This window comes from Bacillus sp. AFS037270 (assembly GCF_002585305.1).
The window spans coordinates 1-52,647 of record NZ_NUNF01000069.1 but is presented as its reverse complement, the minus strand read 5'-3'; the positions used below and the strand labels follow the sequence as shown (position 1 = coordinate 52,647).

Genomic DNA, 52,647 nt, shown 5'->3' with positions numbered 1-52,647 from the left:
ATTGACGACCCAAACTGCTCTGAAAATCCAAAGACGGTCGTCAATAGCCTCGATAGACGACCCAAACTGCTCAAATAATCCAAAGACAGTCGTCAATGGTCCGATTGACTTTTTCCTTTTTCACCCCACATGACTCCCCCGCGATGTTATGGCTGTTTTTGCATTTTATAAAGGATATAGCCCGTGAAAAGCTGGAACAAATCCATAAAGTTTTTCGGATTTTTATTGGTTAGGACCTCAATCCTTTGCAATCGATAAGCCAAGCTGTTTCGATGGATATGAAGTTCCTTCGAAATGGCATTCATGTCGCCGCTGTTTTTAATAAAGCAAATCAAGGTCTCCATCAGCTCTTGCCCTTTAGGATGTTCATCAAGTTCCTTATAAATATCAGTGATCTCGGTAAAAGAGATATCTTTATTGGTTAGGTAGTCAATAAACTTTAGCTCTTGATAAACGCAAATCGTTTGCGGGAGCTCCATCCGTTCCACAATCTCAATCGCACGCCGGGCCTCATGAACAGACTTAGACACAATGGTATAGTTGCTGCCGATACCAATCTTTATCTTATCCGGGGATTGGATCTTCTCGATTCTTTTCACCACATCACTATCACTTGGGACTACAAAAAGCATGGTGTCTTGGTTGAGCCGAAAAGAAAACTCCTGCTCTAACAGATATGGTTCCTTTGGGATATGGCCCTTCACCACAATGGCCTTACGCTCTAAAGTTAAATTAATTCCAATCGCTTCCCCGCTGCTGAGCATCCCGGGGTCATATTCCTCGCTGCGGAACACCCATTGATACAAAAATTCCTCTTTCATCTGCTCTTGAATGCGCCGTTCCCTAAAAAGAAATTCCTGGTTGATTAATAGATCAGCGGTAACCCGGACTAATTCTGCAAACGGCCCGACAATATTGGGGTCGCCGCTGATTCCGATGACGCCGATTATTTTATTGCGGAAATGGATGGGCATATTTACGCCTGGCTGGGAGCCTCCCTCCGAATGATAAATCGAGACGATGGTTCCCTGCTCGATTGCAGAAACCGCTCCTTGATGGTAGGTGCCGATCCTTTCCGGGGCGCCGCTGCCAATAATTAACCCAATTTCATCCATGATATTGACATTATAGGGGATGACTTTCATGACTTTATCGGCGATCACTTGTGCTAAAGCTTGGTTGATTTTCACCTGAGTTCCCTCCATCCATTTTTACTAGCTTTAAAGTATTCCTCGAAATATTTGTTTAATTGCCCAAAAAAATACAACGATTATTAGCAATTTGAATGATGATTTATTTGTAAGACAATTATACAATAAATAATGTAAACGGTTACTAAAATAAACAAAAAAGTTTTTAGTACGTCTGATAAAACGTCAAGAATTAGTCACTTGACTGATAAACATTCACTTTTTTGACACATATTAAAAGTATTTTTGGTCAAATGACTAAAAACAACCAGATAAACTTTATCAAACTGAACGAAGATATTTTCACCGAAACCGTTTACTATAGATATGTGAAGTGATTCACGAACTCGAAGAATGAATCATCACATGTCATTAATTTGTCATACCATTCGCATATTTGTTTACAGAGTATAGGTTATTATGATTACGAAGTTGGAAATAGGATTTGTCGTAAAATAATAATCTTTTATAGAAACAGAATATGTGAAAGGATTCACAAATGCACTATTATTATTAACTTTTTATGTCCAAAGCAAGAATCTTAAAGCTGGGAGGAGTTTAACAAATGTTTAAGCCAAGAGGGGTTATCCCCGCATTAGTCACACCATTAGATAAAAACGGTCAATTGATGGAAGAGGCATTACGAAATGTCATCGACTACACCATTGCAGGTGGTGTCCATGGATTATTTATTCTAGGATCGAGCGGCGAAATTTACGGTTTAACACCTGAGCAAAAACGCCGTGTCGTGGAAGTAACAGTGGATCACACTGCTGGAAGAGTTCCTGTTTATTGTGGGGCTAGTGAAATCACCACGAGAGACTGTATTCAAACAGCTCAAATGGTTGAAGAAATTGGCGGCGTGTCAGCATTATCTGTCCTTACTCCATATTTTATGTCACCCACCCAAACGGAGTTAGCCGAGCACTTTAAAGCAATTGCCAAGTCAACAAACTTACCCATAATTCTTTATGGAAACGAAGCTCGTACCCAAGTGAAAATTGATGTGAAGACTTGTGAAGAACTCAGTAAGGTAGACAACATTATTGGAATTAAAGACTCAAGCGGAGATATGACGAAAACGGTTGAGTACTTAAGGGTAACTCCTCGTGAATCATTTTCCGTTTTACTTGGACGCGACACACTCATTTATGCAGGTCTATGTCACGGTGCCACTGGTGCCATCGCAAGCACAGGAAATATCGCTCCGAAATTAGTAGCAGATATTTACAATACGTTTGTGGCGGGCGATTATCAAAAATCACTAGAATTGCAGTTTAAACTGGCTCCGTTACGCTTAGCCGTAGACAAAGCAACATTCCCTGTTGTGTTAAAAGAAGGTTTAAGAATGGTAGGAATAGATGTGGGCTATGCATTTGCTCCTGCAGCAGAGATGAATCCAGAGAGCAGAAAGATTTTGGAAAATGTTTTAAAAGATTTAGAACTTTACCAAACCTATTAATTTCCTAAGGGAAAGGAAGAAATAACATGCCATTATTGTATGTTGCCTTAGCCGTTATCCTTTTACTCGTTTTAATGATTCCGCTGAAAATGAACGGATTCATTGCACTTCTCTTAACTTCTATATTTGTCGGTTTGCTTGTTGGAATGCCATTGGATAAAATTTGGGAAACCATTGGTGATGGTCTTGGAGGTCAGCTGGGCGGGACGGCTCTTATTGTTGGCATCGGGGCTATGCTTGGAACAGTAATGGCTGATGCGGGAGCCGCACAGCGGATTGCTACTAGTTTAGTAGACAAAATGGGAATTAAACGGATTCAAGCTGCTATCTTAATCGCTGCATTTGTACTTGGCATTACCATGTTTTTCGAAGTCGCTTTTGTCTTATTGATTCCACTTGTATTCGTTATTGCTCGTCAAACAAAGTTAAATCTATTATGGGTTGCTTTACCAATGTCGATCGGGTTATCAACCTGTCATAGTTTTCTCCCGCCGCATCCGGGACCTGCAGCAGTTGTTGGCGTCTTCCATGCCGACATGGGCTTGACACTTTTATACGGCTTAATTATTGCGATCCCAGCGGCTACTTTTATCGCCTTTACCTGGACTAGATTTCCATTTGTTAAAAAGATTAACCCAATCATTCCAGATGGGCTTATTACGAACAAAACGTTTAAAGAAGAAGAAATGCCATCCTTTGGATCAAGTATTTTCGTTGCCCTTATTCCAGTCGTACTAATGGCTGCTGATGCGATTTGCACTTTATTTTTACCAGAGGGTAACGGTGTTAGGCACGCAATGGATTTCTTCGGTTCATCTGAAATGGCTTTATTACTTGCTCTCTTAATCTCTATGTGGCTGCTAGGACCTAGAATAGGCCGCCCACTTAAAGATGTGATGCAGTCTTGCTCCAATGCGGTTAAGCCAATGGCCATGATCATTTTGGTTATTGGTGCAGGCGGTGCCTTTAAGCAAGTACTAGTTGATGGTGGTATTGCTGACTACATCAAAGATATAACAGCGGGCTGGAACATGTCTCCAATCATCCTAGCTTGGATCATTGCGGCTCTCTTACGGATTGCTCTTGGTTCTGCAACGGTTGCGGTAATGACTGCTTCTGGAGTGGTACTACCAATCGCTCAAAGCTCAGGAATTAGCATGGAATTAATGACACTTGCCGTTACATGCGGAAGTATTGCTTTCTCTCACGTAACCGATCCAGGATTCTGGATGTTTAAGGAATACCTCAATTTATCGGTTCCCGAAGCTATTAAAATAAGAACAACCTATACAACCGCACTTGCCATCATTGGTTTAATCGGTGTATTAATTCTCAATATGTTTATAGGATAATAATTTCTTTTGAGTCAACCGGGCAGTAAATCCATAAATATGTTCCATTAAGTTGGGAGTTTGCTGCCCGCCATGGTGTCAAAATTTTTAACAAGAAAAGTACAATCTTGTACTCTCTTTAAATAAAAAAATCTGTAGGAGTGAAGTAATAATGAAGAAAATTGGATTTATTGGATTAGGAATTATGGGTAAGCCGATGAGCAAAAACTTGATCAAAGCTGGATACCAGTTAATCGTTAGTGATTTTAATAAGGATGCAGTCAAAGAACTTGAACAACTAGGAGCTGAAGTAGAAACAACGCCAAAGGCAATCGCTGAAAAAGCAGATATCGTTATTACGATGCTTCCAAACTCTCCAAACGTAAAAGCTGTTGCATTGGGAGAAAACGGGCTGATTGAAGGCGCACGTGATGGATTAATTTACATTGACATGAGTTCCATCGCACCAGCTGCTTCTCAAGAAGTGTATCGTGCTTTAATTGAAAAAGGCGTTGAAATGCTAGATGCACCTGTCAGCGGCGGCGAGCCAAAGGCAATTGATGGAACCATCTCTGTAATGGTTGGCGGTAAGAAAGAAGTTTTTGAAGAAGTGAAAGAGGTATTAGCCGCAATGGCTGGATCTGTTGTCCATGTTGGTGAAATTGGTGCAGGTAACGTCACAAAGCTTGCTAACCAAGTCATCGTAGCCTTAAACATTGCAGCTGTATCGGAAGCATTCGTGTTAGCGCAAAAAGCTGGTGTAAATCCAGAAGCTGTTTATCAAGCTATTCGCGGCGGTTTAGCTGGAAGCACAGTATTAGATGCCAAAGCGCCAATGATGCTAGACCGTAACTTCGACCCAGGTTTCCGAATCAACTTACACATTAAAGATTTAACAAATGCAATGGAAACGAGCCATGAGTTCGGCGCTCCAGCTCCATTAACAGCAGCTGTATTAGAAATGATGTATGCACTGAAAGTAGATGGTCATGAATTTGAAGACCACAGCAGTCTATTAAAATACTATGAAAAGTTAGCTAACGTTGAAGTTTCTCGTTAAATCATTCCTTATTGAAAAAACATTATGGAGAACGTGGCAATAAATGAAGCCATGTTCTCTCCTTTAACAAAACTAAACCATTTTGATTGGAGAAAATCCCCATGAATACAGTTGAGAAAGTAATTAGTGCTACTCCAGTTGTGACAGAAATGGAAGTATATCCGGTTGCAGGCCGTGATAGCATGCTTTTAAACCTAAGCGGTGCACACGGCGCTTATTTTACAAGAAATATTGTCATCTTAAAAGATAGCAATGGAAATGTCGGTGTTGGTGAAGTACCTGGCGGCGAAGGAATTCGGAAAACACTTGAAGATGCAAAAGCAATTGTAATCGGTTCATCAATAGGTAACTATAATAATATCTTAAATAAAGTACGAAGCGAATTTGCCGGACGTGATTCAGCTGGCCGCGGTTTACAAACGTTTGACTTACGGATTACGATTCATGCTGTTACTGCGATTGAGGCTGCATTGCTTGACCTATTAGGAAAGCACTTAAATGTTCCAGTTGCTGCTCTTCTAGGTGAAGGCCAGCAGCGTGACAAGGTAAAGACACTTGGTTACTTGTTCTACATTGGCGATCGCAATCGGACGGATCTTCCTTATTACAGCAACCCTGATTCTGAGGTGGAATGGTACCGTATCCGGCACGAAGAAGCGTTAACTCCCGAAACGGTTGTCCGTCTTGCCGAAGCTTCACAAGCCCTTTATGGCTTCAAAGACTTCAAACTTAAAGGCGGCGTGTTAGAAGGGAAAGAAGAAATTAAAGCGATTAAGGCACTAAAAGAAAGATTCCCAGATGCAAGAATTACCCTTGATCCAAATGGTGCATGGTCATTGAAAGAAGCAGTTGAGCTTTGCAAAGATATGCATGGAATTCTAACTTATGCGGAAGATCCTTGCGGTGCGGAAAATGGGTATTCTGGCCGTGAAGTGATGGCTGAGTTTAGAAGACAAACAGGTCTTCCAACAGCAACCAACATGATTGCTACGGACTGGCGGCAAATGGGTCATACGATTTCCCTGCAATCAGTGGATATCCCGCTTGCGGATCCGCACTTCTGGACGATGCAAGGTTCAGTGCGTGTAGCGCAAATGTGTAATGATTGGGGCCTAACTTGGGGGTCTCACTCTAATAACCACTTTGATATCTCCCTTGCGATGTTTACCCATGTTGCAGCGGCAGCACCTGGTGAAATCACGGCGATTGATACACACTGGATTTGGCAGGAAGGCATTGAGCGCTTGACGAAGGATCCATTCCAAATTGTTGACGGACATTTAACGATTCCTGATAAGCCAGGCTTAGGGGTAGAAGTTGATATGGATCAAATCATGAAGGCTCATGAATTATATAACAATATGGGATTAAATTCTCGTGACGACTCTGTCGGAATGCAATTCTACATCCCGGGCTGGAAGTTTGACAACAAGCGCCCATGTTTGGTTCGATAAAAAGAAAAGTGGAAGCGCCTTGATCAGGGAAAAAAGCAGTTATTTTTTCCTAGGGACGCAAGGCTGCATTCGGCCCGGTGAAAGGGCTGCTCTTTAGCCTTATTGAAGGAATGGTCTTTGACCCGGGTCCCTCGGCGCTGAATCTAGATAATTCTCTAAATACAAATAGGGTGACTGCTTGGTCACCCTTCTTTTATAAAAAATTTTTCAAATTAACCGTAAAGGACAGATGGTTATGAAGTTTGTACTAGCGCCTGATTCGTTTAAAGAGAGTATGACGGCGAAAGATGCTGCCCTTGCAATGGAAAGAGGGGTCCGGAAGGTTTTTCCTAATGCGGAATGTGTGATTGTTCCGATGGCTGACGGGGGGGAAGGCACGGTCGAATCTCTCGTCAGTATGACAAACGGGGAGATCATCAAGACCGAGGTGCTTGGACCGCTAGGCGAGAAGGTTATTGCCGAATACGGTCTCTTGGGAGAAGGGCAAACCGCTGTTATTGAAATGGCAAGTGCAAGTGGATTGGAATTACTTAAACCTGAAGACCGCGATCCTCTATTGACGACTACTTTTGGAACCGGGCAATTAATCAAGCATGCATTGGACAAGGGTGTCAGCCGGTTTTTAATCGGAATCGGCGGCAGTGCAACTAATGATGGCGGGGCAGGAATGCTTCAGGCACTGGGTGTTTCTTTTAAAGATGAACATGGTGAAGAGCTATCATTTGGCGGCGGTGCCTTGAAACGGCTTCATACAATTGATGTAAGCGGCTTGGATGAACGAATAAAAAATGTCAAAATGGACGTGGCCTGTGATGTGTCCAATCCGTTAATTGGTGAAAACGGCGCCTCCGCCATCTTTGGTCCCCAAAAAGGGGCAACTCCTGAGGTCGTGCAGGTCCTTGATCAAAATTTAGCTCATTTTGCGGAAGTAATGAATGCGCAGCTGGGTAAGGATATCGCTCATATGGAGGGTGCCGGAGCAGCCGGTGGACTTGGTGCTGGGTTGATGGCCTTTTTAAATGCTCAGTTGAAAAAGGGTGTCGACCTTGTGATAGAGTATACCGGCCTTGAGGAGCGCGTCCAAGGTGCGGATTATGTGTTTACAGGAGAAGGCAGTATTGATGGGCAGACACTTTTTGGGAAGACTCCATATGGCGTAGCGAAGATTGCAAAGAAGTATTCTATCCCGGTGATTGCGTTTGCCGGCCGAATTGGCAAAGGTGTTGAGCCTTTGTATGAGAACGGGTTTACGGCGATTATTGGTATTTTGACAGGTGTGACCTCTTTAGAGGATGCTTTGGAAGCTGGAGAGGCCAATATTGAGTTTGCAGCAGAAAATATCTGCCGCGTATTAAAGGTATAAATTTGATGATGCTGCCAAGTTTTCTTGGCAGCTATTTTTTTAGAAGCCAAGTGGAATCTATAACTTGAACCTTTTTTCATTTAAGGTAATAATGGAAGAGATTACAAATTAGATTGTGACCCGAGGAGCCTAATATGAAAGACCCTTCGAAAAAAATAAATGTTGAAATCGTTCAGCGTCATACATTATCAAAGCAGGTAATGGAGAGTATTGTCCAGCTATTAATTAGCGGCCAGCTCAAGCCAGGAGATAGGCTGCCTACAGAAATGGAATTATTGGAGATCTTAGAAGTCAGCCGTCCTGTGCTGCGTGAGGCGCTTAGTTCCTTAGAGTCCCTGGGCGTTATAACCCGTAAAACGCGGGAGGGGACATTTTTTAATAATAAAATCAGCAGCCACCCCTTTTCGGTCATGCTGGCTTTAGCACATGATAATCTGCAGGCATTGGTAGAGGCCCGGATGGCATTGGAGTTAGGGCTCATTACGATGGCGGCTGAGAAAATTAGTGAGGAAGAGCTCGCAAGATTAAAGCAGACGATTGAAATCATCGAGAATTGTCAAGATGGTAACTATGGGGAAGCCGATATGGAATTTCACCGCATTATCGCGTTAAGTGCCGATAATCCGATTGTCGAAGGGATGATTGATTCATTAATCGTGACGCTGGTGAAGATTAATAGTGAGATTAAGGTCCGTGAACCGGAGCGGACGGTCCGCCATCATACCGCGATTTATGAAGCACTGGCCAACCGTGACCCCTTTGAAGCCTTCCACCAAATGTACCTTCACCTCGATTATGTCCGGCAGAAGGTACTGAAAGGGACTAGGATTTAGTAAAGAATAAAGGTGTCAGGCACCATGTGAAAAATTCACATGGTGCCTGACACCTTTAATTGTATTTGCATTATGGTTTATATGGATACTATTTCTTCATCAACCACTTAGTAACGACTCTAGATTCATCATCCGTCAGAAGATGTCCTGGCATTTTATCTGACCCTTCGGTGATCATCTTAAATAATTCGTCTTCTGAATATTTGCTGCTCATATTTAAAACAGATGGTCCGACAGCACCTTTTAAATTACCGCCATGACAGGCTGAACACTTATTTCCATAAAGCGTCTCTCCATCTAATGCTTCCGTCTTATCCGCAGCCTTAGATGAACAGCCAGTCAATAATACAAGTGATAAGCCCACCACTGCCCAGATTTTTTTCATATAGATCCTCCATAATCATAGATAGAAAAGAACTGTTCCTAACATGATTATAAAGTGTATAAAGCTGGAAATAGGGTTTGAAAGATGAAAGTTTTCGTACAATTGGTAAAGTGTGGGTCGGTGTGACAACCGTCTTCTTTTACCGTAGAAACTGTGATAATCCCTTTGGCAAATCTAAAAATGGCTTTTCAAGTAGGTGACTGAGGGTTTATAAAATCTAGAATAAGTTACTCTTTTCTAATTAACTTAATATGAATTGGTAATAAAAAACCGAAAGCAAGAAGAAAAACAATAATTGAAACTAACCAATTCCATCCTTTAAATTTCATATATTCAACATAGACCATCCCAAATTCTATTAAAAGTGCAATTAAAGTGAAATATAATGTCAATTTCCATTTATTATTCTTTGTAAGGTAATTTAAAAAAAGTATTGCAAGTGAGGTTGGAATAAAGGTATAACTAAGAACATCTCCAATTCCAGCTTTATTCGGGTCCCCAACATCAAAAAGGTCGAGTTCCCTGGCAATTAGCCCATCGCTAAACCAAGTAACAAACCCTACTACCCCAAATGTAATATAAATTTCTCTCCAAGAAATATTTTTTTTTGGGATTATTAGGGCTGTTAGTGCAAATAAAATACTTGCTGTAACAGGAAACCATAATCCCTTTGCTCCTAAGTCTAAATTCTCTATAAATTGCTGCATTTACCTTTTACCCCTTTAATTTTGTATGGTTATTTTTAGCTATTGGTAAGGGTTATATACTGCGTGAAATGTATATTTAATATGCAGAACCAGACCAGATTACTAAATCTTTTACAGAATAATTAGAATTAGAGGGTATTATTGGATTGTATTTACTACAACAAATGGAAGCAATTATTAACTTAGACAAGCGCTATGGCTTTATTTTTAAGGAAAGCCTTCTTTTTCTTGAAAAAAGGATAAATATGGTTATAATTAGTACCAGGTATTAATACCAACTAACAATAAATAGAGGTGGAGTGAATGATAGGGGCAAGAATTACAGCTATAGGGACATATGTACCCGAAAGAAGATTAACAAATATTGACCTTGAGCAAATGGTTGATACAAATAATGAGTGGATTATTCAAAGAACCGGAATTCACGAACGTAGAATAACCCGTCCTGATGAATTTACCAGTGACTTGTGTGTCTCTGCTGTAAAAGATTTAATGCAAAGATATCATAAAACTGTCGAAGATGTAGATATGATTATTGTGGCAACAAGCACACCGGATTTTCCATTTCCATCTGTCTCAAGTATTATACAGGACCGATTGAAAATATCCCAAACAGGTGCCATAGATTTAAGTGCAGCATGTGCAGGATTTGTTTATGCATTACATACAGCACACAGTTTAATTTCTTCTGGTCTCCACAAAAAGGTACTAGTCATTGGAGCAGATACAATCTCAAAAATTACAGATTATACCGATAGAAGTACATGTATTTTATTTGGTGATGGTGCTGGAGCTGTATTAGTTGAAAGGGATGAAAAATCAAAAAGTTTCATTGGATTCCATCTGGGAAGTGATGGAAGAGGAGCACAACATGTATATCGTTCTGGACTATCAAAAAGGGTCAATGAGATTGAGTTAATAGATACGCAATATCTTGTACAAAATGGTAGAGAAGTTTTTCGATGGGTTGTAAGGAATGTTCCCGATAGTATTAGACAGATTTTAGAAAAAACGCGAACGTGTTTAGATCAAGTTAATTGGTTTATACCTCACAGTGCTAACTTACGTTTAATAGAGCCAATTTGTGAAAAATTAAAATACCCAATGGAAAAAACTCTATATAGCTTGATCAACTTTGGAAATACTTCTGCTGCTACAATTCCTTTAGCACTTGACCTTGGAATCCGTGAGGGGAAAGTCAAAAATGGAGACCATGTTCTAATGTATGGTTTTGGTGCTGGTTTGGTTCATGCTGGGCAACTTTTACAAATAAATTTTGATCAACAAGTCACAGCGCCAACACCATTGTGAAGTCTTTTGACTATTACCTAGAAAAAATGATGGCACAATGGAGGTTTTAATGTTGCTTTGTCGTTTTAAACAAAAAGTTAGACCGGGAGACCAACCCCGTCTTGAGGTTGAAATCACCCGTGTAGAAGGACCAATCGGAAAAGGGAAAGGTATAGCTACTTTCTTTCAAATGGTACTTTAGTAAAATAACTGAGATGCCATTTTTGTAGCTTTTTCATATTTTTCATATTCAGCAATCGGGCGCATTCCTGTAACAAGGATCAGTGTTTAATTTGTTTTGTTATAATAAAGTTTCAAAAAGCGTGTCATGATGAAAGTACATGGCACGCTAATTTTTTTGAAGGTGTTTTAGAAAACAATGGGGAATAACCTATATAGGTTACAAATTTCAGAATAGGGAGGAAATTCCAATGAAGCCTCATGCATTACAATTGTATGATTATCACGTGTGGGCAAATCAAAGAGTGTTTGAGCATTTAAAAGAACTGCCAAAGGATATTTACCATAAGGAGATTCAAAGTGTTTTTTCTTCCATATCAGAAGTGGTAGCGCATATTTACGCTACCGATACCATATGGTTATGGGTCATGTCCGGTGATAGTTTTGATGAAATCGCAAAATTAAGGACACAACTGAGGGAGTCAACAAAAGGAAAAGGTATAGATGAAATGCAGAGGATGTTCTTTAACTTATCCGAGCGATATAAAGCATTTTTCGATCGTCAAGAGAACCTTGATCAATCAATTTCCCCAGAGCATCCTGCTTTTGGTCGGCTGGAAACCAATTTTTTTGAATTGGTTCAGCATGTTGTTAATCATGGAACATATCATCGTGGGAATATAACAGCTATGTTGCGACAGTTAGGCTATTCTGGGGTTATGACTGATTATGTTGTTTATTTGTATGCAATGAATACAAAAAAATAGCATTTCTAAGGTTTGCAGAAACCTTTTATTCACCGTATTGCTAAATTCCTGCAGTCCGTCAGGATAGGAAACCGGCTTATTCAAGAACGTTTCTACTGCAGTTTGAACATAGACCTCAACCGGTTTTTCAACAACATATAAACAGAGTAAGAGTAAAAGTCCAATTTTCTTAAGACGGAGCATGTCAAAGACCGTCACCTTAAAAGGTAACGGTCTCTTCAACAGCTTGAACTTCCGATTCATGTACCAGCTGCACATTAAATTTGCTGTCCTTCTCTCTAATTTCCCAATAGCCGGAACTATATTTATAGATAACCATAAAAAGCTTCCCGTCATAACGTACAATTTCTTTATTCATTCCAATACCACCCTTATAGTTAGTTGAGTGATACTATCTATATTCCATCATTCGCTAAATTATGACGGTAACCTTCGGAAAATATCAGGAATAACAGAAAACTAACCATAAACATTGTCATAACGGTAATATTGGTGTCAGGCACCTTGTGAGACACTGAGCGTTTCGTTTACTTGGTTGTTGAGTTTTTTGATTTGTTGGACGATGTTGGTAATTTCTTGAACGGGTTGGAGTAGTTGGTTGTTTTTGAGGAAGGAGGGATCGAGCAGGCCGTTTTTAAGCTGCGCTAGATATAGGTCAATTTGGGAAACTAAGCGGTTATTTTGTGCGATTAGCTGTTGATGAAACTCCCTAACCGTTTCTGGGGCATCCAGATTATTAAACTTTGTTATCTCCTGTTTCATTTGCTGGAGTTCCCTTTTTAATTCATCTGCTGCTTGTTGATTGTTGACAGCCCTTTTAACCAGTGAGGGGGTGTCAGCGGCAAATTGGGTCACCTTGTCTAGATAATTAGAGGCATCTCTTGCATAGTCAAGCGTGTCGTACGAAAGGTTGAAGAAAGAACAGCCACTGAGAAGAAATAAGAGACCAACAGACAAACCAGTCAACCATTTTTTCATAGCTAAGACCTCCGTTTACAGTTTGTGATCACATTCAAAAAAGCCCTCTTCTTCTTATGTATGTATTCTGCTCTGACCATAATATTCATGTGACATCAAGCACCAAGGAATAATATCAACTTTACCAACTCTAGCAATCAAATTCATAGAATAAAAATTTTCCCAAGTTCCGCCAAATTCTGAGGTACTTCGTTAAGATTTATAGCATAATCAGGGACTGAGGACTTTTCTTGCCAATTCTCAACATATTCAACATAAAAAGTGTCGATATTTGATGATGAAAACAAGTTCCTTGAATACGCTTACAACTAGTAAACTTATTTCACAGGGATTTTTTAATATAAGGGGTTATCGATCATGACGAATGAAGATCTATTCTTACAAATTGAAAATCTACGATTAAAAATGATAACAGTAGGGCTTTCCAAAGGCTTTACCTCAGCCGAAACGGTAAGACTTAGTGAAAGACTTGATAGATTAATTAACCTCCAAATGGGTTTAATAGAAGAACTAACAGCATAAGTATTTACATACATGAAGTTTTTTTCCCAACATCAAGAGATTGCAGAGAAGGTGAATCGTAATTTTCTAGTAAAAGAATTTACTAAAATGGCAGAGGGCTTTACCCTCTGCCTGTTTTTTCACATTTACCAATAAAGTAAAGATCAGCTTGCCATATTGAATAAGCCTCACCGATCTTCTTCATTTTTTAATAATATGGATAACCGCTATAATACGGATAAGGTGCAGGGTATCCTCCCGTTAAGGCACCGGCTGTTAACCCACCGAGAAAGCCGCCTAAAAAAGGTGAACCGAAGCCGCCATATCCATAACCTGGATAACCCCCGTGATAGTATCCATGATGATGGTGATGGTATCCTCCAGGATAGCCGCCATAGTGGCCTCCATGATACCCGCCGTGTCCTCCAAACATGCGCATACATCTCCTTTTTTCTATATGTTTAAGTGGCAAGAATAGCTACTTACTAGCTGTAATGTATGCATTATAGATGTCCAGTGAATGGGCGGGCACCAGCCCAGATCGTAAATAAAAAAGTATTAAATTCAACTTTGAAAATTGTCTAGCTCCAGCGCCTAGGGGCTCGTCTTATGCCTGTCGCCCTGGTCATGGCGCCTCCGCTTTTCTAATTAAGATTTTTGCTGCTGCAGCTTGTGGTGTAACTTATTTAAATGTTCCATCAGCTGCTCATACTCGTTTATCTCAATGTTACAGGCTTCAATTTTTTCGCCGACCTTTTGGGTGATTGCTGGCTTTTGTTCATAGGCCTTCTTTTCTAAAAATATAAAAACCCTTCTTTCATCCTCGGAGGAACGTTCCTTACGGAGCCAGCCGTTCCCCTCCATTCTTGCAATCATCGGCGTTAAGGTGCCGGTCCCGAGATTTAATCTTTCACCTAAGCCTTTCACCGTTACCCCATCTTTTTCCCATAAAGCCAAGAGGACTAAGTACTGCGGATAGGTTAATCCGAATGGTTGAAGTACGGTCGAATACAGTTTTGTAAATTCACTAGCTGTTTCATAGATGGCAAAACATAGTTGATTTTTTAACGTGAAGAAGTCCTTCAAATGATCACCTTTAAGAAAATAATTTTTTGATATCCTGCTCCATTCTGCTTGGATCGACAGTTGGGGCGTAACGTTCGACGACCTGACCATTGGCATCGACTAGAAACTTCGTGAAATTCCATTTAATATTTCTTGAGAGGAGTCCTTTCTTCTGATCCTTCAAAAAAGTAAATAACGGATCTGCTTTTTCACCGTTTACATCAACCTTGGCAAACATCGGAAAGGTTACACCATAGTTCACCTGGCAAAATTGAGTGGTTTCGTCGATATCAGCAAATTCTTGGTTGTTGAATTGATCGCAGGGGAATCCTAAAATCTCAAGGCCCTGGTCTTTGTACTTTTCATTTAGTGCCTGAAGGCCTTTAAATTGTGGTGTAAAGCCACACTTGCTGGCTGTATTGACAATGATTAACGGTTTTCCCTCATATTCTTTCAATGACTTCATTTCGCCGTTAGGCATTTTTACATTAAAATCATAAACGGTTGTCATGTTTTTCCCTCCCAAAGTAAAAAAATAAATCGTGTACGATTTAATCGTAACCGATTTATTAGCTTTTAGCAATTATTTTTGTCTTCGTTCTTTAGATTTTTTAATTTTCATGAGTTTGGTGGGAGGCTGTTTACGAATCCACTTAATAAAGCTGGCAAGCTTTTCATCCGCTCTCAGTTCGGGTAAAGTTGTCAGCCGGGCGGCGATTTCCTCATTGGTGTATAGAGCGTGGATTTGCTTATGACAGGGCATGCAAAGGTTGGCGGTGGCCCCGAATGTTCCGCCCATTTCTTTCGGAAGCAGGTGATGAACCGTCGTGTCTACCTGTTGCCGTCCGCAAAGTTCACAAGTCCCCAAAGTTTTGTCCCTCCAGTTAATTTGGTACTATTATGTACAAGAAGGTGTAATGGGATTCTAGCTTGGAAGAGGATAAGAGGAAGGAGCATTTCATGCGGTATTTATTTTTGTTAATCATCATCATACCAGCAGCTGATATAGGATTTTTGCTATTATCCGGTAAAACCATCGGTGTATGGCCTACGATATTGCTTATTATTTTGACAGGAGTTATTGGCGCCTATTTAGCGAAAAGGGAAGGACTGCAAACGATTCGGAAGGTTCAAGAACAGTTGAGCCGCGGCCAGCTTCCTGGGGATGCACTTTTAGATGGCGTCTGCATTTTAATAGGAGCGACTTTTTTATTAACTCCAGGATTTATTACCGATATCGTTGGCTTTCTGATGCTTTTTCCGCCAACAAGGAAGTTATTTAAGTATTTAATTAGTTACTTTTTTAAAAAGAGGATCAACAGGAGTAATCGGAAAATTATTAAATAAAAAAAGGTTGTATCCCCTATATAGAGTAGGGATACAACCTTTTTTGTTATCTTACAGCTGTTTGAGGAACATAGCCTGTTAATTTACCATAGCTGATTCGATACCAGCCACGGCTTGCGGAAAGAATGGTAACGGTTTGGTTTTTCTTTATTGTCCCGATTATTTTTGCTTTAGACGAAGCGGAGGTACGTACGTGCAATAATGAAACCAATACTTTCCCTGTTTTCACCTTTTTGACTTCAAAAGCAGCTGTGGCAGAAGATTTGTTATTGCTTGTATCCACCGTTAGGATCGCTACTGTATATTTTCCGTTTGCATAGGAATTGGTGCTGTAATCCAGCTTAACCGCGCCAGCCTTCGTTAAGGCATCCTTTTTCAAATACGTAAGGATTTTTCCTTTACTGTCTTTGATATATACAGTTAATTTCGAGGTCTCATTGGTGTTAAAAGTGAGTGAAGCTTTATTAGTTGTGTTATTAACACTTGTTTTTACGCTGCTGATTTTTGGAGCTGCTGTATCTTTTACTGGGACGATTTTCTTGACTTCAAATGATGGCAACGTTGATGCTCGATTATTCGAGCCATCAATCGCAATGATGCCTGCATAATATTTACCATTTGCTAGAGTAGAGGTATTGTACTCTTTGTTAAATGTTCCAGGTTCAGTTAAAGCATCTTGGGATAAATAGGTTAGAATTTTTCCTGTGCTATCTTTGATATAAACGGAAATTTTCGCCTTTTCATTCGTTTTAAAAGAAATTGCAGCCTTACTTTTTGCATTATCGACATTGACACTCACAGCACTTATTTGCGGAGCCGTTGTGTCCGCTGGCGGAGTTTGGATTACGATAGGTGCAGTCGTTGGAACTTCTGCTTGATCGATCGGTTCCGGTGAAGGTTGTACGATCGATTGAGGTTGTTCTGTGTATTCTTTTGTTATAGTTGTGCCATCATAATAGAACGCAAGGATTTCGTTATAATTTTGACCTGCATCAGCACGATTTTTCGCACCCCATTGACTTAAACCCACACCATGGCCATCACCAAGTCCGGAAACCGTGATGTTGTCGGATGTTTGAGTAATATTTGTCACTAAGTAACTCAACATGGCGCGAATGCCAACCATTGCGCGTATTTGAGTAGCGGATATGTTTTTGTACTCGATTTTTTGTGGTATAAATTTACCATTTTGGTCTAGTTTATCTTTGGTGAAAAACTCAATCGTAATATCTCCTTTTGATACACGATCACCAGAGGTAGGTGTATTTAAAGACAAAATAGGGATGGCGGTTATCTTAATTTCTTTCCCCGCATAACCGTGTGTAAGCATCCAGGATTTAATTGAGGTAGTAATTGTGGTATCAAATTCTTTCATTTGAGTCCATGAAGGAATAGTTGGATCGATTTGCTGTGTTTTTACAGAAAACTTCCATGCTGTTTTGGCATCAAATTCGTCTGTTTTGATTGTCAAATAAGAAACAGGCGATGTTCCCCATACATTTGCATTTGACTCTGTTTTCCCTCCATTACTTGCAGAGAAAACGGCACTAATCAAGCGGCCATTTGATTTTAAAACTTCACCTTTCGTTTCATCTACAGCTGCGGTGCTGTTAGGGTGCCAGGCGTAGCCTCCGTAAACTTGATAATTGATCGTGTCATCCATCACTCTATTTAAATAAGATAGCGCATAGGTTCTAGCAGCGACTGCCTGAGATTTTAATGCTTCTTTATTCCAGCCTGCCATCATTTCAAAAGGTACAACACCCTTTAAATAATCTTCTATAAAAACCTCATTAATGGGCCGAACATATTTTGAATTCTCAGGGATAAACCGAAATGAACCTAAATAGGGACGATTGTTAATGGTTAAGTAGTTTGTTTCTAATGAAGGGATTAGGTTTACGGAATCACCTTGAATAAGTGTGGTTGAACCTTCTAATAATATGATTCTATTATTATCATATTTGACCACATAAGAAGTCCCATTTGTTAAACGGAGATTTGACCCTTGGATAAGATAATCCCCCGTAGGCTTAATGGTTAATTGTGTTTGGTTTCCTATATAATTGACCAATTTAACCTGCAATTTTGGTTCAATCGTGTCTGCCGATGCACCTGAAATAAAAAGATTAAATAGTAAGAAAAAGGAAAGAAAACTTACTACTATTCTATTCAATTATTCTCCTCCGCTTATAAATAATATATTCACTTAAAAAATCATACTTTATTAGAATAATAGTTTACAATGGAAGATTATAGGAAAATGAATTGACAAGTGGTATTCTTTTTTTGCTGTGAAATTTGGTTGTTGATTTCCGCTCCAGTCAACAGAGTATAAAACAACAATGAACACACAAAAGAGCAGTCTGACATAAATTAAGATAAGAAATCCAACTGTAAAGGATGTTTAACCATGTCATTTAATCCCCCAGTCAAGATTGATACCGTAAGCGGAGGGATCGTGCAATTTGGGGGCACTGTTCGTTTCTCCGAAAAGTGCTTCGAAAACAGCGTTCGGCTCAGGATCTTCGAATACGGGTGTGAAAATTATTACGATAAACGGATGTAGTGCAACAAATGCTCCTGATTGCGATGTCATTGACCAGCCAATCTTTCAGGATGCTTAACTTAACAGGCAGAGGCTGTCATGATTCCATGACAGCCTCTATTTCTATGTTTAACAAGTTAAAATACCATGGAAATAATTTGACAATGTGAATAGACCTGATTCTTGCTATATTAACAATAAGTATCATTATAGGAAAATAGTTAGATATAATATCTATTAATAGATAGAAGTTTTTGGGGGGAGCATCTTGGAAGTCATCTTTGTTTTTACACTCATCATCCTTTTTTTGATTATAGTAGGTAAATATATAACGGTGTCTGTCCGAGATGTAACCAAGCGGAAACAAACAGAGCGGGAATTAATCGAAAGTGAGCACCGCTACCGTAGTTTAGTAGAGGTATCTCCAAAGGCGATTCTTGTTTTTCAAGAAAATCATATTGTGTTTGCCAACCATGCCGCCATGAAGCTGTTTGGTGCTGCCAATGAGCAGGACCTGCTCGGAAAAAGTATCTTTGAATTTATTCATGATGAAGACCTTGTAGAGTTAATTAATAACCTCACAAGATTGTCTAAACATGAGAATGTCGCTATCCGTGAGTATCGATTTAATACGTTAAATGGAAGAACCATTTTTGTAGATTCAGTTGGGACAAATATCATGTTTAATGGACAGCCTGCTCTGATGACTGTAGGAAGTGATATCACCGAGAAGAAGAATCTTCAAGGGCAAATCAAAATGAGTGAACAGCGTTATAAATCACTTTTTGATTACCATTCGGACGCTGTTTATTCGCTAGATTTAGAGGGGAGATTTACAAGCGCTAACAAAGCTTGTGAGACATTATCCGGTTATAGTCCTCAAGAGCTGTTAGGTAAAAACTTTACGGAACTTGTATACGAAGAGGACTTGGATGAAACTCTGAGGCTGTTTCATTTATCAAGTGGTGAAGGTGCCGCAAGTAAGCAAAATATTGTGACCCGCCTGAAGTGCAAACATGGGGAAATTCTTAGTCTTAATGTAACCATTATCCCTATTATCGTGGATGGGAAAACCGTGGGTGTCTATGGGGTTGCGAAAGATATTACAGAGTTTATTAAAAATCAGGAAATGTTCGAGCATTTGGCCTACCATGATTATTTGACTGGGCTTCCTAATCGAAATATGTTAGAGTCACTCCTAGCAAACGGGACGATTATGATTAAAAGTATAGCCATATTATTCATCGATCTTGACCGATTCAAGATTGTCAATGATACATTAGGTCATTCCATGGGTGACCTGCTTTTGAAAAAAGTTGCGGAACGTTTAAGGGAAGCCCTTTCAGAAAATGATTTAATCTTTAGACAGGGCGGAGATGAGTTTATCGTCATTTTAAAAGATGCGGACCGGGAGCGTGCGGATGCTGTGGCTAATCAAATCCTCGAAGCCTTGTCCACACCATTCATGTTGAATACGACGGAAGTTTTTACTTCTCCGAGCATCGGTATCAGTTTATCCCAGGAGGATGGGGAAACGGTCGAAACACTGATTAAGTATGCAGATTTTGCGATGTACCAAGCAAAAAAGGCTGGGAAGAAGACGTATCGTTTTTATTCCTGCATCAAGTATGAAGGGGGTTTTGATCCGTTAACAATGGAATTGGACCTTCATAAAGCCATTAAACAAAATGAATTATTTCTTCAATATCAGCCAAAGGTTAATTTGAAAACAGGAAAAATGATCGGTGCTGAAGCATTACTTCGTTGGAACCACTCTCAGTGGGGGATGGTTTCTCCGGTAAAGTTTATTCCGATTGCAGAGGAATCAGGCTTAATTATTTCCATTGGAGAATGGGTGTTAAGGCAAGCGTGTAAACAGAATAAGCACTGGCAGGAATTGGGGCTGCCACCAATGGTCGTCTCAGTTAATCTCTCTGCACGTCAGTTCTCACATAGTAGTATTGTTGTCACGGTTGAAAAAGTACTAAACGAAACAGGGCTGGAGCCGCACTATTTAGAGCTTGAAATCACCGAAAGTATGACGATCGATATTGAACATACCATTTCCACCCTGCACGAATTAAAGCGGCTTGGTGTCCTCATCAGTATTGATGATTTTGGAACAGGCTTTAGTTCATTGAATTATTTAAAACAGTTTCCAGTTGATACCTTAAAGATTGATCAGTCCTTTGTAAGGGAGCTACTAAATAATACGAATGACGACACAATTGTAAAAACAATTATTTCGATGGCACACCACCTCCAATTAAAAGTGGTGGCAGAGGGGATTGAAACAAGGGAACAATTAGTCTTTTTACAACAGCATCTTTGTGATGAGGGACAAGGCTTTTTCTTTAGTAAACCTCATTCTGCTGAAGAGTTGATTGAAGCATCGAGCAGGATTGAGCAGCTTGTCGTGGAGTTCGGCATTTCACAGGATGCCAACCAACAAATGTGGGCAGAGGAATCATACCGTATTGCCAGACAGGAATTGCAGGATACACTGAGCCGTCAGCAGGGATTGACGTTGAAATTTAAACAAATCGATGGCCGGTTTATTCATACGTGGTGTGAGGGCAGTCTTTTATATAAGATGGGTATAACAAAGGATAGAATAGTAGGTAAGCAATTAGATGAAATTATTCCGTTGAAACACGCAATAGAGAAAGCTAAAATTTACAAAAGAGCATGGGATGGAGAAGAGAATTTATCCTATGAAGCGGAAATCAACGGTGTTCATTATTTGGCTGCGTTAAGTCCGATTAAAAGATATGGAAAGGTAGTCGAGGTGATTGTTTCTTGCATTGACATCACACCATTAAAAGAAACCGAAAAGGCACTGCGCGAAAGCAGAGAATTGTATCGGTTAATGGCAGAAAATATGACTGATTTGATTACCATCTTTGATTCAACCGGAAGGGTCATCTATGCTTCCCCATCCCATAGCACCATTCTCGGACTTCCATCTAGTTATTATGAGGGCAGGACGTTCGTTCCTGATTTAGCGCCTGCAGATCAAGCTGATTTTCCAGCCATTATGAATGAGATAGCAGAGAGAAAGCAGCCGTACCAACTTGAATTTAACATGACGGTCAAGGACGGGAGCTATAAGTTATTTAAGACCATATTGACCCCTATATTGGATAAGGATGGAGAAGTAAAGCATATAATCGGTGTGGCAAGGGATATCACCGACATGAAAAAAGCAGAAGCATTGGCATGGCAGATTGGAAAAGGTATCCATCCCCAGAATCATGCACTATTTTCGTGAGAAAACAAAAAATCAAAGACATACTAAAAAGGACGCACCTAAGCGTCCTTTTTATGAGAAAGTATAAAAGTATTTAACGTTGAGAATTGTCTAGCTCCAGCGCTTTTCTTAGTATGTTCCTTCCTTTACCACTTCCGGGACAGTCAATTGCTGCTTCTGTGTTAAAAAGAAAAAGACCCCAGCCAGCACGAGCAGTCCGCCGACGATTTGCCAGCCTGCTAGATGTTCGTGCAACAAGAAAAACGCTAATATCGTAGCCCCAACGGGTTCTCCTAAGATACTCATCGAAATCGTAGTCGCATTTACATAGTTTAATAGCCAGTTATTAATGACATGGCTGACGGTTGGAACTGTTGCGAGCAATAGAAAAATGCCCCATTCCTTTGCCGGGTAGCCGATAACCTCAACTCCAGCTGAAAGATTATAAATAGTAAGCACAATCGCCGCGGAGAAAAAGACGCAAAAGCTATATAGCCAATGAGAAACCTTTTTCACAGTCGTCTGACCAATTAATAGGTAACCGACAACAGAGATCACACTAAAAAAGGAGAGAACATCCCCCATGATTGCTCCTTTACTCAGACCAAAGTCACCCCAGCCAATCATCATCGCGCCAATGATGGCAATGCCCATTGTCAGCAAGGCTGACAGGGTGGTGCGTTCCTTATATAAAAAGAATCCACCAACTAAAGAAACAATCGGCTGCAATGCCAGAATAATAGTGGAACTTGCGACCGTCGTTAATTTTAATGAACCAAACCAGAGAACAAAGTGAAACGCCAAAAAGAGGCCGGAAAAAAATAGAAAATACCAATCTTTTTTAACGATTTTATTAAATTCATGACGCTTTTTCCATACGATTGGCAGCATTAAGATACTAGCAAACCACATCCGGTACATACTGAGAATAGAGGCCGGCGCGTCTGACCACTTCACAAAAATAGCCGAAAACGAAATTGCAATAATCGAAATCGTCAGCGGCAGGGCAATCGATCGTGAACCTTCCTGTTTCATTTATTCCTCCTATAATGATTAACTAGTTCAAACAACTCCTTATTATACTCGTGTTTTTTTTGTACCTCAACGTCTTACCAAAAAGTAACCAAATTATAGGCTGGTTTAGTCAGTTAACCGGCTTCCGTAACGATTTTAATTTTTTAAAGGCACTATTTATATATAGGTAAAACAATAGATAAATGCATAAGGTGAGTAAATAAACGGGGTAAGAGTAGAAGAAATTCCAATTATAATATTTGAACATATTAAATTTCAGACTAATCCATTCTACGATCATGGCAATGAATGACCAGACGAGTATGTACCAAAATATTCGCAGACCGCGAATGGCCCACTTATCTAAGAAATAAACAAAAAAATACCCAAACGGCGGGTAAATGAACCAGCCAATCCAATCAAACCACTCATATTTTCCATAGTCATTGATATCATACAAATTATAACTGATCCCCGCTAACACGTGGTCAGTCACCTGAACATATGCCATCCCAAAAAAAAGAATTAGCAATGTAATCGTTAAAGGAAATCTCTTAGGAAGTTTTAAAATCATGAGATAAGTAAGGAGAAAAGAAATGATAATAAACCATTCATTTTGGTCGAATTTTTCCGGTAGTAATAACATTAGTGATTCAACTCCTTCAGGACTAATTTGCGGAACTGATAATGAAGGAAGTAGGTAATCATATAGATACAGAGCCATTGAATTAAATCAAACGACCAGTTCCAGTTTTTATAGGTGAGCACTTTTAAATACTTTAAGCCACTTTCTAGTCCGACGATTGAAAAAACAGCGAAGAGAATCATTAGAACTTTTGTCAGCTTCGCTTGAACTTTCCTGAGATGGTCTAAACTGCAGGCAATAATTAACGGATATAACACGATAAACGAAAGGTAAAAGGTGAAGCGGTCCGAACTTGTTTTTCCTAAAACAATTCTGTCTAGATTTAACATGACTAAATCCATGACATTGCTGTCTAAGTACATAACTACAAGGAAAATCATCGTCAGTTCTAGCGTATTCAATATTTTGGGCCTAACCGTGCAATAAATGATGGCAATTAAACTAATGGTTGAATAAATGGTAAAAGACATGCTGCCTCCCCTTTATCCGACATTTTCATTTATTATGTCCCACAAATTTATAATCATTTGCATAAATTATAAAAGAAGACAGCTTTCCGTTAAAAGGATAGCTGCCACTTGTTTTATTTGTTTTCTTCTACTTTGCTAGTTTCTAGTTTCTTTGGAATTCCAGCGTTTTCTTTAAGGATAAGGCTTCTCCACATATTTTTGTTATTTATTCATCTTTTCATGCATAATAATCACATGGACACTTAAGGGAAGATGTGATCACATGAAATTCAAATATCTTGTCATAACCCTTTTCTTAATCGCTCAAAGCTGTTCCGTGAGCTCAAAAATTGGTGTAAGGAATACTGGTGCCAAGACCCAAAAAGTTCAGGAAAAGATTCAAGCTTATCTGCTTTCCAAACATGTCAATGGGAGCATTGCTGTAGTGAAGAAAAATAAGGTGATTTTTAACGAGGGAATTGGTTTAGCCAATCGAGCAACTGGGAGAGTGAACCTGCCTTCTACTACTTTTCCCATTGGATCCGTCACTAAGGTGATTGTAGCAGCCTGTATTTTGCAGCTTCAGGAAAAGGGAAAGCTGAGCACGGAGGATTCCATATCAACGTTTATTCCTAACTTCCCAAATGGCAGCCGTATTAAACTAATCCATTTATTAAACCATACGTCGGGAATAGAAGAGAATCTATTCTTCCATGGAAAATCAAAAGATATGCTGAAAGGGATTAGCGTTAAATTTCCTGCCGGTAAGAAGTGGGATTACAATGATATCAATTATTTCGTGTTAGGACTAGTCGTTGAAAAAGCATCAGGAGAATCATTACATAGCTATATACAAAAGAATATCTTAGACAAAGCTTCTATGCAGCATTCCGGATTTATGACGCAAAACAGGCCAGTGCCCTATAATTCGAAAGGTTATATAAAGACGGGGAATTATGCGCTGCCAGTCAATATACTGAATTTGTCCAAGCTATTCGGTTGTGGGGATATCTATTCCACGGCTCTTGATCTATGCTTGTTTGATGAGGCATTACTAAGCGGGAAGCTGCTTTCTAAACGGAGTTTACAGGAAATGCTGACACCTGGATCCCGATCAAAGTATGGAGAGGGTGTCTACATTTACGGCAATCAGGTTTATAGCAGGGGCGTAGTTGGCGGCTGGGAAACGCTGCATGTATTTTTTAAGGATCATACCATCATGGCGATTTTGCTGAATGTTCGTGATAAGAACATCAATATTCATCAGCTTTCAAGCGATATAAAGAATATCATTCACTAAAACGATTAGCTGCATTGATTGATGAATTGCCGGAGCGGGAAAAATAGTTTTAATATTTAAGTTAATGGGGCATAGGTGCCCCTATTTTTTTGGTTATTGTATTTATTTGACAAAATTTTTGGTATTATAGATTAAGATTGCAAGAGGATATATAATTAGAAAGTTTTAGAAAGCCGAAACAAAGGAGAGATCATATGGCAGTGTTAGTAACGGGCGGAGCTGGATATATCGGCAGCCATACATGTATAGAACTGTTAAATGCCGCACATGAAATTATCATCGTCGATAACTATTCAAACAGTAAACCGGAATCCTTAGAAAGAGTAAAAGAGCTTTCAGGTAAGGATTTTGCTTTTTATGAGGTTGATTTGCTTGATCGGATTGGCCTTGAGAAGGTCTTTGCCGAAAATCAAATTGAAGCGGTCATTCACTTTGCAGGTTTAAAGGCGGTGGGTGAATCGGTATCAATCCCACTTCACTATTACCATAATAATATCACTGGAACACTGATTCTCTGTGAAGTCATGAAGCAGTATGGTGTCAAAAATCTGGTCTTTAGTTCCTCAGCAACTGTATACGGAATGCCGGAGCGGGTGCCGATTTCGGAGGACTTTCCGCTGGGCGCAACCAACCCATATGGCCGGACTAAGCTGATGATTGAAGAGATTTTACGAGACTTGTATGTGTCTGACCCAGAATGGAGTATTGCGTTATTACGCTATTTCAACCCGATTGGGGCTCACGTTAGCGGCCGGATCGGCGAAGACCCGAACGGAATTCCTAACAACTTAATGCCGTTCATTACTCAGGTAGCAGTCGGCAAGTTAAAGCAATTACAAGTGTTTGGCAGTGATTACCCAACCGTCGATGGGACAGGTGTCCGCGATTATATTCATGTCGTCGATTTAGCTATTGGCCATTTAAAGGCGCTTGAAAAAATTCTTCCTGCAACAGGTGTGGAGGCTTATAATCTTGGAACGGGTACAGGCTATAGTGTGCTTGAGATTGTCGCTGCTTTTGAAAAGGCTTCTGGCGTCGATATACCTTATAAGATAGTTGACCGCAGACCAGGAGATGTTGCTGTTTGTTACGCTGACGCATCCAAAGCAAAAAAAGAGCTTGGCTGGACGGCTTCTAAGGGAATTGCGGAAATGTGTGAGGATTCTTGGAGATGGCAGAAAAATAATCCGAATGGGTATGAAGACTAATAGGGATAAGAGAGAGAGACCGGACCCAAGATAGGGTGGTGTTTTATGTTAATAAAAATAGATGATTTAACGGGGCCTGAAGTCGCAAATTTGATTAGAGAGCATCTACATAGTATGACATTGAATTCACCGCCTGAGAGTATTCACGCCCTAGGTCTTGAAAAGCTGCGAAGACCAGAGGTTACCTTTTGGAGTGCATGGGAAGGTAAGGAGTTACTTGGATGCGGCGCACTGAAAGAATTGGATAACCAGCATGGTGAGGTCAAATCGATGCGGACGTCGTCGCAGCATTTGAGAAAGGGTGTTGCGAGACGGATGCTTCAGCATATTATTGATGAAGCGAAGCAGCGCGGCTATCAGAACTTAAGTCTGGAAACAGGATCAATGGCTGCTTTTGAGCCGGCCAGAAAATTGTATGCTAATTTTGGCTTTCGATTTTGTGAGCCGTTTGCAGATTATACGGAAGACCCCAATAGTGTTTTTATGACATTGGAACTATAGGAAAAAAGCCCGATTCTTTTGGAATCGGGCTTTTGCTTATTCTACCTCTACTTTTTTTGCTTCTGCTTTTGCATATACACCTTTTGACTCAATAAAACGCTGAATTCGTTTGAGTGCTTCCTGGAGATGTTCCATGGAAGCGGCATAACTGCAGCGGATGTAACCTTCACCGCTTTCGCCAAAAACATGACCCGGTACAACGGCGACTTTTTCCTGCATTAACAGTTCCTCTGCAAATTGTTCAGAGCTTAAGCCGGTTGAGCGAATCGATGGAAATACATAAAAGGCGCCGCCGGGATTGTGGCAATCGAGACCCATCTTGTTCAGGGTCTGCACCATATAATTCCGTCTCCGGCGATAGCTGTTCCTCATCGAGATCACTTCATCGTACGTATTGCGTAGGGCCTCAATCGCGCCGTGTTGAAGCATATGCGGTGCGCACATGGTGGTATATTGGTGGATTTTTAACATTACCTCCACAAACTCGACGGGTCCGGCGAGGAAACCTAGTCTCCAGCCCGTCATCGCAAACCCTTTGGAAAAACCGTTGATTAGAATTGTCCGCTCATACATGCCTTCGATCGAGGCAACACTACAAAATTCTTCATCATAGGAAAGCTCGGCATAAATTTCATCTGAGACCACAAGTAAGTCGTGCTTCTTGATAATGTCGGCAATTTCAATCAGCTCATTTTTCGTTAACATACTGCCAGTCGGATTGTTTGGCGAGCATAGTAATATGGCTTTTGTGTTTGGGGTAATCGCTGCTTCGATTTGTTCCGGTGTTACCTTAAAGCCGTTTTCCGGAGAGGTGGAAACAGGAACAGGTTTCCCCCCGGCAATCGCCACTAATGGTCCGTAGGAGACAAAGGCAGGTTCGACAATTAAGACCTCATCGCCTTGGTTTAAAATAGCGCGAAAGGCAAGGTCGATACCCTGGCTAGCTCCAATCGTTACGATTACTTGGTTTTTAGGATTATATGCTACGCCGAACCTTGTGACTAAATAGTTCGTGATTTCTTCCCGTAATTCGAGTAGACCTGCATTTGCTGTGTAAGAGGTATAGCCTTCCTCGAGTGATAAAATGGTCGCTTCGCGAATGCTCCATGGGGTGGTGAAGTCTGGTTCACCGACACCTAGTGAAATAACCCCTTCCATGCTTGCGGCAAGGTCGAAAAACTTTCTAATCCCGGAAGGCTGCAGTTCTTTGGCTGTTTGGGATAGATAGTGATCATGCTCGTGCCTCATGGTGTAACCACCATCCTGCGGTCTTTATCATCATTTTCACTTTTAAAAATAACGCCATCATGTTTGTATTTTTTTAACATGAAATGGGTTGTCGTTGAGATGACGTTTTCAATTGTTGATAATTTTTCTGAAACAAATTGAGAAATTTGGATCATCGATTTTCCTTCGACGGTGACGGAAAGGTCGTAGGCACCGGACATGAGGTAAAGCGATGATACCTCAGGGAATCGGGCGATTCGTTGGGCTACTTCATCAAAACCGACCCCGCGCTTTGGTGTTACTTTCACGTCGATCATCGCCACGACGTGTTCTTGGCCCTCGACTTTGCTCCAGTCAATTAAGGTTGGGTAGCTGATGATAATTTGTGATTGTTCTAATTTTTCGATGGTGGCTTTAACGGTTTCTTCGCTGCACATGGCCATTAAGGCGATGGATTCTATAGGTAATTTGTTATTTTCTTCAATGATTTTTAAGATTTCAATTTCCTCACTGCTAAGATGCATGTGGATGTCCTCCTATTTCTTTGAACGTTAATTATTGCCAGCTTCAGCCCCTAGAAAAAATGAACTACTTTTTTCCCTGGTCAAGGCGCTTCCGCTTTTCTCATGAGATAAGAAAGTATAAAAGTTTTTACCTTTAAGAATTGTCTAGCTCCAGCGCCTAGCCCCTAGATGGTCTACAGCCAATCCGTCCAAAAGGTTAAAAAGCAACCTTTCGGCCGGATCGTCTTATGCATGTCGGGGCTGACCAAGGCGCTTCCGCTTTTCTCACTTATTGATGATTTTAATCCTATTTGCGATGTCTGTCACGTGATGTTGAAAAAAATTTTGAATTTTTCTGAAAGAGTGGAAAGCAGAAACGAGGAAAGTGACTTCAATAAAGAGTTTCCCTGAGGCTAATTCATCATTTTTTAAATGAAAACGTCCTCACGTTAAATTAGTAAAATCTAATTAAGAAATTGGAGTATAATAGGAGATAGATTCTATCAACAGGAGTAGTGAACTTTGGAAAAACAAACTAGCAAATATAGATGGGTCGTTTTTGCCTCGGTCTTGTTTACGTATTTTTTAATCGTCAGTCAGCGGACAGCACCGGGCTTAATTTCTGACCAATTAATGAAGGACTTCAATTTAACCGCGGCAACGATTGGATTGCTGACAAGCATACAATTTTTAGCCTATGCCGGCTTTCAAATCCCAATTGGAATTCTATCTGACCGGTTTGGGCCGAATTTCTTCCTTATCATCGGTGCCTTGCTGAACGGGATTGGTACCTTAATTTACAGTCTCGCACCGAATGCGTTTTTCCTCCTTGTGGCGAGATTATTGGCAGGATTAGGAGATGCCGCCATTTGGGTCAACCTCGTCTTGATTTTAAGCCAGTGGTTTAAAGTAAGAGAATTCGTCGGTTTACTCGGAATCGCGGGAATGGCCGGAAGCTTTGGTTTCCTGCTCGCAACTGTTCCTTTTTCAGCATGGATTTCTTTATCAGGCTGGCGCACGCCCTTTTTTATAACAGGGATCGTTCTAGTTTTAAGCGCCGTGCTGCTATACTTTGTCCTCGAAAAAAAATCGAAGCAGTTATTTAAAAATTATACTGTGAAGGTGAAACAAAAGAAACCACGCGAAAAAACAATCGTCGTCCTGCGGCGTATTTTTTCAAGCCGTCAGGCCTGGGCTGCCTTCTTTTGTCATTTTGGATTAGTGGGGACCTACGTGGGATTTATCGGTTCTTGGGCGGTTCCTTATGGAATGCATGTGTATGATATGACACGGTCGCAATCAAGTCAGCTTGTGATGATTGGTTTAATCGGTGCGCTTGTTGGCGCACCGCTGACAAGCTGGATCTCAAGCAGGCTCGATTCGATAAAGCGTCCGTTTATCGTGGTACATGTGATTGCGTTTGTCAGCTGGCTTGTTTTATTTTTTAGCGGCAAACCGCCATACTATATGCTCGTCATTATCTTTTTACTGATTGGCTATGGGAATGGTTCGAGCTCGTTAACGTTTGCAATCGTGAGAAAGTCATTTGATATGAAGGAAGTCGGTGTCGTTTCGGGCTTCGCCAATACAGGGGGCTTTTTAAGTGCGGTTCTCCTGCCAAGTATTTTTGGGAAGGTATTAGACCATTTCCATACATCTTCCGCAAGTGTTGGGTATCATAATGGATTTATGATTCCAGTTATTTTCTCGCTTCTCGGGCTAATCGGGGGAATTTTTGTTAAAGAAGAACGCCAGGAAGCAAAGCAGCCAAGTGAAATAACGGCATAAAAAAGAGTCCGGATTCGGACTCTTTTTTTTTACGTCTAGCTCCAGCTCCTGGCCAGGGCGCTTCTCGTTTAGGAAATTATCGCTCGTGGATAACTGTTAATAAAAGGACTGTCAACGTCCAGCTCCAGCGCCTAGCCCTTCGATGAGTCAATCCGTCCAAAAGGTTAAAAAGCAACCTTTCGGCCGGCTCGTCTTGTGCTTGTCGCCGATAGACGGGCGCCTTGCGCTTTTCTTATTAGAACTGCAAGAATGCTAATTGAATAAAGAACAATACCGCAAACACATAAAGTAATGGATGAATCTCGCGCCATTTCCCTTTCACCAATTTTAAAATGGGAAAACTGATAAATCCGAGCGCAATCCCAGTTGAAATACTGGAGGTCAGCGGCATACTTAACACCGTAAGGAAGGCCGGGAAAGCTTCATCTAGTTCATTCCAATTAATTTTGGCGATACTGCCCATCATTAAACTACCGACAATAATCAACGCTGGCGCTGTAATCGCAGCAATTCCCGACACGGCACTAACAAGCGGGCCGAAGAAAGCTGACACCAAAAATAAAACCGCCACTGTAACGGAGGTTAAACCAGTCCGCCCGCCCGCCGCAACACCGGAGGTCGATTCAATAAAAGCGGTTGTCGGGCTTGTCCCAAAAATAGACCCGACCATTGTTGCAATTGAATCAGAGAGGAGGGCCTGTCTGGCACGCGGCAGCTTGTCGCCCTTCATTAACCCTGCTTGATTGGCTACCCCGATCATCGTTCCCGTTGTATCAAAAATCGTCACAAGAATAAACGAAAAGACCACGGCATAAAGACTGTGTTGAATGACATCTCCAAAGGCAGTGATAGGATTTCCGATCATCAGCCCTTCCGGAAGAGATGGAAGCGACATTAGTCCTTTGTCGAAGGAAAGCTGACCTGTAAAATAAGCAATCACCCCGGTAACAATCATCCCGAAAAACAATGCCCCGTTGACTCTAAGAACCATCAAAATCAATGTAACAGCCAACCCAACTATTGCTAAAAGGGCTGACGAAGAATGCAGGTCACCCAAACCCACTAAATTAGAAGGATGAGCGGTAATAATTTTGGTTTGACGCAGGCCGATAAATGCGATAAATAAACCAATTCCAGCCGTAATTCCGTGCTTTAAATTTTCTGGAATCGCCTCAATCAATTTTTCACGAAACGGTGTTAATGATAAGATGACAAAGATAATTCCGGCTACGAACACAGCGGCGAAGGCAGTTTGATAGCTAATCCCCTGGTGGCCGCCGACGACTGAATAAGCAAAGTAGGCGTTCAACCCCATTCCCGGTGCGATGGCAATGGGGTAATTAGCGAAAAGTCCCATCCATAGGGTTCCGACTAAGGCCGCGATGATGGTGGCGGAAAATACCTGTTCAAATGGTACGCCAGCATCGGCTAGAATGACAGGATTGACGACCACGATATAGACCATAGTGAAAAAGGTCGTAATTCCAGCCAGCAGCTCTGTTTTTGTATTAGTATGATTTTCTTTCAATCTAAACATTAGAATCCTCCAAAATACGAACAATTTTTAGCAACTGTACTATAATATTCGTTTTTATTGCGACTATCAATAGGTAATCTTTATTTTTTCCTATTTTGACTTAGGTTAAGCAAGGTTATTGTCATAAAAATTTCAAAGTTGGCAAAAGAAAAGCCCTTCATCATGGTGATGAAGGACTATTCCAAAAAAGTTATTCGGCAATAATAAACGCATCGGTAATACCTGCCCGCTTCAGCTCGTCTAAACGATCTTCCGCATTTGTCCGGTTAGCATAAGCCCCGGCTTGTACACGGTACCAAATTTGACCGGAAATCGTGACGGTTGTCACAAATGAATCAATCCCTTTTGAAGAAAGGTAGGTTACCCGTTCATCGGCATTTTCTCTTGCTTGAAACGATCCGGCAATGACCTTGTATAGGGTGCTTGTCCCAGGATCGGCCGGTTTTCTTTTAAGATTAAACGCGCTTAGGATCCCGTTGGCATGGCCTTGGGCGACGTTTTGACGCCAGCTAGATTGCTTCATTAAAGCAGCATCATGGGAATTATCGATGAAACCGTTTTCAGATAAAAGTGCTGGCATGTTAGATTCACGTAAGACGTGAAAGTTGGCTTTTTTCTGGCCGCGGTCTTTTAATTGATTTAATTTCATGACTTCAGCATGAATGATATCCTGATATTTTGCTGAGGTGGATGTGTCTGAAAGGCCGCTGTAAATATAATCTTCGTATCCCTCCCCTCCCCCGGCATTGATGTGAATCGCCAGATAATAATCTGCGCCCCAGCTGTTTGCCTCATTGGTTCTTTCGCTCAAGCTTTTCGTGATATCTGTCGTGCGGCTCATTTTTATTTCAATATCTTGATAGTTATTGAGTAAGATGGCCCGCAATTTAAGGGAAATATCTAAGGTTACGTCTTTTTCGTTTAAACCACTCCCTTGGGCCCCGGGGTCATTACCGCCATGACCTGGATCCAAATAAAGCTTCATCTTATCTCCTCCTTTATAAAGGTGCATTCAAATTATCATATGGGATAAGCTGTCACTCGGTGTGTGTACTTGCTATATAACTACAGATTTGGATTTTTGGAGTAGTAGGATTTGGGTATTATTGGAAGTGTGTAAACCTTGCATACACACAAAAAGCCAACCATCATAGTTGGCTTTTAATTTTGTTGAAGAAATGGCTCCTTGATAAGGTGTTCAAACCTAGAGCGAGCAGGATTCCCGATCCGTCCACTCCGACGTCAAACCATCTTCCATCCCGTGAAAAATATATTTGAAGAATCTCAGTTAGGGCAGCATAGACAAAGGCAATCAGTAAAACCAGACGATTCGTGTGAAATTCTTTTTGTAGTAAGATTGTCAGAATGAAAAAGGCACACATATGTCCTATTTTTTGCAGCAGGAAATCGCCGCTTAACACTACAGGAAAAGGGGCTAAGAGCTCCACAAATGCGGGATGCCCGTTCCAATGAAAGTGCACAATCCCGGTTGTAAGAAACTGATGGAAATCCGCGGTACAAGTAAGAATAAAGATGATAACCATCCATAGAAAAATAAGTAATATCCTCATAAATCCCTCCATATCCTCTCTATTCTTGGCATTGAATAGGATATGTAAACAATCAGGATATTCTTACTGCTTTCTTGACCAAAAAACTCTCCAATTCTGAGACGGGAAGCGGCTTGCTAAATAAATAGCCCTGGCCGACAAAGCATTTATTCTTCCGCAAAAAGGCCGCATGTTCGGTTGATTCCACACCTTCGGTAATCACCGTAAAGTTCAAATTCCGCCCCATATCAAACATTTCACTGTCAGGCTTTACCACCTTCCCCTGGCGGTAGTTTCCTTCCACGCCCGCCAGTACTTTTAGTTTTGAAAAAATTGCCTTATTTTCAATGGCGGTAATCAATTGTTGTAAAAGCAGCAATAAAACTGTAAGATGGAGCCCTTTTTACAGCAAAGAAGTTTCCAGCAGCTGATTAAAAAAAGTAAACATTAAGAGAATTCCGGCGCTTATGTAGGAAAGGCTGTACAAAACTTAAGTTTTATTAAATTTTACAAATATGCCCTTTTCAAAATAATTCAGAATATAAAAATTGGTTAAAAATATTAATTGACGTTGAGTATGGAAATGTTATATATTTTATCATATTGATGTTAGGAAATATAACATGGAGGTGTTTCCATGAAAAAAATAGAGGCAATCATCAGGCCCGAAAGGCTCACTGAGACGATTAAGGGTTTAAAGAGTATCGGCATCACAGGTTTTACGGTTTCTCAAGTAGTCGGGCGAGGGAAACAAAAGGATACAAAAGGTGTGTATCGCGGGAAAAATTATCAAGTGACGCTGCACCCTAAAGTGAAATTAGAAATTGTTCTTTCCGATTATTTAGTTGAATCTACGATTCAGACGGTTGTAAAGGCTGCGCAGACAGGAGAAGAAGGCGATGGGAAAATATATGTCTATCCAATTCTAGAAGCCTATAACATTCGCACAGGAAAATTTGATGATGATATTGACGATTTAGTAAACCGGGAGGAGGGACTATAATGGTACTGACGTATATCAATACAGTTTGGATTGTTTTGGCAGCGGCAATGGTCTTGTTTATGGAGGGTGGATTCAGCTTACTGGAGGCCGGTTTTGTCCGGACGAAAAATGCGGTGAATGTGACGATGAAAATTTTCGTTGACCTAACGATTGGAGCCTTGGCGTTTTGGATGGTTGGATTTGGCGTTATGTTCGGGAGGGATGCCTTTGGATTCATCGGAACGAATTTGTTTGGAAGTCCTGAAAAAATCCAACTTGCCGCTCATTTGCCTAGTACTGCCTTTGTTCTTTTTCAAATGGGTTTTGCGGTTGCCAGCATATCGATTATTTCAGGTGCAGTGGCCGAACGCATGAATTTCAAAGCTTATGTGGTGACGGCAGCACTCATCTGTATTGTGATTTATCCTCTTTCCGGCCACTGGATCTGGAATAGTGACGGCTGGTTAGCCAAGCTTGGGTTGAAGGATTTTTCGGGATCAGCAGCGATCCATGCGGTTGGTGGCTTTGCAGCGTTGGCGATGGCTAAATGGCTCGGGCCAAGGAAGGGCCGGTTTAATTCGGATGGCAGTGTGAATGTATTTGCGCCAAGTAACATCCCGTTAGCTTCGGCAGGAGCCTTTATTCTTTGGTTTGGTTGGTTTGCTTTTAATGCCGGCAGTACATTGGATGCATCGAGTCCCGCGCTTGCACCGGTTGCGATTAATACGATGCTTGCTGGAGCGAGTGGAGGAACAGCTGCCTTATTTTTAACGATGAAAAAATTCGGTAAAGCGGACCCAAGTATGACGATTAATGGTGTGTTAGCAGGATTGGTTGCGATTACGGCAGGGTGTGCGTATGTTTCGGAATGGTCCTCGGTTATAATTGGAGCGGTTAGCGGCATTTTGGTCATATATGCGACGCTTTTTGTTGATTATTTAAAGGTAGATGATCCAGTTGGCGCGGTGGCTGTTCATGGTTTCGGCGGGATATTTGGAACGATTGCGGTTGGATTGTTTGATAAAACGGACGGTTTATTGACAACTGGTCATGTTTCACTCATCCTTGTTCAGCTATTAGGCGCGGTTGTTGTAATGGCTTGGGGTTTAATTGGCGGGACGTTTATGGCGAAGGTATGCGAAAAGACGGTTGGCCTCCGCGCTACGGAGCGAGAAGAAGAAGAGGGCTTAGATATGTCCTACCATGGTATTCCAGCGTATAACGAGTTGGAGCGGTTTACGGATATTCCGGCAAGCTTATTCAATTTTGAAGAGACAACGGGGATTACGGTGGCTCCGCCCTCTACTACTAAAGTAAAAACTGGGGATTCATTTTAAAAAAAGGCTGGATTCGCTGGAATCCGGCCTTTTTTGTCGTTTTGGAAATTATAATATTTTCGCTTGTGGATAACTGTTAATAAAAGGATTGTCGACGTCCAGCTCCAGCNNAGCCCCTCGATGGTCTACAGACACTCAGGGAATGAAGGCAAAGTACGCCTTCTTTCCCTGAGTGTCTTATGCTGGCCGGGGCTGACCAAGGCGCTTGCGCTTTTCTTATTAGGAGGTAATTATTGTTAATACCTCAATGTGAGCTGTTTTTTTTGAATAATGTTATAATAGAAAAGGTTTTTAATTCTAGCTAAGGGGAAATGAATATGATTCTCGTCGTTGGCGGAGCTGGTTACATTGGTAGCCATCTCGTAAAGGAATTAGTAGAAAAAGAGGATGTTGTTGTGCTGGACAATCTATCAACTGGCCATCGTGAAGCGGTTGATAAGCGTGCCATTTTTGTTAAAGGGGACCTCGGTAATGAGGAAGACCTGCAAATGGTGTTCAGAAGTTATCCTATTAAAGCCGTTATGCACTTTGCTGCTTATAGCTTGGTCGGAGAATCTGTTATTGACCCATTGAAATACTATGAAAATAATGTGGCTTCTACCTTAACATTGTTAAAAGTTATGATTAAATTTAAAGTGAAAAACTTTATTTTTTCTTCCACTGCTGCTACATATGGTATTCCTGATGTAAAGTTAATTGATGAAGAGAGTAATACTGCTCCTATTAATCCTTATGGACAATCTAAGTTAATGGTTGAGCAAATGCTGGCTGATTTTTCAAAATCGTATGGATTGAATTATGTCGTGCTGCGTTACTTTAATGCGGCAGGTGCCCATCAATCTGCGGCTATTGGCGAAAGCCATGACCCGGAAACACATTTAATTCCGATTATCCTTCAGCAGCTGTTAGGGACTCGGGAAAAAATTTCTGTGTTTGGCTCTGATTATGATACAGAGGATGGTACATGCATCCGCGATTATATCCATGTCACCGACTTAGCACATGCTCATATTCTTGCCTTGGAAGCTTTATTATCAGGGGAGAAATCCGCTGAGACGTATAATTTAGGAAACGGTCTCGGCTATTCTGTTAAAGAAGTCATTGAGACTTGCGAACGGGTTACGGGGATTAAGGCGAATGTAGAAATGGCGGACCGCCGTGCCGGGGATCCTGCTAGATTAGTAGCTTCTTCTAATAAAATTTTTACTGAGCTAGGCTGGAAAGCAGAGCGTCATCTTGAGAAAATTATTGCCGATGCCTGGAAATGGTATCAGAATCAACTATATTAATTTAGTGAAAAAGCATTGCCCTATTTTTAACGGTGCATTGCTTTTTTTAGATTTACCGTTTCTGGTATTAAGAGATTTCTGGTTATTGATGGCTGTAGTAGTTTAGGTTACACTTATGGAGACTTGCGGATTATTTATCAGCGAACCGATTATCTTTAAGGGGTTTCAGGATTCCTTAGATAGGATTTATAAGACAGTTGTGGAAGGATAAAGCCTAATGGGAGGCCGTCGACCGAATTGGGTATTGGATCCCTATTTTATGATATAATTAATTCAATCAATTTTTGGAGAATAGCTAAAAGTATTGTTAACATTATACATATGTTGAAAATGAAGGAGCGATAGCTATGAAAAAAGTTCGTAAAGCGATTATCCCGGCTGCTGGGTTGGGGACACGTTTTTTACCAGCAACTAAAGCAATGCCTAAGGAAATGCTGCCAATCGTGGATAAGCCAACGATTCAATATATAGTTGAAGAAGCGATTGCTTCAGGGATTGAGGATATTATTATTGTCACAGGTAAGGGGAAACGTGCGATTGAGGATCACTTTGATTTTGCCCCTGAGCTTGAGAAAAATTTAATGGAAAAAGAAAAATGGGATTTATTAAGTAAGGTCAACTATACTTCCAACCTTGCGGATATTCACTATATTCGTCAGAAGGAGCCTAAGGGGCTGGGTCATGCCGTATGGTGTGCGCGAAACTTTATTGGCGATGAACCATTTGCAGTTCTGCTGGGTGATGATATTGTGCAAAGTGATACGCCTTGTTTAAAGCAGCTGATCGATCAGTATGAAGCTACGTTCTCCTCCATCATCGGGGTTCAGCATGTGCCACAGGATGAGACACACCGATATGGAATTGTGGACCCGTTTGAGCAAGAAGGCAGACGTTATCAGGTTAAACATTTTGTTGAAAAGCCAGCACCGGGAACAGCTCCTTCTAATCTTGCGATAATGGGGAGATATATCTTAACTCCTGAGATCTTTTTGTATCTTGATCAGCAGGAAGCAGGTGCAGGTGGTGAGATCCAGTTAACCGATGCGATTCATAAACTCAACCAAATTCAACGCGTGTTTGCTTATGACTTTGAAGGAAAACGGTTCGATGTCGGTGAAAAAATCGGCTTCGTCAAAACGACCGTCGAGTTCGCCTTGCAGCAAGAAGAACTCCAAGACGACCTCATTCAATTCCTAAAAGAACTCATCAAAGAACACGAAAATAATTCGAAAATCAACATCCAGGAAGTGTAAATGGTGTCAGGCACCAAGCTGCGGCTTATTTAGGGGATATCCTCCGGTAAATCGCGGCTTTTTTATATTTCACCATGTGCAGTTGGGTTGTAAGGGCAGACACCTAATTAAGGGTTATTCATAGAATGAATAATGAGAAAAATTAGGAGGTTCCCTATGTATCCATATACAAATTATTACGATGCGGTATATAGACAGACGAATGTCTTGATTCAAGAAATTGAACAGGCGATAAATGGTGAATATAGCGCCATTGAATGTTATACAAGGTTGGCAAATTTGGCTTCTAGCAAGAAAGAGCGGGAGCGGATTTTGGAGATTCGTGAGGATGAGGTCAGGCATTATCAACAGTTTGTTCATATTTATCAAAGATTAACGGGGAGTCCCCCTCAGCCGAAAATCACGGAGGAATGTCCTAACAGTTATGTGAAAGGGTTAAAGTTCGCGATTGAGGATGAACAGAAGACTGTGGATTTTTATATGGAAATCGCGGATAAGGCCACTGAACCGATGATTCAAGGGGTTTTCAAAAGAGCGGCAGTGGATGAACAAAATCATGCTGTATGGTTTTTATATTTTTTTACAAAAGCAAAATCATAGTGTAAATGCCCCCAAAGAATTGAAATGGGGGCATTTTTGTGGATTTGGGCATATGGCGGGAAGGGAATTAGTCCCCGCTTTCTCCGGCTGAATTGCTGCTTTCGTATAAATGATCATGGTCGGAGGATGATTCTTGATAGTGGTCGTTATAGTTATTATGAGTACTGTAGTATTTGCTTTTTTCTTTATTTAGGCTTGGGAAGATCAAAAAGGCCAGGATAATTAAAATCGTACCGAAGAACTCCTGTGTACCGAAAATGAGGTAGACTCCGTACACAAGGAGGATGGCACCTATGATTCGCTGAGTCAGTCTTACAATTTTCAGAGACATTCCCCCTTTGTTGAAAGTAAGTGTGGGTAACTTCCTCTACCTTATACATAACTATTAAGACTTAGGACCTTTTATACGTTTATAGTAAAAATCAAGCTTGGCCGTCTTTAAAGGACAAAAGCCCCGTCAGTTAGACAGGATGCTATCAATATATAGTCCAAACCTTTGAACATTTTGTTACCATCCTCATGAATCAGAGTCTGGCATGGAAAATATTTGTATAATGGGGAAGAGGGAAAAGGTGCCTGTCACTGATTGTGCCATATTCATTATGTAAATCGAGAAAAAGGTGCCTGACACCGAATATATTGATCAAGGAAAAGGGAGTGATTTTATTGGTAAGAAATGTACGTTTGTGGTTTGAGGGTGCGAAGTATCATGTGACGAGCAGGGGGAACAGGAAGAGCGCGTTGTTTTTGGAGGAGGAGGATTATGCAACGCCCAAAAATAAAAGGATGCAGTGTTAAACACTGCACCCTAGTTACAAATGGTGACAGGCACCATTCCCACTATTGCTAACTTTATTCTTCGTCCTTCTTCTGTTGCTTTTTCTGGTGTTCTTCGAGGGCAAGGAGGATGTCTTGGACGTCTATTTTCCCATCGTTGTTTAGGTCTTGTAAGGTGTTTTTCGGTGCTGCCGGCGGTGTTGGAGCAGGTGCCGCTGGTGTCGGAGCAGGCCCGGCGACAGGTCCAGCGACCGCTGGAGCCGAACTCTTGGATTTACCTCCGACAAACGTAAACACTAAAAGGATGAGAACGAGCAATCCTGCTACTCCATCGACGATATAGAAGGTTGTAGCATAATCGGACCATAGCATTTTACTGCTGTCGACCTTCTTCTCGGCATTGGCAATATATTGTTTGATCTCCGAATGATTTGGATAGATGCGCTGAACCGCCTCGAATTTCTCTAAGGCATGCTTATAATAGCCGCCCCAATACAATTCCAAACCTTCCTGGAATAGCTTATCGGTTTCACTCTTCGTATTTCTTACCCCGGCTTGATTCACAAATTCCCGCACCGTATTCACCGGTACAGCAAAATTAAATCCTTGGACCTCCTGACCATTGACCGTATCGCCTCTAAAGGTTAATAATCCAATGATTTGCCCTTTATCATTAATGACTGGCCCGCCGCTGTTTCCGTGGGTTGCTGCCGCATTAATTTGAATAACCGGGCTTCCTTGTTCCGTCTTTTTCGAAGTAGCAGAAATTTGGCCAGCCGTCATCGAAGATACCAATGATGAATCTGGTGATAAAAGATCAGAATCAGCTGCGGCAGGATATCCGCTTACCCAAATATTATCTTGGTTTTGAATATCATCTGAATTCCCGAGCGGGATGGTAGGCAGGTTTTTCCCCTCAATTTTTAAAACGGCGACATCTTTTCCTTCATTAATAGGGGCGCCGTAGCTTTTAACCTCTCCATCGAGTACATCTCCACCTGGTAATACCACCTTTAATACTCTTTGAATATCCGTGTATTGGGTATAAGCCACCATGTAATTATAGGCGGTCTCGTAATCCACTTTAAAATAATCAGCCACAATAGAAACTAGTTGTTCAAATGCTTCATTGGCAATGTCTTCATCCTTCTTTTGTGTCGCTTCCACAACATGGGCATTAGTGACAATATAGCCATCCGAGCTTATGATGGCTCCAGACCCAGATCCGCCCACTACCGATTGATTGTTTAGTTGTTCAAGTATGGCGATCACTTCAGGATCATCGGAATTGTTAAACTGCCAGCTGACAACGGTATAATCAACAATTCTTACAACTGCCGGCTTTGTATATTCAGCAAGCTTCTGCGCCTTCGCAATTTTTCCTTCGGCTGGTTTAATATTTATTAGAAAAAAGGAGGTAATAATTACCGCTATAAGCAGTAAACTAATCGGTATGGTAAAAAGGGCCTTTTTTTTCAAAATATCACCTCTTGGTTGATTTTAAAATTCACTCTGCAATATATTCCATGGTATGGGAATGGGAAATTGTCTCATGTTAATTATTAAAATTTGATGAAAATTTTTTAGGTCTAAAGAACTAATTTAGGGGTTGGTAAAAAGCTATTTATCAATGGAATATAAAAAAAGATGACTCCTATTCAATAAAGGAATCATCTTTTAACATCTTAACTCTTTATTCAAATGTCCTGTTCATGGTTGTCAGATTCCCTGTGTTGCTTTTGTTGTAAATGATACATAGCTCCAATCATTCCCGCATCATTTTGATGTTTACAACTTTCAACAGGAATCTTAATATCTTTCCACCAATAAAGGCGGTCAAGTTGTTTGTTAATCATTTTTATTAAACCTTCTTGGCTGATTACCCCGCCGCCAATTAAAATTTTTTGTGGATTTAATGTTGCAGCTAGGTTATAAATTCCATAACTAAGGATTTTTACCCAATCCTCTACTAGTCTTCTCACTGAATAATCTTTCGCGGCTTTAAGAAAAATGGTCTCGCCATCCACCTTTTTGTTTTCACTAATACCTTTTAGCTTTTTATAGGACCTTATTAAGGCAGTCGTAGAAGCATTGTTATTCAATACATCCTCTGTTGACTGGGTAATCATAAAACCAAATTCACCGCATCTAAAACTGTGCCCATGCACAAGTTTCCCGTCTATAAAAATCCCGCCACCGATTCCAGTACCAACTGTTACACAGATAAAATCGGTACAACTTTTTGCGTTCCCGCTTATTTTTTCTGCAATAGCAGCACAGTTTCCATCATTTTCAATTTCAACAGGCAGTGAAATTTCGGTTTCTAACAATCTTTTAAGATTCTGACCATCTAATACTGTAATAGCTCCCGCTCGTTCTGAGTAACCTGTATGTGGATTAATATAACCTGGCAAACTAATGGCAACACCACTCACATTATTATTTTCTGTATAGGCTTTAACCGTATTTACCATTTTTTCAATAAACATTTCGCGGTTTGAGGAGGGGGTGCCATAGCTTCCCTTAGAAAGAATGGATCCATTCTCTAACAATAAACCATGCTTCACTTGTGTTCCGCCAATATCAAAAGCAATATATTTTTTCACTATATTCCCCCTAGTCTACGTGGGTTAGGATTCTCATAATGTAATTCTTTATTAGGGTATTCATCAGGATACAACATTAGTTACTACTTTTAAGTTGATGGCATTCGTTTACTACAATGGTCATCATTTATTTAACAAATCTCCAGTTCAGTAAGTAATTTATAGAACACTGGAGTTAAAAATACATACCAAACAGCCCATCCTGTTTTTTGGCTAATTAACCTTAATGATCTTCCCCTCATCTGGAGTAGGTGTCTGAAATTCGTTGTAAATTTGTTTTAATACATCTTGAGATAGTCGTTTCAACGGCTTGTTACGTTCTTTGCAAGTTTTGTAGTCCGTATCAACGTAGTAAATTTTTAATGTAAGTCCGAACTCTTTAGCCACCCGTATCCATCTTTTCCGACGCTCCCTCGTCCTGTTAGTGGTATCAACAATTACGTTATGTCCACTTTTTAATAATGACTTGACCATAAGTTCAGCACTTTCCCATACAAGCGGTTCTGCTTCTGCTTTATAAATTTCGCCGTGCAAAGCTAGCCTGATATCGTCCAGAGATACACGAACCCACCCTTGGTCTTGAAGCATTTTAGCGTATGTTGATTTTCCACTTAGCGGCATCCCGCACATAATACCTAATTTCATGTTACATCTCTCCTTAATCAGCTACTTGCCCCAATCTATTAGACAAGTAATCTACTGCACTAATCATCAAGTGCCTTATTTTATAAAATGCAAGTCGGAGGTAATTTGACAGGGACAAATTAACCTGTACTGCCTTACGGTCATTGCTTATTTTTGAGTAGTTTGTGATACAAGCCGTTGCCACTTGCTGGCAAGCTACATAATTATAAAAAGCTAGCATTATAATTAATCTAATTTTCTTCGAAGATATATTCTTCAATAATTACAATAAAAAGTAGGTGAGGAAAACTTATGGTAAAAAAAGCAATTATCCCTGCGGCAGGTTACGGAACACGGTGTCTTCCTATAACAAAAGCAATACCCAAAGAAATGTTTCCGTTAGGTTTAAAACCAGCCATCCATCATATCGTTGAGGAGGCAGTGGAAGCAGGTATTGAACAATTATTAATCGTCATTTCCAATTCGAAAAATGCTATTTTGGATTACTTTGATCATTCAATGGAGTTAGAGGCCTTTTTAAAAAGCAAAAATAAAGAGTATATGCTTAAACAGTTAGAACCTCCCAAGATAGACATTTTCTATATAAAACAACACTATGCAAATGGACTTGGTGATGCCTTGCGACTAGGAAAAGAATTTGTAGGAGATGAACCGTTTGGAGTTTTATTACCAGATGATTTTGTCATTTCTAATCAAGCCCCTGCTCTTAAACAGTTAATAGATGTTTATAAAGAAACAAATAGTAGTGTTCTAGGATTAAAGAAAGTAAATCAAGACCAATTAAAAAATTATGGGGTGATACAAGGTGATAATAATACCAGCCTCATTGAAATTGAAAATATAGTGGAAAAGCCTAAACAAAATCCCCCTTCGGATTTAGCTGTTATCGGAAGATACATTTTTACCCCCGCCATTTTTGAATTTCTTAAGGAACTAAAGGAAGGTGTTGACGGAGAACTTCAACTGACAGATGCCATTAAATCTTTGTTGGGGAAAGAACCTATCTATGGAAAAATCATATCTGGGGATCGGTACGATATCGGAAAATTAGAGGAATATGTAGAACTAATGAACATAATGAGTGAGAAATGGTCAGACGATTAAATTTCGTATGAAAAGGAGAGCGTTATTGTGTTAGATAAAGTTTCAATCATTATTCCTTTCCAATCGGATTATGGCCCAAGAGCAAAGGCCTTTGAATGGATTAAACGGTATTATGCTCGTGTCATGCCTGAAGCAGAAGTATGTTTAGGATTAATGTCTGGCAAGGAAATTAATAAATCTAAGGCTGTTAACCTGGCAGCTAAAAAAGCCACAAGAGATATTTTCGTAATAGCGGATGCGGATGTGGTTTATGATCCTAACTTGATTGTGGAAGCGATAAAAGTACTCAAAAAAGGAGGTTTTGTTGTTCCTTTTACAGCAGTCTATAATATTGAAAAACAAGGAACCCAGAGATTACTCAAGACCAAACCAAAATGGCCGATAGATGTAAAATCAGGAGAATATTATAAATCAAATTGGGTCTATGAAGGGTTTGCTGGAAAACTCTTTGTCATTTCTAGAGAGAACTTTGAAGCAGTCGGAGGTTTTGATGAGCGGTTTATTGGTTGGGGAGGGGAAGATGATGCCTTTTCCCATGCAGCTCGGACGATGTGCGGCAAACTAGTAAATATAGAGGGGAAGGTCTATCACCTTTGGCACCCGGCTTCAAGCTATCAAACAAATCCCAATGGTAAAGCGAATGCTAAACTTCTTGGACGCTATGAACATGCAAGTGGAAACAAGGGAAAAATGAATAAGCTCCTTGCGGAACGTAGCAGTACACTAGAAGAACAACAAGTTACAACTATAGCTAATTACGAAAATATTTTACCAGAATCACCAAAAAGCAAAATTTGTTTTGCCATCCTTGTTCATGAAGATAGAGAATTAGTCAAGCAGTTAATTGACAACGTCCGATACTATTGCCCCGACAGTACAATGGTTTTATATAACGGTGGGAATGATCCAACTCTTTGTGAGGGGTTAGGTGTACCCGTTTGTCCATATAGCCATAAGTTAGAGCGGGGATGGACGACCATTTATTTTATGGAAGTAATGGAATGGTTAGAAGAGTTGGGTATTGAGTATGAATATTTTATTAATATCGATTCCGATGCACTGTTCGTTAAAAATGGATATGAAGAATTTATTCAAACCCAAATGAACGATGCCGATTATATGGCAATCAAGCTAAGAATTCCAGAAGAAGACTGGTATATCGGAAAAGAACTTAAGAAAGATAGAAACAGGTGGAAATCAATATTTAATCTCAAACCTTACTATGGAGTTTTCAATGTTGGACAGGTAATTTCCAAACCAGTAGTGAAAGCATTACTTGATCCAGTAAGAAAACAAAAGTTAAAAAATGCATTAATAGAAACGACTTCTTTTGGTACGGATGAAGTATTTTACGTAAACATGGCTGCGGAACTTGGCTTCAAGGTGAAAAGTTATCCAAACAAAATGGACGAAAGGATGATACGATATCGGCCTTACTTTACCGTGCAAGAAATGATTTCCTGTCTAAATAAAGAGGAGAATAGTTGTCTATGTCATCCTGTAATTCGAGATCAAGCTAATCCTGTCAGGAAACTAATCCTTGGTATGGAACATGAACATCATACTAAACAGTATAAAAGCAAGGAATATCCGTGGTATGAAGATGATTCAAATGATTATTCAGTGTCTCTTCCGATTAAAAGTATATTTGGGAATTCAGAGCTTGTTGTTCGGTCAGGCTCTTCCTTGGCCCATTATTATCAGAAACCTGGCGGGAAATGGATTAAAAGTGGGACGTTTGCAAAAGGTGTCACAGGAAATCCGGTGTTTTTTGAAAATAAATATGGTCACTTTGGGGTTGTCTGTAGACTAATAGATGGTGGAATTGGTTTTTGGTTGAGAAACAACAAAGAAAAGGGCTTCCCTTGGTATGGTCCAACGATCTATCAACTTGATAATATAGAGCCATTAATGGCAAGTAAACTTCCGAACGGGAAACATATAATCGTCTTTAAGGATGACAACAAAATGATTTATTGGGAACTGGATAATGAGAAATGGAATAAGGTCTTCCCGAATAGTAAGTAAATCAGAACATAGTTTAAATGAAACTTTAGAAAAGCCTCCACGTATGGGGGCATTTTTTTATATACTATTAATTGGAGGCAGGCGTTTTGGCCTGATTACTATATAAGGGGGATTAAAGCATATGAACTTAAAGAAGATTCATCACGTGGCTGTCATTTGTTCCGATTACCAAAAATCGAAGGATTTTTATGTAAGGATTTTAGGTCTTACACCAATAAGAGAAGTGTACCGAGAGGAAAGGGAGTCCTATAAGCTGGATTTAGAAGTCGGAGGACAATACCAAATTGAGCTGTTTTCATTTCCTAACCCGCCATCGAGGCCGAATCGTCCCGAAGCCGTTGGGTTAAGACACTTGGCTTTTGAGGTAGAGGATATTGAGGAAGAAGTGGCTGAGTTAGTGAAGCATGATATTTCAGTCGAACCAATCCGTGTCGATCCGTTCACAAACAAAAAATACACCTTCTTCGCAGACCCTGACGGACTTCCTATTGAACTTTATGAACGGTAAAAGATAAAAAGCGGCAGAGAGGATACCCTCCCTGCCTGTGGTGCCTGTCACCATTTCTACTACGATCATCTAGGAATCCCGTATTCACTAGGTGACCAAGTGCCATAGCCTCCGCTGAAATGCGGGTATGGCTGTTGGTAGGAACCTAAACTGGCTGGTGCTAATCCTGGAAAGGAAGCTGGGGATGTCCCTGGAAATCCATAGCCTGCACTTCCAGGACCGTAGCCATAAGGACCTGGATTAGGAGGTGGGAAACCCCCATATCCTCCAAAACTGCCTGGTACCGGTCCTTTCATTATCCCGGACCCTAAATAACTTAATCCGAATCCCAGTAAACTACCTAATGCCCCAAGACCAGCCCTTGAGTTTGATTGATACCCATGATGACCGTGACCTTCTTGATAATGCTGCCCTCCATGCTGAAACGATCCTCCGAAGGGCGAAGGGCTCCCGTGTGCTTGATCGTGATTGTGATGGGAATTTCCTCCGTGATGATACTGATTATAGTGGTGATGATTGATCTGATGGGAGTTTCCAGAGTGAGATTCTCCTCCAAAATGATGGTGATTTCTAAGCTGCTGGTTCATTCCGTGAAGATGCATAGGATGTTTATAATGAAAATACAATATTCCATACTCCTCTCAATTTAAGCTATCTTCACCATAGCCTATGAACCAACTCCAATAATTCTTGGGTATCAGCCCGAACTCACTCAACTAACACCAAAACAGGAAGAAAGCCCCCACTTGTCTAACTAAGGTGGAAAGTGTCCACGAGTGGTGCCTGTCACCATTAGCACTGCAAATACAATGATTACCGTTGAATCCCACTATCTAGATGTAACCTTCGCCATAAAAAATACGTCTTAAGTCTTAGATTCCTTTCCGTTTGTGGTCTATGGCAGGAAGGAGTTTTTTCGTGTATTGTGGAAGTAGTAAATGTTATATTCTTCTAATTTGAAAGGTGTTTTTAAAGTTTGTGAAACATTTATTTACTTATTTCGTATCTATATAGAGGATTATTAAGTCAGGAGTCGATCCATTATGAACCCAATTGTTGCATTCCTAATTCGCTCGTTTGTGGCCGTTCCCGTCACTATCATTACATGGCTTGTTTGTTACATCCCGCTCGATTTCACATTCTGGTCATCCACCTTGTTTGCGATCCTTGGCGGGGCTCTTACCCATGTGATTCTGTCGTTATTTCAAAACACCAGCTATTTAAAGAAGCATCAACTTTCGAGGAAGGAATACCGCTATATTAAGAAGAACCTAAAAGAAGCAAAGCTAAAAATTAAACGTTTGAATAAAAGCATCTTTAAGATTCGTGATATTTATTCTGTAAAGCAGCGAATCGACATAAATAGAATCACCAAAAAAATACACAAGATGACTACCAAAGAGCCGAGGCGATTCTACCAGGCGGAAGAATTTTATTTTTCCCATCTTGACTCACTCGTTGAGCTGACAGAAAAATATAGTTTCCTTTCTTCGCAGCCAAAACAAAATAGCGAGATGGGCCAATCCCTCATTGAAACTCGAAAAACATTAAATGAATTATCTAAAGTAGTAGAAGAGGATTTATACCGGGTTATTTCGGATGATATCGATACGTTAAATTTCGAAATAGATGTCGCAAAACATTCGATTCAAAAGAAAAAAGAACTTAAATTTCCTGAAGAAAATAGGTGGCTAAAATGAGTGAACAAAATAAGATCCCTAAATCTGGGGATTTGTTAGATGATATTCTCGCCAATCCTTTTGGTGATACCGAACCATTTGATCTTGCTAAAAAGCAGACACCGTCAACAAGTGAAGCAAGGCCTGTTAAATTGATAGATGTGATTCCTGAGGAAAATAGGGCCAAGGCCTACCAGCTTGCCGAGCAAATTGATCCGACGAATCATCAGGCGATGATTTCTTACGGAACCCAAGCCCAAGGAAAGCTGTTATCGTTCTCCCATACGATGCTCGAGCATGTACAGAAACAGGATGTTGGGGAAATAGGCGAAATCATTAATGATTTGATGAAAAGGTTAAATGAGGTCAATCCGGATGAATTAAAGGATGGGAAGCCATCCTTATTTGCCCGTATGTTTGGAAAAATATCGGGCTCCATCCAAGAGGTTCTTTCCAAATACCAAAAAACAGGTGCGCAAATTGACCGGATTAGTGTGAAGCTGGACCGTAGTAAAAACGTACTTTTATCTGATATTAAACTGCTTGAACAGCTCTATGAAACCAATAAAGAATATTTTCATGCCCTTAATATTTATATTGCGGCTGGAGAAATCAAGCTCGAAGAAATGGAGACAAAGATCATCCCGCAGTTGAAAAAAGAAGCCGAAGCGGCCAATGACCAAATGAAGTTTCAAGAAGTCAATGATATGATTCAATTTGCGGACCGATTAGACAAGCGTCTTCATGACTTGAAATTAAGCCGGGAAATCACGATTCAAAGTGCGCCCCAAATCCGGTTGATTCAAAATACCAACCAAGCCTTAGTAGAAAAAATCCAGTCATCGATTATGACCGCGATTCCTTTATGGAAAAATCAAGTAGCCATTGCGTTAACATTAATCCGGCAGCGGCATGCAGTGGAAGCTCAAAAGCAGGTTTCGAAGACCACCAATGAGCTCCTATTAAAAAATGCAGAAATGTTAAAAACCAATACCATTGAAACGGCGAAAGAAAATGAACGCGGCCTCGTTGATATCGAAACATTAAAGAAAACCCAAGAAAGCTTAATTTCAACATTAGAGGAAACCATGCGGATTCAAGAAGAAGGCCGTCACAAACGCCGGCTCGCCGAACAAGAGCTCGCCAACATGGAAAACGACCTGCGCGTAAAATTATTAGAAATAAAAGGCAACAACAAATAACACTCCAGAGATAAGAAAAACGGGGGTCCCCACTGCAAAACTAAACGCAGCAGGAACCCCCGTTTTCTATTATATTGAGATTAGAAATGGTGCCTGTCACCATTTCTTCTATCAGGTTATTGAAAATGGTGACAGGCACCGTAAGTGTTATTTATTTACCTGGATCGTTTCTTGATATTCTTCAAGAGTGATTTTCTGGCTCGTGATTTCCTGTGCCACTGTCTTGCCGACATAGCGCAAGTGCCATGGTTCATATTGGTAGCCGGTTATGTCGTCCTTCCCTTTTGGGTAGCGGATAATGAAACCATATTCGGCTGCGTGTTTCTCCAGCCACTTGGCAGCAGTAGTTCCTGCAAAACAATCCTCGGCCGCGCATTTTCCGTCACCGCCTGTTACATCAATAGCAAGGCCTGTCTCATGCTCGCTAGTCCCAGGCACAGCACTATAAGTCTTTGCTGCTTTAACCCCATCAATACTTACGTAGTGATTGAACAAGGCGGTTTGGGCAGCATGGGAACGATAAGCCGAAACACCAAGGAGGCTGACTCCAGCTTGTTTCGCCCCGGCAAACAATTTTTCAATTGCTCGAGCCGCGCTGCTTCGCATCTTACGTTTCTCCACTTTCTCTTTAAATATAAACGGGATGTCGGGATCGACCAAATCACTCGGCTTATAACTATCGGGCAGTTTATGGTATTTATTAACCAAGACAGGTATAGCTGAGGGATTGGCGACAACGGCAACACTCTTCTCGTTGTTTAAGGTTTTTGTGTTTAATCCGTTTTTACTGGGAGCTATCGGCTGATTTTCAACAAAATTCTGTTTCAATGAGCAGCCAGCAAGCGGGGATCCAATTACCATCATAAAGACCATTATTAAAGGTAGTTTTGTCATAGTTAACGTCCTTTTTTTAACAAATTCACTTCCTTAATATCATTGACACAATGTAAGACTTTAAAACGTCTACATCCACTAAAGCGGCGTCTTTGAATGCGGTACGGAATGATGGGACCAAAGCCTCTTTTATTTACTAAATACGTTCCTTATAGTTTTTATAAGCACATAAATCGTACGAAACGGCAAAACCATTGAAAAATGGTGACGCAAAACTACAGGGGCTAAGGTTTTTCTAAACGATGCTCGCCAGTTACCGAACACGACAAACTCCTGCGGTTTATGTAAACAACATTTAGGAGGTTTTCATGTGTTAAAACTGTTAATAAAAATCAAGTACTACTATCATTTATTCCAGCATCGGCACCATCAACTGTTGCAGCAGGATTGCCTGAACGAGGAGCTTAAAATGAAGCTAAAAATCAAAGCACTATACCACAACAGTAAAGCAGTCGAAATTGGCTTAAAAATGTAAACAATAAAAATGAATGAAGTAGAGAAGCCTAGGATCCAATCCTAGGCTTTTCTACTTTTTCAAACCTTTGAACAAAGTTACAATTGCGGCAGGCACGGCCAATTAATCTCTTTGTCACGCTATGCTCGTAATAAATTTCTTCAAAGCCACAGACAGGGCATTCGATAATATGGAATACTTGTCGTTCTCCTAGTACGGCATCTAACAATGATTCAAAGTACATTAATTTGTCCCCCTATCTATTATTTCTTTAAAGAATAGCAAATACTAAAAGTGAAAATAGAAGAAAATTGTCAAGGTGGACAAGAATGTTTTCGACATCCCTCAAAACAGAAAAATAGTCATAAGAAAAGCGCAAGCGCTTGATCAGCCCCGACAAGCACAAGGCAAACGGCTGAAAGGTTGCCTTTTAACCTTTTGGACGGCTTGCCTTGTGACCTCGAGGGGCTAGGCGCTGGAGCTGGACAATTTTCATCTTAATCTGTAAAAAAGGAGAGAACTACATGAAAAAGAATAATGATGAAACAAGTCAAGGTCTTAATCAAATCTTCGAAATTATTAACGCTAAAGGTGATACTGGTGAGTTAAGGGAAATTGTTGAACAAACTAACGAATCAGCAAGCCAAGATGAACAACAACAAAATGAGTGAAAAGGCCTAGAATTATATCTAGGTTTTTTTGTGGACAAATCGTAATGAAATGTGGATAGTCACCTTTAAAATGTGGATAAAATTGTGAATTTAGTGGATAATTCAGTTTTGTTTGTGGACAATTAAATACTCTGTTGAGAAATCATTAAATATCCAGAAGATATCCACATAAACTGTGAATAAACAGTGGTAAACTGTTGATATCTTACACTTAATTGTGGATATCCTCTCCCAATATGTTAATAACCTGTGAAAAAAACCCTTTCACTACACAATCCTGCCTAGCCTTTATACCTATAATCAAAAAACAAAATGACATTTGTCATCTTACGTTGGTGATGTTACTTACTAAAAATCATCCTCCCGTCATTATAAAAGGCAAGAAAGCAGGAGGTGCTCAATATGAACGAAATAGTAAGCTTAACAAACGTGACAAAGTTATTTCAGCATGAGGAATCGTTAATAGTCTTCTGGTCATTAGTGATGTATATTCTCTTCTATATATATATCTTTACCAATTTAGAAATAACGACGTGCGGAATAAGACGGAGTGGCAGGAACATTATCTTATGCCAAGCTGGTCTTTGGTTAATGGGCTCATCGATGATGACGATTGGCATCGCGTGGTTCAGGAGGAGCGTTCAAGGGCTAGTCCACCTTATTTGGATCACCTCTCTTTGGGACACCGTTTATTTCGCAGCTCAAATGCTTGGTCAAAGCGTAATTCATCTCTTATCAATCATGTATATTTTTTAGCAGCTTTAGGGAAAAACAAGGAAAATACTTCTGAACTCTACCTATTATCCAGCAACGTCCGCAACTATATTTACGAATTCATCCACAAACTAGACGCTAAAAACAGAACCGAAAGCCACCAGTATCGCCGTGAAAAAAGGCTGGCTATAGTGTTCCTTGCTTTCCTTTTCTTGAAACTAAGCCAAAGGCCTCTGAATGGACAAACAGCTACAAAAAAAGAAAATGTTTAATAATAATGATAAAGACAGAAAGGTATACTTTTTTAATATAATAATTATTGTTGACATCATTAATAGACGGTGATATTATATAGAAGTTGTCAGCGAAACTACTAAACAATTAAAAAGTAGTTTTTAAAAAAGTTGACAATGATTTAGATAACTGATAAGATATAAAAGTTGTCTCGATAAATTGTTCTTTGAAAACTA

Annotated in this window: 55 protein-coding genes, 1 pseudogene and 1 riboswitch; of the genes and pseudogenes, 30 read left to right on the top strand and 26 right to left on the bottom strand. The window is 40.4% G+C overall.

All coding sequences use genetic code 11. From position 1 onward, the window contains the following. Positions 1-146: 146 nt before the first annotated feature. Complete coding sequence (locus COD92_RS26810) at positions 147-1,190, bottom strand: CdaR family transcriptional regulator (protein ID WP_176550478.1); 1,044 nt, start codon at positions 1,188-1,190, stop codon at positions 147-149. A 565-nt stretch (positions 1,191-1,755) separates the two neighbouring features. On the opposite strand from COD92_RS26810, the gene dapA reads away from it, so the two are divergent. The 6 genes from dapA (at position 1,756) to COD92_RS26780 (ending at position 8,693) form a co-directional block, all read left to right on the top strand. After that, positions 1,756-2,652, top strand: a complete 897-nt coding sequence (gene dapA / locus COD92_RS26805) for a 4-hydroxy-tetrahydrodipicolinate synthase (protein WP_098996674.1) — start codon at positions 1,756-1,758, stop codon at positions 2,650-2,652. Positions 2,653-2,678: 26 nt separating this feature from the next. Beyond that, positions 2,679-4,004: a gluconate:H+ symporter gene (locus COD92_RS26800; protein WP_098996673.1), complete on the top strand. Its 1,326-nt coding sequence runs from the start codon at positions 2,679-2,681 to the stop codon at positions 4,002-4,004. Positions 4,005-4,134: 130 nt separating this feature from the next. Next, positions 4,135-5,043: a 2-hydroxy-3-oxopropionate reductase gene (gene garR, locus COD92_RS26795; protein ID WP_098531377.1), complete on the top strand. Its 909-nt coding sequence runs from the start codon at positions 4,135-4,137 to the stop codon at positions 5,041-5,043. Between the two features lie 101 nt (positions 5,044-5,144). Next, positions 5,145-6,497 carry a glucarate dehydratase gene (gudD, locus tag COD92_RS26790; RefSeq protein WP_098996672.1) on the top strand — a complete coding sequence of 451 codons (1,353 nt, stop codon included), beginning with the start codon at positions 5,145-5,147 and terminating at the stop codon, positions 6,495-6,497. A 235-nt stretch (positions 6,498-6,732) separates the two neighbouring features. Beyond that, positions 6,733-7,860 (top strand): glycerate kinase, encoded by a 1,128-nt coding sequence (locus COD92_RS26785; protein WP_098996671.1) that lies wholly within the window; start codon positions 6,733-6,735, stop codon positions 7,858-7,860. A gap of 134 nt (positions 7,861-7,994) precedes the next feature. Next, positions 7,995-8,693 (top strand): FadR/GntR family transcriptional regulator, encoded by a 699-nt coding sequence (locus tag COD92_RS26780; RefSeq protein ID WP_098531380.1) that lies wholly within the window; start codon positions 7,995-7,997, stop codon positions 8,691-8,693. An 88-nt stretch (positions 8,694-8,781) separates the two neighbouring features. Here COD92_RS26780 and COD92_RS26775 read toward each other — a convergent pair whose 3' ends face one another. Both COD92_RS26775 and COD92_RS26770 read right to left on the bottom strand, forming a co-directional pair. Continuing rightward, on the bottom strand, positions 8,782-9,078 hold the full coding sequence (locus tag COD92_RS26775) for a c-type cytochrome (RefSeq protein ID WP_098531381.1): 297 nt from the start codon (positions 9,076-9,078) through the stop codon (positions 8,782-8,784). Between the two features lie 227 nt (positions 9,079-9,305). Beyond that, complete coding sequence (locus tag COD92_RS26770; protein WP_098531382.1) at positions 9,306-9,785, bottom strand: hypothetical protein; 480 nt, start codon at positions 9,783-9,785, stop codon at positions 9,306-9,308. A gap of 303 nt (positions 9,786-10,088) precedes the next feature. On the opposite strand from COD92_RS26770, the gene COD92_RS26765 reads away from it, so the two are divergent. The 3 genes and pseudogenes from COD92_RS26765 to COD92_RS26760 all read left to right on the top strand — a co-directional run bounded on the left by COD92_RS26765 (position 10,089) and on the right by COD92_RS26760 (position 12,022). Beyond that, the gene (locus COD92_RS26765; RefSeq protein ID WP_098531383.1) at positions 10,089-11,096 is read left to right on the top strand and encodes a ketoacyl-ACP synthase III; all 1,008 of its coding nucleotides are present in this window, start codon (positions 10,089-10,091) and stop codon (positions 11,094-11,096) included. A 58-nt stretch (positions 11,097-11,154) separates the two neighbouring features. Beyond that, positions 11,155-11,277, top strand: a pseudogene (locus COD92_RS33055) (hypothetical protein); the annotation flags it as partial. Positions 11,278-11,506: 229 nt separating this feature from the next. Continuing rightward, positions 11,507-12,022: a DinB family protein gene (locus COD92_RS26760; RefSeq protein ID WP_098531384.1), complete on the top strand. Its 516-nt coding sequence runs from the start codon at positions 11,507-11,509 to the stop codon at positions 12,020-12,022. A gap of 199 nt (positions 12,023-12,221) precedes the next feature. Here the strand turns inward: COD92_RS26760 and COD92_RS32320 are convergent, their stop codons facing one another. Together COD92_RS32320 and COD92_RS26755 are read right to left on the bottom strand one after the other, a co-directional pair. Then, positions 12,222-12,380: a hypothetical protein gene (locus COD92_RS32320; RefSeq protein ID WP_176541265.1), complete on the bottom strand. Its 159-nt coding sequence runs from the start codon at positions 12,378-12,380 to the stop codon at positions 12,222-12,224. Positions 12,381-12,517: 137 nt separating this feature from the next. Continuing rightward, the gene (locus tag COD92_RS26755) at positions 12,518-13,000 is read right to left on the bottom strand and encodes a DUF6376 family protein (RefSeq protein ID WP_098531385.1); all 483 of its coding nucleotides are present in this window, start codon (positions 12,998-13,000) and stop codon (positions 12,518-12,520) included. A 357-nt stretch (positions 13,001-13,357) separates the two neighbouring features. On the opposite strand from COD92_RS26755, the gene COD92_RS26750 reads away from it, so the two are divergent. Then, entirely contained in the window at positions 13,358-13,522 is a 165-nt protein-coding gene (locus COD92_RS26750; RefSeq protein WP_098531386.1) for an aspartyl-phosphate phosphatase Spo0E family protein, read from the top strand. A 187-nt stretch (positions 13,523-13,709) separates the two neighbouring features. Here the strand turns inward: COD92_RS26750 and COD92_RS26745 are convergent, their stop codons facing one another. The 4 genes from COD92_RS26745 to COD92_RS26730 all read right to left on the bottom strand — a co-directional run bounded on the left by COD92_RS26745 (position 13,710) and on the right by COD92_RS26730 (position 15,434). Continuing rightward, positions 13,710-13,934 (bottom strand): hypothetical protein, encoded by a 225-nt coding sequence (locus tag COD92_RS26745; RefSeq protein WP_255286702.1) that lies wholly within the window; start codon positions 13,932-13,934, stop codon positions 13,710-13,712. Between the two features lie 215 nt (positions 13,935-14,149). After that, a complete protein-coding gene (locus COD92_RS26740; protein ID WP_098531388.1) occupies positions 14,150-14,587 on the bottom strand; it encodes a MarR family winged helix-turn-helix transcriptional regulator in 438 nt (145 codons plus the stop codon). 10 nt (positions 14,588-14,597) lie between these two features. After that, a complete protein-coding gene (locus COD92_RS26735; protein ID WP_098531389.1) occupies positions 14,598-15,077 on the bottom strand; it encodes a glutathione peroxidase in 480 nt (159 codons plus the stop codon). Positions 15,078-15,149: 72 nt separating this feature from the next. Next, on the bottom strand, positions 15,150-15,434 hold the full coding sequence (locus COD92_RS26730; protein WP_255286703.1) for an HNH endonuclease: 285 nt from the start codon (positions 15,432-15,434) through the stop codon (positions 15,150-15,152). A gap of 92 nt (positions 15,435-15,526) precedes the next feature. Between COD92_RS26730 and COD92_RS26725 the strand changes: the two genes are divergently transcribed. Further along, positions 15,527-15,913: an FxsA family protein gene (locus COD92_RS26725; RefSeq protein WP_098531391.1), complete on the top strand. Its 387-nt coding sequence runs from the start codon at positions 15,527-15,529 to the stop codon at positions 15,911-15,913. 46 nt (positions 15,914-15,959) lie between these two features. Here the strand turns inward: COD92_RS26725 and COD92_RS26720 are convergent, their stop codons facing one another. After that, entirely contained in the window at positions 15,960-18,089 is a 2,130-nt protein-coding gene (locus COD92_RS26720) for a SpoIID/LytB domain-containing protein (protein WP_098996670.1), read from the bottom strand. Positions 18,090-18,381: 292 nt separating this feature from the next. Here COD92_RS26720 and COD92_RS26715 point away from each other — a divergent pair, with 292 nt between their 5' ends. Both COD92_RS26715 and COD92_RS26710 read left to right on the top strand, forming a co-directional pair. Further along, the gene (locus COD92_RS26715; protein ID WP_306418565.1) at positions 18,382-18,540 is read left to right on the top strand and encodes a spore germination protein; all 159 of its coding nucleotides are present in this window, start codon (positions 18,382-18,384) and stop codon (positions 18,538-18,540) included. A gap of 189 nt (positions 18,541-18,729) precedes the next feature. Beyond that, the gene (locus tag COD92_RS26710) at positions 18,730-21,732 is read left to right on the top strand and encodes an EAL domain-containing protein (RefSeq protein ID WP_098996669.1); all 3,003 of its coding nucleotides are present in this window, start codon (positions 18,730-18,732) and stop codon (positions 21,730-21,732) included. 108 nt (positions 21,733-21,840) lie between these two features. Here COD92_RS26710 and COD92_RS26705 read toward each other — a convergent pair whose 3' ends face one another. The 3 genes from COD92_RS26705 to COD92_RS26695 all read right to left on the bottom strand — a co-directional run bounded on the left by COD92_RS26705 (position 21,841) and on the right by COD92_RS26695 (position 23,841). Continuing rightward, positions 21,841-22,746, bottom strand: coding sequence for a DMT family transporter (locus COD92_RS26705; RefSeq protein ID WP_098531394.1), 906 nt, complete (start codon positions 22,744-22,746; stop codon positions 21,841-21,843). A gap of 109 nt (positions 22,747-22,855) precedes the next feature. Further along, on the bottom strand, positions 22,856-23,371 hold the full coding sequence (locus tag COD92_RS26700; RefSeq protein ID WP_098531395.1) for a hypothetical protein: 516 nt from the start codon (positions 23,369-23,371) through the stop codon (positions 22,856-22,858). Continuing rightward, positions 23,371-23,841, bottom strand: coding sequence for a hypothetical protein (locus tag COD92_RS26695; RefSeq protein WP_098996668.1), 471 nt, complete (start codon positions 23,839-23,841; stop codon positions 23,371-23,373). Before COD92_RS26695 ends, COD92_RS26700 begins: the two co-directional genes overlap by 1 nt. 262 nt (positions 23,842-24,103) lie before the next feature. Here COD92_RS26695 and COD92_RS26690 point away from each other — a divergent pair, with 262 nt between their 5' ends. The 3 genes from COD92_RS26690 (at position 24,104) to COD92_RS26680 (ending at position 26,829) form a co-directional block, all read left to right on the top strand. Next, complete coding sequence (locus COD92_RS26690) at positions 24,104-25,120, top strand: serine hydrolase domain-containing protein (protein ID WP_098532721.1); 1,017 nt, start codon at positions 24,104-24,106, stop codon at positions 25,118-25,120. Positions 25,121-25,314: 194 nt separating this feature from the next. Continuing rightward, the gene (gene galE / locus COD92_RS26685; RefSeq protein ID WP_098996667.1) at positions 25,315-26,328 is read left to right on the top strand and encodes a UDP-glucose 4-epimerase GalE; all 1,014 of its coding nucleotides are present in this window, start codon (positions 25,315-25,317) and stop codon (positions 26,326-26,328) included. 45 nt (positions 26,329-26,373) lie between these two features. Further along, complete coding sequence (locus COD92_RS26680) at positions 26,374-26,829, top strand: GNAT family N-acetyltransferase (protein ID WP_098532725.1); 456 nt, start codon at positions 26,374-26,376, stop codon at positions 26,827-26,829. A 36-nt stretch (positions 26,830-26,865) separates the two neighbouring features. Here COD92_RS26680 and COD92_RS26675 read toward each other — a convergent pair whose 3' ends face one another. Both COD92_RS26675 and COD92_RS26670 read right to left on the bottom strand, forming a co-directional pair. Continuing rightward, positions 26,866-28,077, bottom strand: a complete 1,212-nt coding sequence (locus COD92_RS26675; RefSeq protein WP_098532727.1) for an aminotransferase — start codon at positions 28,075-28,077, stop codon at positions 26,866-26,868. After that, a complete protein-coding gene (locus COD92_RS26670) occupies positions 28,074-28,580 on the bottom strand; it encodes an Lrp/AsnC family transcriptional regulator (protein ID WP_098532729.1) in 507 nt (168 codons plus the stop codon). Before COD92_RS26670 ends, COD92_RS26675 begins: the two co-directional genes overlap by 4 nt. A gap of 501 nt (positions 28,581-29,081) precedes the next feature. Between COD92_RS26670 and COD92_RS26665 the strand changes: the two genes are divergently transcribed. After that, entirely contained in the window at positions 29,082-30,347 is a 1,266-nt protein-coding gene (locus COD92_RS26665; protein ID WP_098532731.1) for an MFS transporter, read from the top strand. A 235-nt stretch (positions 30,348-30,582) separates the two neighbouring features. Here COD92_RS26665 and COD92_RS26660 read toward each other — a convergent pair whose 3' ends face one another. The 4 genes from COD92_RS26660 to COD92_RS26645 all read right to left on the bottom strand — a co-directional run bounded on the left by COD92_RS26660 (position 30,583) and on the right by COD92_RS26645 (position 33,813). Further along, positions 30,583-31,884: an NCS2 family permease gene (locus COD92_RS26660; protein WP_098529027.1), complete on the bottom strand. Its 1,302-nt coding sequence runs from the start codon at positions 31,882-31,884 to the stop codon at positions 30,583-30,585. A gap of 190 nt (positions 31,885-32,074) precedes the next feature. Then, positions 32,075-32,869, bottom strand: a complete 795-nt coding sequence (locus COD92_RS26655; protein ID WP_098996666.1) for an N-acetylmuramoyl-L-alanine amidase — start codon at positions 32,867-32,869, stop codon at positions 32,075-32,077. Between the two features lie 163 nt (positions 32,870-33,032). After that, entirely contained in the window at positions 33,033-33,455 is a 423-nt protein-coding gene (locus COD92_RS26650) for a VanZ family protein (protein ID WP_098529030.1), read from the bottom strand. 52 nt (positions 33,456-33,507) lie between these two features. After that, positions 33,508-33,813, bottom strand: coding sequence for an EAL domain-containing protein (locus COD92_RS26645; protein WP_098996665.1), 306 nt, complete (start codon positions 33,811-33,813; stop codon positions 33,508-33,510). Between the two features lie 258 nt (positions 33,814-34,071). On the opposite strand from COD92_RS26645, the gene COD92_RS26640 reads away from it, so the two are divergent. The 5 genes from COD92_RS26640 to COD92_RS26620 all read left to right on the top strand — a co-directional run bounded on the left by COD92_RS26640 (position 34,072) and on the right by COD92_RS26620 (position 38,895). Then, positions 34,072-34,437, top strand: coding sequence for a P-II family nitrogen regulator (locus COD92_RS26640; protein ID WP_098529033.1), 366 nt, complete (start codon positions 34,072-34,074; stop codon positions 34,435-34,437). Beyond that, positions 34,437-35,753 (top strand): ammonium transporter, encoded by a 1,317-nt coding sequence (locus tag COD92_RS26635; RefSeq protein ID WP_098529035.1) that lies wholly within the window; start codon positions 34,437-34,439, stop codon positions 35,751-35,753. The genes COD92_RS26640 and COD92_RS26635 overlap by 1 nt, the downstream gene beginning before the upstream one ends. A 317-nt stretch (positions 35,754-36,070) precedes the next feature. Further along, the gene (gene galE / locus COD92_RS26630; protein ID WP_098996664.1) at positions 36,071-37,042 is read left to right on the top strand and encodes a UDP-glucose 4-epimerase GalE; all 972 of its coding nucleotides are present in this window, start codon (positions 36,071-36,073) and stop codon (positions 37,040-37,042) included. A 347-nt stretch (positions 37,043-37,389) separates the two neighbouring features. Next, positions 37,390-38,295 carry a UTP--glucose-1-phosphate uridylyltransferase GalU gene (galU, locus tag COD92_RS26625; protein ID WP_098529039.1) on the top strand — a complete coding sequence of 302 codons (906 nt, stop codon included), beginning with the start codon at positions 37,390-37,392 and terminating at the stop codon, positions 38,293-38,295. 156 nt (positions 38,296-38,451) lie between these two features. After that, positions 38,452-38,895 carry a ferritin-like domain-containing protein gene (locus COD92_RS26620; RefSeq protein WP_098996663.1) on the top strand — a complete coding sequence of 148 codons (444 nt, stop codon included), beginning with the start codon at positions 38,452-38,454 and terminating at the stop codon, positions 38,893-38,895. A 67-nt stretch (positions 38,896-38,962) separates the two neighbouring features. On the opposite strand, the gene COD92_RS26615 is transcribed toward COD92_RS26620, so the two are convergent. The 4 genes from COD92_RS26615 to COD92_RS26595 all read right to left on the bottom strand — a co-directional run bounded on the left by COD92_RS26615 (position 38,963) and on the right by COD92_RS26595 (position 42,923). Beyond that, entirely contained in the window at positions 38,963-39,226 is a 264-nt protein-coding gene (locus COD92_RS26615) for a hypothetical protein (protein ID WP_098996662.1), read from the bottom strand. Between the two features lie 521 nt (positions 39,227-39,747). After that, positions 39,748-41,151: a S1C family serine protease gene (locus COD92_RS26605; RefSeq protein WP_098529045.1), complete on the bottom strand. Its 1,404-nt coding sequence runs from the start codon at positions 41,149-41,151 to the stop codon at positions 39,748-39,750. A 218-nt stretch (positions 41,152-41,369) separates the two neighbouring features. After that, positions 41,370-42,278 carry an ROK family protein gene (locus tag COD92_RS26600; RefSeq protein WP_098529047.1) on the bottom strand — a complete coding sequence of 303 codons (909 nt, stop codon included), beginning with the start codon at positions 42,276-42,278 and terminating at the stop codon, positions 41,370-41,372. Between the two features lie 213 nt (positions 42,279-42,491). Further along, positions 42,492-42,923, bottom strand: a complete 432-nt coding sequence (locus COD92_RS26595; protein WP_098529049.1) for an ATP-binding protein — start codon at positions 42,921-42,923, stop codon at positions 42,492-42,494. A gap of 291 nt (positions 42,924-43,214) precedes the next feature. Between COD92_RS26595 and COD92_RS26590 the strand changes: the two genes are divergently transcribed. The 3 genes from COD92_RS26590 to gloA2 all read left to right on the top strand — a co-directional run bounded on the left by COD92_RS26590 (position 43,215) and on the right by gloA2 (position 46,563). Further along, positions 43,215-44,027: a UTP--glucose-1-phosphate uridylyltransferase gene (locus COD92_RS26590; protein WP_098529051.1), complete on the top strand. Its 813-nt coding sequence runs from the start codon at positions 43,215-43,217 to the stop codon at positions 44,025-44,027. 27 nt (positions 44,028-44,054) lie between these two features. Continuing rightward, positions 44,055-46,055, top strand: a complete 2,001-nt coding sequence (locus tag COD92_RS26585) for a glycosyltransferase family 2 protein (protein WP_098996661.1) — start codon at positions 44,055-44,057, stop codon at positions 46,053-46,055. A 121-nt stretch (positions 46,056-46,176) separates the two neighbouring features. Then, on the top strand, positions 46,177-46,563 hold the full coding sequence (gene gloA2, locus COD92_RS26580) for an SMU1112c/YaeR family gloxylase I-like metalloprotein (protein WP_098529054.1): 387 nt from the start codon (positions 46,177-46,179) through the stop codon (positions 46,561-46,563). 65 nt (positions 46,564-46,628) lie between these two features. On the opposite strand, the gene COD92_RS26575 is transcribed toward gloA2, so the two are convergent. Further along, positions 46,629-47,189, bottom strand: coding sequence for a hypothetical protein (locus COD92_RS26575; protein WP_098996660.1), 561 nt, complete (start codon positions 47,187-47,189; stop codon positions 46,629-46,631). Positions 47,190-47,606: 417 nt separating this feature from the next. Between COD92_RS26575 and COD92_RS26570 the strand changes: the two genes are divergently transcribed. Further along, on the top strand, positions 47,607-48,263 hold the full coding sequence (locus COD92_RS26570; RefSeq protein WP_098529058.1) for a 5-bromo-4-chloroindolyl phosphate hydrolysis family protein: 657 nt from the start codon (positions 47,607-47,609) through the stop codon (positions 48,261-48,263). Beyond that, entirely contained in the window at positions 48,260-49,444 is a 1,185-nt protein-coding gene (locus COD92_RS26565) for a toxic anion resistance protein (protein WP_098529060.1), read from the top strand. The genes COD92_RS26570 and COD92_RS26565 overlap by 4 nt, the downstream gene beginning before the upstream one ends. 147 nt (positions 49,445-49,591) lie before the next feature. Here COD92_RS26565 and COD92_RS26560 read toward each other — a convergent pair whose 3' ends face one another. Beyond that, complete coding sequence (locus tag COD92_RS26560; RefSeq protein WP_098529062.1) at positions 49,592-50,338, bottom strand: M15 family metallopeptidase; 747 nt, start codon at positions 50,336-50,338, stop codon at positions 49,592-49,594. Positions 50,339-50,512: 174 nt separating this feature from the next. Further along, positions 50,513-50,599: riboswitch (cyclic di-GMP riboswitch) on the top strand. A 49-nt stretch (positions 50,600-50,648) separates the two neighbouring features. Here COD92_RS26560 and COD92_RS32315 point away from each other — a divergent pair. Continuing rightward, a complete protein-coding gene (locus tag COD92_RS32315; protein ID WP_176541131.1) occupies positions 50,649-50,813 on the top strand; it encodes a hypothetical protein in 165 nt (54 codons plus the stop codon). Positions 50,814-50,841: 28 nt separating this feature from the next. Here COD92_RS32315 and COD92_RS26555 read toward each other — a convergent pair whose 3' ends face one another. Beyond that, complete coding sequence (locus tag COD92_RS26555) at positions 50,842-51,036, bottom strand: acyltransferase (RefSeq protein ID WP_098529063.1); 195 nt, start codon at positions 51,034-51,036, stop codon at positions 50,842-50,844. Positions 51,037-51,316: 280 nt separating this feature from the next. Here COD92_RS26555 and COD92_RS32310 point away from each other — a divergent pair, with 280 nt between their 5' ends. Together COD92_RS32310 and COD92_RS32305 are read left to right on the top strand one after the other, a co-directional pair. Next, a complete protein-coding gene (locus tag COD92_RS32310; protein WP_176541132.1) occupies positions 51,317-51,463 on the top strand; it encodes a hypothetical protein in 147 nt (48 codons plus the stop codon). A gap of 402 nt (positions 51,464-51,865) precedes the next feature. Continuing rightward, positions 51,866-52,219: a hypothetical protein gene (locus COD92_RS32305; protein WP_176541133.1), complete on the top strand. Its 354-nt coding sequence runs from the start codon at positions 51,866-51,868 to the stop codon at positions 52,217-52,219. The last annotated feature ends 428 nt before the right edge of the window (positions 52,220-52,647 follow it).

What these genes read in the sequence shown, in the direction of transcription:
- COD92_RS26760 (WP_098531384.1), top strand. Translation starts at nt 11,507, where the DNA reads ATGAAGCCTCATGCATTACAATTGTATGATTATCACGTGTGGGCAAAT.
- COD92_RS26750 (WP_098531386.1), top strand. Translation starts at nt 13,358, where the DNA reads ATGACGAATGAAGATCTATTCTTACAAATTGAAAATCTACGATTAAAA.
- COD92_RS26770 (WP_098531382.1), bottom strand. Translation starts at nt 9,785, where the DNA reads ATGCAGCAATTTATAGAGAATTTAGACTTAGGAGCAAAGGGATTATGG.
- COD92_RS26620 (WP_098996663.1), top strand. Translation starts at nt 38,452, where the DNA reads ATGTATCCATATACAAATTATTACGATGCGGTATATAGACAGACGAAT.
- COD92_RS26785 (WP_098996671.1), top strand. Translation starts at nt 6,733, where the DNA reads ATGAAGTTTGTACTAGCGCCTGATTCGTTTAAAGAGAGTATGACGGCG.
- COD92_RS26555 (WP_098529063.1), bottom strand. Translation starts at nt 51,036, where the DNA reads ATGTACTTTGAATCATTGTTAGATGCCGTACTAGGAGAACGACAAGTA.
- gloA2 (WP_098529054.1), top strand. Translation starts at nt 46,177, where the DNA reads ATGAACTTAAAGAAGATTCATCACGTGGCTGTCATTTGTTCCGATTAC.
- COD92_RS26590 (WP_098529051.1), top strand. Translation starts at nt 43,215, where the DNA reads ATGGTAAAAAAAGCAATTATCCCTGCGGCAGGTTACGGAACACGGTGT.
- COD92_RS26755 (WP_098531385.1), bottom strand. Translation starts at nt 13,000, where the DNA reads ATGAAAAAATGGTTGACTGGTTTGTCTGTTGGTCTCTTATTTCTTCTC.
- COD92_RS32310 (WP_176541132.1), top strand. Translation starts at nt 51,317, where the DNA reads ATGAAAAAGAATAATGATGAAACAAGTCAAGGTCTTAATCAAATCTTC.
- COD92_RS26765 (WP_098531383.1), top strand. Translation starts at nt 10,089, where the DNA reads ATGATAGGGGCAAGAATTACAGCTATAGGGACATATGTACCCGAAAGA.
- COD92_RS26690 (WP_098532721.1), top strand. Translation starts at nt 24,104, where the DNA reads ATGAAATTCAAATATCTTGTCATAACCCTTTTCTTAATCGCTCAAAGC.
- COD92_RS26705 (WP_098531394.1), bottom strand. Translation starts at nt 22,746, where the DNA reads ATGAAACAGGAAGGTTCACGATCGATTGCCCTGCCGCTGACGATTTCG.
- COD92_RS26780 (WP_098531380.1), top strand. Translation starts at nt 7,995, where the DNA reads ATGAAAGACCCTTCGAAAAAAATAAATGTTGAAATCGTTCAGCGTCAT.
- COD92_RS26775 (WP_098531381.1), bottom strand. Translation starts at nt 9,078, where the DNA reads ATGAAAAAAATCTGGGCAGTGGTGGGCTTATCACTTGTATTATTGACT.
- COD92_RS26725 (WP_098531391.1), top strand. Translation starts at nt 15,527, where the DNA reads ATGCGGTATTTATTTTTGTTAATCATCATCATACCAGCAGCTGATATA.
- COD92_RS26735 (WP_098531389.1), bottom strand. Translation starts at nt 15,077, where the DNA reads ATGACAACCGTTTATGATTTTAATGTAAAAATGCCTAACGGCGAAATG.
- COD92_RS26675 (WP_098532727.1), bottom strand. Translation starts at nt 28,077, where the DNA reads ATGAGGCACGAGCATGATCACTATCTATCCCAAACAGCCAAAGAACTG.
- dapA (WP_098996674.1), top strand. Translation starts at nt 1,756, where the DNA reads ATGTTTAAGCCAAGAGGGGTTATCCCCGCATTAGTCACACCATTAGAT.
- galE (WP_098996667.1), top strand. Translation starts at nt 25,315, where the DNA reads ATGGCAGTGTTAGTAACGGGCGGAGCTGGATATATCGGCAGCCATACA.
- COD92_RS26635 (WP_098529035.1), top strand. Translation starts at nt 34,437, where the DNA reads ATGGTACTGACGTATATCAATACAGTTTGGATTGTTTTGGCAGCGGCA.
- COD92_RS26800 (WP_098996673.1), top strand. Translation starts at nt 2,679, where the DNA reads ATGCCATTATTGTATGTTGCCTTAGCCGTTATCCTTTTACTCGTTTTA.
- galU (WP_098529039.1), top strand. Translation starts at nt 37,390, where the DNA reads ATGAAAAAAGTTCGTAAAGCGATTATCCCGGCTGCTGGGTTGGGGACA.
- COD92_RS26615 (WP_098996662.1), bottom strand. Translation starts at nt 39,226, where the DNA reads ATGTCTCTGAAAATTGTAAGACTGACTCAGCGAATCATAGGTGCCATC.
- COD92_RS26570 (WP_098529058.1), top strand. Translation starts at nt 47,607, where the DNA reads ATGAACCCAATTGTTGCATTCCTAATTCGCTCGTTTGTGGCCGTTCCC.
- COD92_RS26560 (WP_098529062.1), bottom strand. Translation starts at nt 50,338, where the DNA reads ATGACAAAACTACCTTTAATAATGGTCTTTATGATGGTAATTGGATCC.
- COD92_RS26745 (WP_255286702.1), bottom strand. Translation starts at nt 13,934, where the DNA reads ATGTTTGGAGGACACGGCGGGTATCATGGAGGCCACTATGGCGGCTAT.
- galE (WP_098996664.1), top strand. Translation starts at nt 36,071, where the DNA reads ATGATTCTCGTCGTTGGCGGAGCTGGTTACATTGGTAGCCATCTCGTA.
- COD92_RS26700 (WP_098531395.1), bottom strand. Translation starts at nt 23,371, where the DNA reads ATGTTATTACTACCGGAAAAATTCGACCAAAATGAATGGTTTATTATC.
- COD92_RS26670 (WP_098532729.1), bottom strand. Translation starts at nt 28,580, where the DNA reads ATGCATCTTAGCAGTGAGGAAATTGAAATCTTAAAAATCATTGAAGAA.
- COD92_RS26695 (WP_098996668.1), bottom strand. Translation starts at nt 23,841, where the DNA reads ATGTCTTTTACCATTTATTCAACCATTAGTTTAATTGCCATCATTTAT.
- COD92_RS26660 (WP_098529027.1), bottom strand. Translation starts at nt 31,884, where the DNA reads ATGTTTAGATTGAAAGAAAATCATACTAATACAAAAACAGAGCTGCTG.
- COD92_RS26640 (WP_098529033.1), top strand. Translation starts at nt 34,072, where the DNA reads ATGAAAAAAATAGAGGCAATCATCAGGCCCGAAAGGCTCACTGAGACG.
- COD92_RS26680 (WP_098532725.1), top strand. Translation starts at nt 26,374, where the DNA reads ATGTTAATAAAAATAGATGATTTAACGGGGCCTGAAGTCGCAAATTTG.
- COD92_RS32305 (WP_176541133.1), top strand. Translation starts at nt 51,866, where the DNA reads ATGAACGAAATAGTAAGCTTAACAAACGTGACAAAGTTATTTCAGCAT.
- COD92_RS26650 (WP_098529030.1), bottom strand. Translation starts at nt 33,455, where the DNA reads ATGAGGATATTACTTATTTTTCTATGGATGGTTATCATCTTTATTCTT.
- COD92_RS26595 (WP_098529049.1), bottom strand. Translation starts at nt 42,923, where the DNA reads ATGAAATTAGGTATTATGTGCGGGATGCCGCTAAGTGGAAAATCAACA.
- gudD (WP_098996672.1), top strand. Translation starts at nt 5,145, where the DNA reads ATGAATACAGTTGAGAAAGTAATTAGTGCTACTCCAGTTGTGACAGAA.
- COD92_RS26565 (WP_098529060.1), top strand. Translation starts at nt 48,260, where the DNA reads ATGAGTGAACAAAATAAGATCCCTAAATCTGGGGATTTGTTAGATGAT.
- COD92_RS26655 (WP_098996666.1), bottom strand. Translation starts at nt 32,869, where the DNA reads ATGAAGCTTTATTTGGATCCAGGTCATGGCGGTAATGACCCCGGGGCC.
- COD92_RS32320 (WP_176541265.1), bottom strand. Translation starts at nt 12,380, where the DNA reads ATGAATAAAGAAATTGTACGTTATGACGGGAAGCTTTTTATGGTTATC.